Genomic DNA, 45,707 nt, shown 5'->3' with positions numbered 1-45,707 from the left:
TAAATCCTCCACACCAACGAAGCATCTGAAACGAGGGGGGCGATCCAGAGCCGCGGTCCGTCATGGATTGCTTTACTTAAATCAACTTTGATTCTCCGTGCCTTGGTGCCTCCGTGAGATCCATTGGTCCGGCGTCTCTCACAGAGGCACGAAGGCACGGAGATGAGATAGCAATCGGTCGACGGTGCGGTTGCCCGCACGTTGCGTTGCCGAGAAACTCTGGCATCATCGGATCCGTTGGCGGGATTTATCTCAGCGTGAGGATCAGCGATGTCTGGGTGGTATGCGGAGCTTCCGTTGTAGGCGTTCCGATAGCATTGGGACGAGGCAATGGGTGCGGGATAGACCGATTGGTACCTAGAAACGCATGTAGAAGGTGAAAAGGAATCATTTCCCGCAGCAGCATCGCCTCCGCTGCCGTTGTCTCCTGCGGGAATGGCATCATAGCGATCCTTTGCGATAGAATCATTCTGACGCGGATCGCTTCCCCGCCAACCCGACCCACTGATGGTCGACAAAGTTCAACGCCCGATCTATCCGGGTACCTCGGTACCCGGATAGATCGCATTTCGTTATCCGACTGAAAGCTTACAAAATTTAAGCGTCGAGAGGCGTCGGCCACACCGAACTCATGAGCCCAACCCAAAATCGATTTGCTGAGACCGGACTCTGGACCGTGGCATTGATTTGCTTCGTGCCCGCAGTCTGTCTCGGTGTATTCTTTGCATCAACCCTCGTGCCACAAGCGATTGATCGCCGTACAGGATATTTTGCACTGGGCCTCGGTTGGCTTTTCTGGTCTTTCACCGTTGCATTGACAACATCACGCGATCGCTTTGACCCTCAAATATTCCTGCTCGTCCTACTGTTCTTTCCCATTATGTATCCTGCTTGTGTTCTCTTCCTGCTTCCCGTTTTGGCAATGCGGAAAAATTTCACAACCGGCGTGAACTACGTTTCGCGGGACTACGACAACAGAGATTCAACATCAAATAGCGGGTAACAATGCGATGATGACGGAGCGGCGGTGGTCGCCGTTCTCGCAGTTGTTGAGTCGCTCGCCGCCGTTATCCGACCAAAGAATGTCTAGCTTGAATCCCTATGACCCACCCGGCCAGCGATTCGCAAATGGATCGACACTCGCAGGGAAATACGTTGCGGACTACTCAAGACTTGGTCTCGGCGAGTTTCGCCGTGTTTGTGACTCTCCAGTCCGTGGTGCGATTGAGTGGTTCGCGATAAAACTGCAATTGAAGCATTGGGTAAAGCAGGTTTTTGACGCCCCTGTTCCGATGTTGAGCCAACTTTTCAGGATCATCGACACCCCGCAAGAATTTCATGATGACCTTATTGCATTCAAGGCAGATGCCGCCAGGTACGGGTACGCTGGTGAGCTTTGCACTGTCAAGAGATCCCAGGGCGTCGAGGTCACGACAGTCAGTTTACGGATGATTCATAAATCCAAGCAATCATTCCTTACATCTTTGTTCGCTAAAACTGAGGATCTCTCCCAAAACGAGACCCAGGTTACATCCGTGTTTAACATGGGCGACGACTTTACTACACTGTCCGTTACTAACGAACCACTCCGCTTTGCCCCATCGACTCGTTGCGTCGCTGAATACTTGGTCGGGGCTTCGCTTGCGCAACTCTGCGAAAGGCATGCAATTTTAGTTGCTGCTGCACCTGATGTTCCATCGCTTTTGGAAAGCCCAGAAGACATCGCTGTCGTTGTTGATACATTGACCGTTGAGTTCTACGATCGAATGATCTTATCGGGTGTGTTTTCCCCCGCTTGATCGAGTAGCGGCGGATCACCAATAAGAATTTGACATCGCGTGAAAGCACGGTGGTGTTGGCATTGGTTCTCTATCGATCTTGAAGAGGGGCTGGCGATTTGAGCGGACGAGCCGATGCTCAAATTCTCTGTTCAAGAAGGCCGGAGTCGGCGACGCCCCGTTGGGATTCACACCCGATGCTGCAGTGCGGAGGGCGAGTTTTTGTGCCGCGTGTGACTGGATCTGCAGGAACTCGCTTGAGTGAACCCAGGCATGTGGGAAGGGTTGGTGGCGTTTCGAAGCGAGGTGACCGACACTTGGAAGTCTGTTTCTCGCTGATCGACCTGTGTCGGCGCAGACCGGTTGCGTGATGCCGACGGGCGGCAGTTTCGCAGGCTCGGTGGATTGGGGGTAACTCGGTCATGGCGACGGTGGACCTCGTGTGGCCAGTCGAATGTGCCAGATCCATTGGCCATCACTGCCGGTGCGTTTTGTATTGTCGCTTCCCTGACGGTTTTAACCTGAAAGTGACTTCAGGCTGTTTGCCGTCGTTGGTGTGGAGGATTTATCCGACGGAATCAAAAGGAGGATGCGTCATGCTTGGTCGGATAAATCCTCCACACCAACGAAGCATCCGAAACGAGGGCTGGTCATCAATTGCTTTGTTTGAATCACCATTCATTCTCCGTGCCTCGGTGCCTCCGTGAGATCGATTGGTGCGGCGGCTCTCACTGAGGCACGAAGGCACGGAGTCTTGAGACGACACAAATCGACACGCCATCAAGCCTCCGCTAGCTCCTAGAAGGCCACCTCAACGGATCGACAGACGGTCTAGATAGGAGTCGACGGCCAATCCGATGGGCAAAGAAACGTACGCCGCCACTCTGGCGCGGTGGATCATCTATGATACCGCCCTGGCGCCCGCGGCTCATGTGCGGCGTCGTTTCACACTCCCTCCCCGCCCCCACCTGTTTGAACCTCCCGGAGTTTCATCATGAAAACATTTTTATTGGCCACCTTCGCCGTGGTGCTGGCTGCTCTGCCGGTACAGGCTGAGATTCGAACGAGCGCCGTCTTCGGCGACTCGATGGTCTTGCAACGTGAAAAACCAATCCATGTATGGGGTTGGGCCGATGCTGGCAGTGAAGTCAAAGTCACGTTGGCCGGAAACACCGAAACAGCCACGTCCGATGCCGACGGTCGGTTCGACGTCAAATTGCCAACGATGGAAGCCGGCGGGCCACACGAGCTGTCGATTCAGTCCGGCGGTGAAACGCAAACATTCAAAGATGTTTTGATCGGTGAGGTTTGGTTGTGCAGTGGCCAATCCAACATGCAGTGGGCGTTGGGTCAAGCCAACGATGCGGATCTGGAATCACTCGCAGCCAACAATCCGAACATCCGCCTGATCACCGTTCCCCAAGTCGGAACGCAGGAACTGCAAACCAGTTTCGATGGACACTGGGAAGCCTGCACACCAGAATCGGTGAAACAATTTTCTGCGGTCGGCTACTTCTTTGGCCGCCAGCTGCAGGCAACGCTGGGTGTCCCCGTCGGCTTGATCGACAACTCATGGGGCGGGTCATCGGCCGAAGCATGGGTGCGCCGCGACGTGCTGCAATCCGCCGGCACCTTCGACGACCTACTGGCTCGTTGGCGCGAGACAGAGTCCAGTTATGACCACGATGCTGCGGTGGCCAAGTACAAGGAACAACTTAAAAAATGGCAGGAAACCAAACAGGGCAACCAGCCCCGAGCGCCGCGAAACCCGCTGACCAACCAACACCGTCCGGCCAACTTGTACAACGGTGTTCTGAACCCCGTGATCGGATACTCCCTGCGCGGAGTGATTTGGTACCAGGGTGAATCCAATGCCGGTCGAGCCTATCAGTACCGCGACCTGTTCCCATTGATGATCCAAAACTGGCGTGATGAGTGGGATCAAGAGAAGTTGCCGTTCTATTGGGTACAGCTAGCTGACTACATGGCCGAATCGGCCGAACCCGCCGACAGTGCTTGGGCGGAACTGCGGGAAGCACAAACGATGACGATGTCAAAGCTGCCGGACACCGGCGAAGCGGTCATCTTGAATCTGGGTGAAGCATCGGACATCCACCCCAAGAACAAACAAGATGTCGGCAAACGTCTGGCGCGGTGGGCACTGGCCAAGGATTATGGCTACGACATTCCGCATCGAAGTCCGACCTACAAATCGATGTCGGTCAAAGACGGCAAGATCGTGCTGGAGTTTGATCACATCGGCGGCGGTCTGGACACCTTTGACGTTCGCGAACCATTGGGATTCACGATCGCTGCGGCGGACAAAAAATTCGTCCCTGCCCAAGCCAAGATCACTGGCAAGAACACCATCGAAGTGTCAGCGGAGTCGATTAGCCAGCCGGTCGCTGCCCGTTACGCCTGGGCCAACAACCCGGTCTGCAACGTGCAAAGCAGCGAAGGGCTGCCGCTGACACCGTTCCGCACCGATGACTGGCCCGGCATCACCGCCAATGTGACGAAGTGATCCAGGGCCGATAGCCAATGGCTGCCTACTCGCCGACCGACGTAGTGACGTCAAACCCCAGATCACGAATCATCTGGTAGTCCTCGTCGGGGGCTTGGCCCTGGGTCGTCAAATAGTCGCCGACAAAAACACTGTTGGCGACATACAGCCCCAGTGGTTGCAGAGTGCGCAAGTGGATTTCGCGTCCACCCGAGATTCGCAGTTCACGACTGGGATTGACGAATCGGAACATCGCCAACGCCCGCAGGCAATCCTGTGGGCTAAGGTCTTCTTTGCCTTGCAGAGGCGTGCCGTCGATCGAGTTCAAAAAGTTCAGCGGAATCGACTGCACACCCAACTCTTTCAGGTCGTAGGCCATCGAGATGATGTCGTCATAGGTTTCTCCCATGCCGATGATCCCGCCGCTGCACATCTCCATCCCTGCGTCGCGGACATGCCGCAGGGTCTGCACACGGTCAGCGTAGGTGTGCGTGGTGCAGATTTCTGCGTAGTATTCTTCGCCGGTATTCAGGTTGTGGTTCACCCGGTCTACGCCACAGGCTTTCAATCGATCGGCCTGTTCGCGTGAGAGCAATCCCAGACAGGCACAGACGTCCAAGTTGTACTGACGCTTGATCTCGGGCACGATTTCTTCCACCGCTTTCATCTCACGCTCGTTCGGCCCCCGCGCGGAAATCACCAAACAATACGTCTTGGCACCGCGCTCGGCGGCGACCTTGGCGGCGTCCATCAACGCATCACGTCGCAGAATGTTGTACTTTGGAACCGGGGCTTCGGAGATTTTCGATTGGCTACAGTAGTGACAATCTTCCGGACACAGCCCGCTTTTGGCATTCATCAAGAAATACAACTGGACGGTTTTGCCAAAGTATTTCTGGCGGAGTCGAAAACCGGCCGACAACAACCGCAGCACATCGTCGTCCGGCGACTCCAAAATCTGTCGCGCCTCGTCTCGATTCAACTCGCCACCGGCCAGGATTCGGTCGACCCAGGCATCGTAGGGCAAGGGCGTGGTAGCGGGGGGGTCGTTGGGGGTGGTGGTGCTAAGGTCAGTCGCCATATCAGGCCTATCTAACTGCGTCGGTTTGCCATGGAACGTCAAATCAATCACTATGTTCTTCTGCCGGCGGCTGATCGGCAAGGCGTGCAGATCAAAGCGCTCTCGCAGAGAGCCGGAAACTGAAGTGACACATTACTTTTTACGAATCGGATCGCTGGGCGAAATCCGCTTGGGGACTGCGCTGATTCCGCTGGACCGCGGCCGTCGTGTGGTGGTGCGATCGCCCCGTGGCGTGGAAGTGGCGGAAGTCGTTTCGCCCTGTCACCGGGTTGCCGCGACCACCGCAACCGATCCCGGCCACTACCGAATCATCCGGCCGACGACCGATTCGGACGAGATGCTGGTCCAGCGGTTGGAACGCTATAAGCACCAGGCGATCGAATCCTGTCGAAATCGGCTGAGTCAATCGCACAGCGAGGTCACGCTGTTGGACGTTGACCAACTGCTCGACGGCGGGACACTGATCATGCATCTGCTGGGCGAGGTCGATACGGGCGCACAAAAAATCGCCGACGAAATCGCCGGCGAGTATGAATCCATTGTGCGGACCAATCACCTGTCCGAGCTACTGTCGGACGGTTGTGGACCGGAGTGCGGCACCAGCAGCGGTGGCGGGTGCGGCAGCTCCTGTGCCGGTTGCAGCGGCTGTGGCTAGAGAATTTCTAGCAATTCGACTTCGAAGATCAGCACCTCATTCGGGCCGATCGCGCCTGGGCTGCCTCGTTCGCCGTAGGCCAGATCCGATGGGATGTACAACATCCACTTGTCGCCGACCTTCATCTTTTGCAACGCCATCTGCCAGCCCTTGATGACTCCACCGACGACGAACTCAGCCGGCTCGCCGCGTTTGACGCTGCTATCGAAAACGTCGCCATTGATCAGTTTGCCGGTGTAGTGAACGCGGACTTTATCCGATTGGCTGGGCGATCCACCGTCGCCCTTTTTGAGCACCTTGTACTGCATTCCGCCAGCCAATTCCTCGACGCCGTCTTGCTTCGAGTTTTGCTCCAACCACATCGCGCCCTTTTGCTTATTCTGCTCGGCCTTTTTCGTCATTTCGGCCTGCAGTTCTTTGTGGCGAGCGGTCAAGATCGATTGCAATTGCGTTTGTGCCGCCTGCAATTCCTCGTTCGATAACCCCAGGTCGCCGCGTGAAAGTGCATCGGCGATGCCGGCGGCCAAGGCGGTGGTGTCAAAATCTTCCGCGGTCAGACCTTGCTGTTGCAGTTGTTGCCCCATCGAGACACCCAAAAAATATCCCACGGGATTCTTTTTGGCGATCTCCTGGTTGGAGCCTTCTGATTGAGTTTGGTCTTGTGCGTGTGTCATCAGCGTCATCATGGAAACGACGGTGATCACCAGCAAGCAACGATGCATTGGAAAGGTCCTTGGGAAGGCGTTTGGATCGACTCGATTCGACGAATCCACCCACTCGCTTGGAAGCAATCGCCGTTCATCACGAGGGAAGGAACGGTGTCTGGACTCTCAATGTGTAGCCCAACGAAGCGTGCATCATAACAGGATCCCCCGGCTTCGTAGACCGGGCAAATCGGCAACGTTTTGGCATTCTTCGCTCGCTAGCTGGCCATCGCAAAGCAACCCAAATGAGGGGCGTGACCGGAGGTGTCCCAACCGCTGCGATCATCAAGACAGCACCGACGGACAGTCCTTTATTGCACACAGGCAAGCCGGGAACGATTGATGATGAAAAATGTACAGCCTCCCTACTACGACGCGTTTTTGAATCGACGCCATTTTACCCCTCAGCGGCTGCCGATGCTGGCCCCCGGCACCGGTGGCGCCTTGGCGGCGATTTTGGCGGTGTGTGATTTACAATCGCGACCCTATCAGCGACACGTCGTCTGTCGCGCGATCGAACTGCTCGGCGGCGTGGCCCGGGACGACCAGGGCCATCACATTGCGCCCCTGGATCGCGTCCTGATCGACAGCCCCCACGGCAGCGGAAAAATGCTGATGGGGTTAACCATCGCCACGTTATTGCAACGCAGCACCGGATGTCGCGTCGGCTGGGCATCGCGCCGCCCCGACCGACGGACCCAAGCCAGCGCCGAAAATCGTGCCCGTGGTTTGGGCGTGCGCCTGCAAACCCTGGCCATTGACGATCGCCAGGAAACGCCTATGGATCTGTTGATCATCGATGCCGTCGAACGAGAAGACGGCGCCGCGATCGAATCGCTGCGCGATCACTACCAGCCACACTGGACGATCGGCCTGTCGACCTCTCCCGGCCGCGGCGATCGCAATCGCTGGCTAGATCACAAACACTGGCCAGCCCAAGGCATGATCCGTTCGCAACCAACCGCAACTCTGATCGAACAGGGCTATCTCAGCCGCTATCGACACCTGACTCTCGATCAGTACACCCCAGCCGAGATCGCCCATTGGTTGATCAACGCCCCCCAGCGATTTGGCAAATCATTGATCTATAGCGACAACCGACGTGATGCCGATTTGTTGTACCTGCTGCTGCGACAGGCTGGCATTCGCTGTCACGTGATGTCGATGGCGGATGATCCTGCTGACCAAGTCCGAGCGGGACAACAACAAGAGTTTGTCGCTGGCCAGGTCGATCATTTGATCAGCCTCTCGCCCCATGTCGATGACCTGGCGTTCCCCGATCTGCAAACCGTGTTCTGCCGCCCAGCCGGCAAACGTTGCACGTTGCAAATGGCCGGACCAGTGCTACGACCCTCCGTTAGAGTGCCGGTCAAACAGATCGTGCAGTGCCGCCAAACGGCTTGCCCGTTTCCCACGATCGCAGCGCCGACCGAACAATTGAGCTTGGATCCGCAACGGACGCTTGTCTCGTCCGACAGCGAAACCCGCCCGGCGAACTCTCCCCAGCGGGCCCTCCTGAATCATTTTCGCAAACCACGCGTCGGTTTTGCGGTGCCGCTAACCCCGTTTCCGATTCGCTAACCAGCCCTCACGCTATCGCACAACGGCTGATGAATCATCCTGTCTAAGATCGCCCCAGCAACGACTTGGTCGCTTGGGTGATATCCGGTTGCCGCATCAACGACTCGCCGACCAGGACCGCTTTGACACCACCGGTGGCCAGCGATTGCAGATCGGCGTGCTGCCGGATCCCGCTTTCACCAACGATCAGCCGGTCGTCGGGGATCGACGGGCACAGGTCCAACGTGTGCTGCAACGAGGTTTGAAACGTTCGCAGATCACGATTATTGACACCAACCAATCGGGTCCCCGTCGCCAGGACGGCGTCCAAGTTCGCAGGATCGAACAATTCAATCAAGGTTTGCATCCCCAGCTCAGCGGCTTGCTCATGCAACCGTTTCAGCTGATCCGCTGTCAAACACTCGGCGATCAACAGCACGCAATCCGCCCCGGCATGGCGGGCCTGCAACAACTGGTATCGATCGACAATGAAATCCTTGCGCAACAGCGGAATGTCTACTGCGGCTCGAACATCACGCAGAAACTGCAACGACCCTTGGAAAAACGGTTCATCAGTCAACACACTGATACACGCAGCCCCACCGGCAACGTAGCACTGGGCAATTTGCACGGGATCAAAATCGTCACGGATCAGTCCGGCCGACGGGCTGGCGCGTTTGACTTCGGCAATCAAGTTGACTTGATCACCGGCAGCCAGCGCGGCATGAAAATCACGACAGGACGGCAGATCCGCTAGTTCGGATTCCAGCCGGTTGGCACTCACTTCAGATTGATCACGAGCGATCGTCTGTCGCGTCTTGATCAGGATTTCATCAAGTATGGTCATCAGTGTTTGAAGTGCCGGCGGCCCGTCAGAATCATCGGGATTTCGTAGTTGTCACAGGCTTCGATGACTTCGTCGTCACGCCGCGATCCGCCCGGTTGGATCACCGCCACGATTCCAGCTTCGGCCGCAGCCTGAATGGAATCGGGAAAGGGGAAAAAGGCGTCCGAAGCCAGGATCGCACCCTTGGCACGATCACCGGCTTTTTCGATCGAGATTTCGACACTATCGACACGACTCATCTGCCCGGCGCCAACGCCGACCAGCGAGGTGTCGGCGGCCAAAACGATGGCGTTGCTTTTCACGTGCCGGACCATTTCCCAACCGAACACAATGTCATCCCACAATTCCTCGTCGACTTTGGTGTCCGTTGCCGTCACCCATTGGGCGCGAGGGCTGGTCATCCGATCGGTTTCTTGGACCAACATGCCGCCGCTGATGAATCGGCGCTGGATCGCCGGTGGCGGATCATCCAAGATTCCGACCTGCATCAACCGGACGTTTTCGCGCCAGCGTGGCCGCGTGGTCAACAACCCGACCGCGCCGGCTTCGAAGTCCGGCGCCACGATCGCTTCGATGAACAATCCTGGTTCGCAGAGTAATTCGGCGGTTGCGACATCAACGGTCTTGTTGAATCCGAGCACCGAACCAAACGCACTCAACGGATCTCCGGCAAGCGCCTTGCGACAGGCATCAACCAATTTTTGGTCAGTCGCGGCACCACAGGGATTGTTGTGCTTGATCACTGAAACCGCCGGTCTGGACATCCCACGAACAATTTCCAATGCCGAATCCAGGTCTAGCAGATTGTTGTAGGAAAGCTCTTTGCCGCTGATCTGGCGGGCCGAGACCAGGTTGGCGCTGCGGACGGTCGGATCGACGTAGAGTGCGGCTCGCTGGTGTGGGTTTTCGCCGTAACGCAATTGTGTTTTTCGCCTCAGGGCCAAGTGCATCGATGCAGGAAATTCGCCGGCCAACGAATCACCACGCATGTAATCTGCGATCGCACGATCGTAGGCGGCGGTGTGATCAAACGCATCGGCGGCCAATTGCTTGCGGAACTCTGGCGTGGTGCCGCCGGTCGAATCGAGTTGTTCCAGCAGTTCACCGTACTGTTCCGGGCTGGTCGCCACCGCCACGTCGTTGTGGTTTTTCGCAGCCGCACGAACCAAGCTGGGGCCACCGATGTCGATCTGTTCGACACATTCTTGGAAACTGACACCCGAGCGGGCAGCCGTCGCAGCAAAGGGGTACAGGTTCACAATCACCAGATCGAACGGGACGATGTCATGTTCGTCGATCGCATCCATGTGGTCCTGGCGATCACGGATCGCCAAAATGCCACCAAAAACCTTTGGATGCAACGTTTTCACACGTCCATCGAGCATTTCTGGAAATCCGGTGTAGTCGGCAACATCCAGAACATCGACACCGGACTGTTCCAGGTGGCGACGGGTCCCACCGGTACTGTAGATGGTCACCCCGGCCCGTTGCAGGCCGGCCGCCAAATCGGCCAGTCCCAGTTTGTCACTGACAGAAATCAGGGCGTTGCGAATCGAAGCGACGTTGGACACGGGTAAAGAGCCTAATGGTGTGGGAAGCAAAAAGAGAAAAACACGCAACTCCGCATCAATTTCTCTGGGCACCGCAATTGCAAATTAAATTCGCGGCGCCGGGTGCGGTCAACCGGACGCGATTGCCGCCAGGGACCGATCGTCGCCCGATTGGGACCTTCGTGACGGCGCCGCGGTGACCTATAACGAGACGATTCCAAGCGTTTTCCCTTGCTATTTCCGCTCTTTGAAAGCGATTCGATGCTAGCTGCCCGAGTGATCCCCTGTTTAGACGTGCACGGCGGACGTGTGGTCAAAGGAACCAACTTTGTCAATTTGCGTGACGCCGGAGACCCGGTTCAGGTCGCCAGTCGCTATGAAGCCGAAGGCGCCGACGAACTCGTTTTCCTGGACATCACCGCCAGTCACGAGAAACGCGACATCATTCTGGACGTCGTTCGCCGCACCGCCGACTGCGTGTTCATGCCGCTAACCGTGGGGGGCGGCGTCCGCACGGTCGAGGACGTTCGCGACTTGTTGAATGCCGGTTGCGACAAGGTGTCGATCAATTCCGCTGCCTGCACCGACCCCGATTTTGTTCGCCGCGCGGCGGATCGTTTTGGCAGCCAATGCATCGTGGTCAACATCGACCCCAAACGCGTGATCAAAGACGGCAAGGAATTCTGGGAAGTGCACATCAATGGTGGTCGCAAACCGACCGGACTGGAAGCGGTCCAGTGGGCTAAAGAAGTGCAACAACTCGGTGCCGGTGAAATCGTGCTGACCAGCATGGACGCCGATGGGACCCGCGACGGATACGACCTGCCCGTCACCGCCGCGGTCAGCCAAGCCGTCTCGATCCCGGTCGTCGCCAGCGGTGGCGCCGGTAACCCCGGCCACCTGGCCGACGCGATCCTGAAAGGGAAAGCGAGCGCGGCGCTGGCGGCAAGCATTTTTCACTTCGGCCAATACAGCATCGCCGAAACCAAACAAGTCATGCGGGACGCCGGAATCCCGGTGCGACTGTAACCCGATTCAGATCACAATCGGTTTGTTTAACATCCGCCGCACCGGAACAAATTGACCGACGTGCATCATCGGGTGTGTCGCGATCAACATGAACACGCCACCGACGTTGGGACAGATCTGTTTCAAATGTTCCGGTGGGTCCTTGTCCAAGTCATCGTCGCTTTGCGCATCGAGCGCCGCTGCCGTGGCCACTTTTAGTTTTTCAAAGTAGGCCAGGTACTCATCCTTGCCAAGGAAATCATTCGGGTCGTCGCTAGATTTGTTCTCGGTGCTGTGCTTTTCGGCAAACCCCTCGGGCAAGTCGATCGAGTAACCCGGTGCGACACCGCTTAGCAGTCCGCCTTCGGCCACGATTAAATGGCCCAGTTGCCAAGCAATCGAGTTGCACCCTTCGGCAGGTCGTTTCAGCAATTCCTCGTCGGTCAAATCGTTGACGTAAGACGTCAACACCATCCGGCTTAAATCATAGGCGTTGCAAATCGCATCTTTCGCGTGCATGGTCAGACTCTGGAAAGGAAGTGGAGATTGCGATCAGTGGCAAAGACATCGATCGGTGCCCTGCTTTTATAACCGGTTCGCAGCAATCGATTGCGCAAACGACCGCAAGAGTGCCGCGCGAATTCAGAATCTTCATCACAGCACGACATGTCAGTTTTGGCGCGGCGATTTCAATCGCAACCCGATGCGTCAGCGAGGGATTGAGCCGGTTGACGAGATCCCTCGCTGACGCATCGGGTTACCAAAAGACAATGCTCCACCCGAATACGCAGCTTCAACGGCGCTGGTGTGGAGGATTTATCCGACTCGGGTGAGGGTCTTCTGCGACGACTAAAGCCGGTCGGATAAATCCTCCACACCAACTTGCGACCGGCTAATTCAATCAACGGCTCGCCCAATCCTTAGCAGATCGCGGCAGCCACATCCCAGGACGACAAAAATCCCAACAGTTGACCGTCTTGTTCGACGACCAAGTGGTGCTGGGATGAAGAACACATCCGCTGAGCCGCTTCGCACAAGGGGACGCCTGGTGTCACACGTTCGACGCCCATGTTCATGATCTCGCAGATCGGATTGTCATCCAATTTGCGATGGGTCAACTCCACGGCCCACAAACAATCTTCGTAGTGCGGAAACCCGCTCCGCAGCGCCGCGTTGGTCTCGCGAATCAAACGCACCAATTCCATCGCTGTCACGATCCCCACACACCGATCCCCATCGACCACCGGCAATGCAGAAACCTGCTGCGCCTCCATCAGTTCCAAAACGATTCCCGTCGGCGTCATTGACTCCACCGTCAAAACAGCGTTGGTCATGGCATCGCCGACAGTCAGTTGTTTGATCGATTCAGCAATCATCGTCGAGCCTTTCGGTTAGAGGGGAGGGGGCGGGGTCGCTGCGACGAATTGGAATCAGCATGCTCACCCGATCAGCCTCCTGCCGTTGATGCACCCCCAAGGACTCAAAATAGATGTCGATTTCGTCCATCATCGAAGACCACGTTTCAAACGGACGGTCCGAGCCGACTAGCTTGCGATACAGGTCCTCCAGACGGTCGAGCAAACAACGGTGATCGGCATCCGTCTGGCGCTTGAATGCCATCACTTCCGGCGATGCCGGCGAATAGAGATGCACCAACTGACGAAGCATTTCGTTTTCGTGGGCGAAGTGCCGCAAAATTTGGTCCCGCAGTTTAGCCAACCGCTCCGCGGTCTCGGCAAAGGCCGCCGACTTTGGTTGTTGGCGATCCTGCAGTTGGACGCTTAACATCCACTCGCGGATCGATTCCAGACAAGAATCCAACCGCCGATCATCAGCCTGCCAATCCTTGAAGGTCTGGCACAACTCAGAAGTCACATCGGTTTTCATGGGTTTTCTCGCGCAGCTTTGCATCGGGCCCCGCTTCACAACCGCTCCGCCTTCACAACGGATTCAGCATCTTCGATTGTAACCGAATGCCGGTCGCAACAGCGAATAAATTCATGATGCAAGAATAGTGCCGAAAACACCGTGTCACTGCGATTCCAAGCAAATTCAGCGGACCCGTTCAACCGCCGATGTTGGAGTCCCCGGTCACCTTGTCTTTGAACATTGCTAATCGCCCCAAGGCGTCATCAATGTCACGCGCCGCAACCTGGTGCTCTTCTAAGACGTCGGCAAAGTGGCCGCAGAATTTTGCGAAATGCTTGGCGGTGATCCCGCGGTCGGCGTGAATTTTGGTCAGTTCGGCACCGGAGTAGTCAGCCGGCCCGTCAAAGGCGGACGCCAAAAAGTGGTACTGCATCTTTTTGACCCGATCCATCGAGGAATCTGCAAAGAACGAAGCCAAATCCGGATCTGCCAACACGCGTTGGTACATCTCTTGAACGTAATTTGCAATCGCCGCTGCGCCACCAAGACGTTCGAACAGAACAGGTGATTTGTCAGTCATCGAAACAACACTCTCGCGGTTAAGGATCATTCGTCCACTGTGTTTTAACACCTGACAATCATCTTGTGACCTTGCCCAACATCGTCACCGACTACTTTTTGCAGACTTCCATTTCGCTCGATCGATGTTTCCTGATCCCTATCCGGCAAGCTTGTAAGATGGCTGTTGCAAAACGCTAAACTGGTGGTTTGCCCCTACACGCATCGATCCCTGTCCAACCTGCGAGCCACCCCATCGCTATGGCCCAGCCGCTTTCCGAAACCGAACTTCAGCAATATGACCAAGATGGCTATGTGTTGCGCAAGGCATTGTTCGACACCGAAGAAATCGACCTGCTGCGGCGATCTGCCAAAGCCGACAAGACCCTGGACGATCATTCCTTTGGTCGTCAAGACGGCGAGGGTCGCACGGTCCGGTTGTCGCTGTGGAACCATCCCGGCCAAGGGATCTACGGTGCCTTTGCCCGCTGCCAGCGGATGGCGGCAACAGCCCAGCAACTGCTGCGAGACGAACCCTACCATTACCATTCAAAAATGATCATGAAGGACGCTCGGGTCGGCGGCGCCTGGGCCTGGCATCAAGACTACGGCTATTGGTATTCCAACGGCGTGCTGACCCCAAATCTGGTCAGCGCCTTCATCGCCGTCGATCCCTCCAATCGCGAAAACGGATGCTTGCAAGTGATTCGCCGGTCGCATCATTGCGGGCGCATCCATCACCAACTGACGGGCGAACAGGCCGGTGCGGATCCCGAACGTGTCGCCGAGATCTTAAAACGTATGGATCTGGAGTACGTCGAAATGGATCCGGGTGATGTCCTGTTCTTTCATTCCAACGTTCTGCACCGCAGCGACAGCAACAACTCCGAACATCCACGCTGGTCGATGATCTGTTGTTACAACGCCAAAAGCAACGATCCCTACAAAGATTCCCACCATCCTCGCTACACGCCACTGGAACAAGTCGGTGACGAGACGATCAAGCAAATCGGTGTTCGGCGATTTGCCGACGACACCGACCAAGCAGATTTTCTCGACCCCCATCACGATGCCAGCGCAAAATCGTTGCAGCAAGATGTCTGATCAAGCCAACGACGTTGACCTGGAATTCCTGCCGGTCATGCCCCAAAACCTGGACATCGGCATCGGTTGCATCGGCAGCGGATTCATCATGTCCGACTGTCATTTGGTGGCCTACCGCGCTGCGGGACTGCAACCGCTGGGCATCGCGTCGCGGCGGATCGAAAACGCATCGGCAGTCGCCCAACGTCATTCGATCGAATCGGTCTATGCGTCCTATCACCAACTGCTGCAAGACCGACGGATCGAGGTCCTGGACATTGCCGTTCCGCCGGACTGCTTGCTGCCAATCCTACGCGACGTCGTCACCCACCCACACATTCGCGGCGTCCTGGCCCAAAAACCGTTGGGCGTGTGTTTGCAAGACGCCCAGCAGATCGTCGACCTGTGCCATCGCGCTGGCATCGTGCTGTGCGTCAATCAAAACATGCGTTACGACCAATCCGTACGAGCCTGTGAACACCTGCTGCGGCGTGGTGATTTGGGTGATCCCGTGCTGGCGACCCTTGAGATGCGAGCGATTCCACATTGGATGCCATGGCAACAGCGCCAGGGTTGGTTGACCTGCCGCATCATGTCGATTCACCATTTGGACACCTTGCGCTTTTGGTTTGGCAATCCCAACCGCGTGTACGCCAGTTTCGCCAAAGACCCGCGAACGGAGTTCGCCCACAGCGACGGCATCGGGTTGTATCTGCTGGAATACGAATCTGGATTGCGATGCATGATTTGCGATGACGTCTGGACCGGTCCGGCACGTGAAGGCGGACAACCAGATCTCGGAATCCACTATCGAATTGAAGGCACGACCGGTTTAGCCAAAGGATCGATCGGCTGGCCGCACTACCCGCAACGCGTCCCCAGCCGGCTCGACTACACCACGATCGCCAGTGGCAACTGGCAGCGACCACGCTGGGATCAAGTCTGGTTTCCCGATGCCTTTCTGGGGCCAATGGCCGAACTGCTGGTGGCCTTGGAACAGGGCCAACAACCGTCGCTGTGTGGCGATGACAATTTGGCAACGATGGCCTTGGTCGATGCATGCTATCTGTCCGCAGCCAATCACCAGTCGGTCGAATTGGACCTGAACAAATACGACCACCGGCAGTGATCATTCAGACGTCAAAGAACCGCTGATCGGTTTGAACGGAAACAAGGTCAACCGGACAGCAAAAAACGCCACACGATGCTGTTTTGCAGTTATGCTTAAATCGTGGGGATCGCATTACTCGATGGCGGTTGAGATGCAATGGCGAACACCGAAACCGAAACGACAACAGACGGATCGTCCCTGCCATCGATCCCAACCAGTCTGCTGGCAAAGTCGAGCGAATGCAGTTGGGTCGGCTCTCCCGACGGCAGGGAATTGGATTGGGTTGATCCCGCTGCATCAGCGGTGTTTCGCCGACCCGCATCGGAATTAATCGACCAACCCGGGCTGCGTCTGGAATTGGTTCACGACGATGACCGCGCCAGCGTCCTGCAACAACTGGACGAATTGCCCACGATCGGGCACGCCGAATATGACTACCGGTTGGCCGGATCCAGCGAATCGCCGATTTGGATCCGCGAAAACGTGACCTATGAAGTCGGTGATTTGGAACAGCCGCGTCTGTTTGGAATCAGCCGAGATATTTCCGAGCAACGTCATCTTGGCCGATCGCTGCGAGATTCCGAGGCGGTCTATCGTTCGCTGGTCGAAAGTTTGCCGCTGTGCGTGCTGCGCAAAGACGCCCGCGGACGACTGCAGTACGCCAACGAATTGGCCTGCGAGGTGATGGGTGTCACTGCCGGTGAAATCATCGACAAAACCGACTTTGACCTGTTCCCGGCCGACCTGGCGAAAAAGTACTTGGCCGATGATCGCCAAGTGATGGAAACAGGCAAATTGCACCACAACGTCGAACGCCACCAAGGCGCCGGCGGCAAGCAAAAACATGTGGAGGTTTGGAAGGCACCGGTCCATGACGCCAGTGGTGCGGTGGTTGGAATTCAAGTGATGTTCTGGGACGTCACCGACCAAAAAAACACCGAACACCAGGTCGAGTACGAAAAATTCTTGCTGTCGATCCTGTTGGACACCGTCCCCGATTCGGTCTACTTCAAAGACCTCGACAGTCGCTTCATTCGTCTCAGCCGCAGCTGCGCCACCAAACTGGGTCTGGAGGATCCACGCGACGCGATCGGCAAATCGGACGCGGACTTTTTTGGTCGCGCCCACGCGCGAGATGCCCTGGCCGACGAACGGCGGATCATCGAAACCGGTGAAATGATCCAAGCCAAGATCGAATACGAAACCTACCTTGATCGCCAACCAACCTGGTGCAGTACGACCAAGGTTCCACTACGAAATCAATCCGGTGAAATTGTTGGGACCTTCGGCATCTCGCGAGACGTGTCCGAACAAAAACTCGCCGAGCAGGAACTGTCGCGAGAACGCGACTTGCTGAAAACAATCATCAACAACGTTCCCGACCTGATCTATGTCAAAGACCGGGCCGGACGCTTCATCACCGCCAATGCGGCGCTGGTCGAACTGCTAGGACTGCAATCGGCGGATGAAATTTTAGGCAAGACAGACTACGATTTTTCGCCAGCTGAGTTAGCGTGCAATTACGTGACGGACGATCAGAACGTGATGCGCACCGGTCAACCCTTGTTCGATCGTGAAGAATCCCACCGTGGCGACGAAGAATCCGCGTTGTGCTTGCTGACCACCAAAGTCCCACTTCGTAGTTCCGATGGCGAAATCATCGGCGTCGTCGGCATCGGTCACGACATCACCGAACGCAAGAAGTTCGAAAAGGAAATGATTGCGGCGACCGAGATCGCCGACAAAGCCAACCGCGCCAAAAGCGACTTCCTGGCAAACATGAGTCACGAAATCCGGACACCGATGAACGCCATCATCGGCATGACCGACTTGGTGCTCGAGACTCGGCTGGATGCCAACCAGCGAAACTTTTTATCGATGGTCCAGGAATCGGGCGAAGCCCTGTTGTCGGTGATCAACGACATCCTTGATTTCTCCAAAATTGAGGCGGGGAAACTGGAGATCGATTGTCAAACCTTCGATCTCCGTGAGAGCTTGGGTGACACGATGAAGACGCTGGGATTGAAAGCCCACTCCAAAGGCTTGGAATTGGCTTTCCGCGTCGACCCAGCCTGTCCACACTATGTCGTCGGTGATTCCGGTCGCATCCGCCAGATCATGATCAACCTGGTCGGTAACGCGGTCAAGTTCACCGAGCGTGGTGAAGTCTTTGTCCAAGTCGAATTGCTGTCACTGACAGACGACGATGTGGGATTGGAAATCTCGGTGCGAGACACCGGCGTCGGGATTCCCGAAGACCGCTGCAAAGCGATTTTCGAAGAATTTGAACAGGCCGACACGTCGGTGACGCGACGATTCGGTGGCACCGGTCTGGGCTTGGCCATTTCGTCGCGACTGGTCGAGTTGATGGACGGATCAATCGCCGTCGAAAGCGAAGTCGGAGAAGGCAGCAAGTTTATCGTTTCGATCCACCTGAAACCTGCTCCCGAAGGCACCGAAACTCTCGCGACCAATGGGACGGTGTTCGTCGGTGGTTCCAAGGTCATGGTGGTCGATGACAACACCACCAATCGAAAGATCTTGCAAGAGATGCTGACCAATTGGGGAATGGTCCCGGTGCTGGCACGATCCGGTGAAGACGCATTGGACTTGCTGCGCAAAGCCGAGGGCGAGGACGAACCCTGCAAATTGATCATCAGCGACGTCCACATGCCCGAGATGAGTGGGTATGAGTTCATCGAACAGGTCCGCGGCGATGCGGGAATCTCGGAAACACCGATCATCATTTTGACCAGTGGCACCCGTGACAACGATCAATCCCTGCAAGATCGATTGGACATCTCCGAACGTTTGCTCAAACCCGTCAAGCAATCTGAATTGTTCGATGCGATCGTCCGCACCCTAGGCGTCACATCACCCGAAGACGACACCTCGTTTGAATTCGATGATCCATCGGAACAGTTGCGGCGCAAATTGAACGTGTTGTTGGCCGAGGACAATGCGATCAACCAAAAACTGGCCATCGGAGTCCTGTCACGCTTCGGGCACCAGGTCACCGTCGCAAATAACGGTGCCGAAGCCGTCCAGGCGGTTGGCGAGGGCGATTTCGACGTGGTGTTGATGGACGTTCAAATGCCCGTCATGGATGGCTTTGCCGCGACAAAAGTGATTCGTAAGAACGAACGTGGCACCGGTCGCCACGTTCCCATCATCGCAATGACGGCGCACGCGATGAAGGGCGATCGGGAACAGTGCCTGGATGCGGGGATGGACGAGTACATCGCCAAACCAATCCGCATTGGTACGTTGAAAGAAAAACTTTCCGCAATTGGCCAACTGAACCTCGATCCATCGGCAGACTCGACAGCGGAACCGGATTCCGATCCGGTCGATGCAGCGACAGGCTTTGAAATCCAACGTGTTCGCGAGATGGTTTCGGGCAACGAAACGCTGTTGCGAGAACTGCTGACGATGTATCTGGATGAAAGTCAAACTTTGTTAAACGAAATCGCGGCAGCCATTCAAGCCGGCGACGGCGGGCGTGTTCGCCGCGCCGGACACACCCTGAGCGGCGCATCACGCAGCGTCGGTGCGACCAGGACGTCGGAGATTGCCCAGCGACTACAACCGACTGCAGACGAGGGTCCGTTTGACGAAGCCCAGCAATGCCTGGATGAACTAAAACAGTCAGTCAGTGATGTCGCCGAAACGCTCCAGGCCTACCTGAAAAACGAATCGCAATAGGCTATCCGCCGGTGATGCGCAGTTCGGGAGTGCCGGAGGCAAAATCCGGCGCGACTTGTTCACCGCGACTGATCACGACCAGCCCGCTCTCTGTGAGCGTGAACCCACGCTGGGCATCGGCGACGGGGTTGAACCCGATTTCCGTTTCGGGCGGAATCGAGACGTCTTTGTCGATGATGACACGCCGAAGCCGACTGTGCCGTCCTACCGTCACGTTGTCGAACAGGATGCTATCTTCCACCGATGCGTAGCTGTTGATCCGCACACCGGGACCGATCACGCTGCGTTCCACGCTGCCGCCACTTAGAATGGCGCCTTGGCAAACCAGCGAATCCAACGCCGCACCACGCCGAGTCGAAACGCCGCCACTGCCAAACACGAACTTGGGCGGTGGCAACATCGGTTGGTAGGCGCGAACCGGCCACTGTTCGTCATACAGATTCAGCTGGGGATCGACGCCAATCAAATCCATCGTGGCCTCGTAATAGGCATCCAGCGTGCCGACGTCCCGCCAATAGGCATCGCGTTTGCGATTCTCATCTAGGAACGGAAAAGCGCAAACGTTGTAGGAGTCGATGGCCCCTGGAATGATGTTTTTCCCAAAGTCATGCGAACTGGTGGTTTGTGTTGCATCGGCACACAATTGTTCGTACAAAAATCTGGCACTAAAGACATAAATTCCCATCGACGCCAAACAAACGTTGGGGTCATCCGGAGTGGGAATCGGACGATCGGGTTTCTCTTGGAACCCGATCACGCGATGGTCCAAATCGGTTTGCATCACGCCAAACTGTCGCGCTTGATCGACGTCGACACGGAGAGCACCGATCGTGACGTCGGCACAACGCCTGCGATGGAAATCGACCATCGGTCCGTAGTTCATTTTGTAGATATGATCACCGGCCAGAACCACCACATCTTCGGGTTGCTCTCGTTCGATGGCATAAATATTCTGGTACACCGCGTCGGCGGTTCCGGAATACCAATTGCCGGCGAGCCGTTGTTGTGGCGGAACCACATCGATGAATTCACCGAGTTCACGACAGAAGTAATTGCGCCAGGCTAAATTGATGTGGCGATCGAGCGACTGCGCTTTGTATTGGGTCAGCACCAATAATCGTCGCATGCCGCTGTTGAGACAATTGCTGAGCACAAAGTCGACGATGCGGTACAGACCGCCAAATGGCACTGCGGGTTTCGCCCGATCTCGTGTCAAGGGTTCCAAGCGAGAGCCACGGCCGCCAGCTAAAATCACCGTCAAAGTGTCACGCATGCGAGTGTCCCGTTCCAAGTCCTTTTCAGACAGCCATACGTAGTAACTTAACAGAATTGACTACCTGCCGTGGGCGGTAATCTGCACCACTGTGCGTCGAAATCAGGAATGTTCGTTGAAAATCAACTGCGGCGGCAGAAATGGTCTGCGGTTTGCCACTTTGCTTAAAATGAACAGGATACGTCGCCAATGCTGACAATCTGACACTTCAAGCGGTGCTTTCCTTCCACTGCCATTGAAAATTCTTCATCCATTAGGGAGTCCCCTCCAGATGCCAACGACATGGAAACAGATCAGCGGGGCCTTGGGAGCAATGATCCTGGGGTCACTGGTCACCGGAGTCGTGTTGACCTCGCCGGTCTTTTTACGCAACGATCCGGTCGCCCAAGACCCACTCGCTCAAGACGCTCTCCTGCAAGCTCCCGCCGCGACGGGTAGTTACGGGAATCCGCGACCGCTGGACGGGCAAAATCTGGCGGCGGCGAAAGACCTGTCGACCGCGTTCCGCAATGTCGCCAATCTGATGCGTCCGAGCGTCGTCAGCATCAACACCACTCAAACCCAAACGATTCGCGGTCGTGGGGCGCCTCGCGGTTTGCCACCGGGACTAGAAGATCTGTTTGGCGTTCCTCGCAGTATCCCGCAACAGCGTGAATCAACCGGTATGGGAAGCGGTGTGATCGTCCGCACCGATGGCTATATCTTGACCAATAACCATGTCGTTGCCGAAGCCGACGTGTTGGAAGTCGAATTCAGTGACGGCACCAAGGCAACCGGCGAGATCATCGGCACCGACCCGCAAACAGACTTGGCGGTGATTAAGGTGGATCGCGAAGATCTCAATGCGGTCCCGCTGGGCAATTCCGACGCCATCCAAGTCGGTGACTGGGTGGTCGCAATCGGCAGCCCCTTTGGATTGGATCAAACCGTGACGGCCGGCATCATCAGCGGCAAAAACCGGGTCCGCGGCATCATCGGCGATGGCGCCGGATTCGAAGATTTCCTGCAGACCGACGCAGCGATCAACCCCGGAAACTCCGGCGGACCGCTGGTGAATCTGAATGGCGAATTGGTCGGCATCAACACCGCCATCATGTCGCGCAGTGGTTCTAGTGCCGGCATCGGTTTTGCCATCCCGGTCTCACTGGCCGCGCCGGTACTAAAATCCATCATCGAAAACGGCGCGGTCCGCCGCGGATTCCTGGGCGCCAGTTTGGCGCCGGTCAATCAGGAAACGATCGAAGGGTTCGGATTGAAAGTCCGGCAGGGCGTGATGATCGAATCCGTTCTCGATCGTATGCCAGCGTCGGCTGCCGGGATCGAACCAGGTGACGTCGTGATCGCGATCGACGGGCGTCCGATGAAGACCCAGTCGCAAATGCGAAACTATGTCGCCAGTCGACCGCCAGGGGCAACGATGCTGTTGGACATCAACCGCAAAGGCGTGGCCAGCCAAATTCGTGTGGACCTGAAAGAACGCACCGCCGAGGTGATGGCGCAGTTCGGTTCGGGCGAAGTGATGGGGGCTGAAATGGTGCCTGTCACACCCGCGACGGCACAAAAGTACGGCTACCAGAACCTGGACAGCGGTCTGATCATCACGGGCATCAAAGACGACAGCATCGCCGCTCGCGACGGGCTGAAGGTCGGTGACGTGATCGAATCCGCCGGTGGGCTGACACTCAGCTCAGCACGTCAACTGGAAGGCATCTTGGAACTCTCCAAGCGTGAGCGACAACCGGTTCAAGTCAGTATTCGCCGCGGCAATCGGCGGATGCTGATGGTGGTCCGCAACTAAGCGCGGAACACGCTGAAGCGTGAACTTTAACGGTGGCTGAAGCGTCGTGGATCGATCACCGCGCTTTCTTGATGCTGTGATATGGATTCAGCGGTCCTTTGCCACCCCAGGGCGATTCCCGCACCGCCGTCGAATCCCATTCGACGGCGGTTGAGACCACCGTCATTCGCGCCAGTGTGTAACGCCAAAAAACGAATCGTCTATCTTCAGCCTTGTGAGCTCTGCTGTCAAGATTTACTGCTCGCGCTGCGCGGATGCCTGCTCGATCGCCTCTGCTGCCACTTGACCGGCAATTTGTTCGGCGACGTATTGCCGACCGGCTAGCGTCAAATGGATATGGTCGTCAATAAACAGCGGCAGCTTGTCGACTTGATCGATCTGTGCGGCCAAATCGATCAGCCCCGAATCGGTCTCCGCGGCCACCTCGCGGACCACCGCGTTGTAGCTCTGGTGCAGCGGAATCAGCTGCGACGCATCTGCAACTTCGCCGGAGGTCAGCAGGTATTCTGGGATCGACAGATCCATCGCGTGCGGCGCCGTCAGAAACACCGTCTCGCTTCCGATTGCGTCACATTGATCGGCGATCGCGATCAAGTTTTCACGATAGTCCTGCAAACTGACTCGCACCGGCACGGATCCGCCGGCCCTCCAACCCCGCGTCAACATCTCAGCAAGCTGCACCGACCGCAGACCACCCAGCAGTGTGTCGATCGAACTCGGCGAAGCACCGGTTTGATCTTTGTCCTCCAATCCGCGAGAAAGCCAGTGGTCGTTCCAGCCGAAATACACGGTCACCACATCCGGTTGCCAGCGGGGAACTCGTGTTCGCATCAAGGTCAGTCCCTGATACGACGTGTATCCAATCACGCCTGCATTGATCACTTCGATGCGATCGTTCTCCAATCGCTCGCGCAGCAATGACTGGGTGATTTCCGGATACGATTGCGGGCCAAAATGGGTGCATGAATCGCCCAGGCAAACGATTCGAAAAACATCCTCGGGTTTGACCTGCGAAAACTCGGGTCCATAGAAGCCCATGGAATTGTGCCCCACCACGCCGGGACGAGGCGTCCAAAACAGTTCACGGTCGCGGCGTAGAAAGGGTTCCGGAGCATTGTTGTTGTAGTCGTCGATCGGGAACGTGAACTGCATCTGCTGGACGTCGGAAACCACTTGGAATCCGGACACCCTTAGCAGGCCTTCGACGACCACAAAAAACAGCACCCCCGTGAGCACTGCAAACGTCAGCTTACGTCCCCAAGACAATTTCGGGCGAGCGTTTGGCGGTGCGGCCGCCTTGGACTTTCGTTCCATCCGCCTGCCCCTCTCTCTCTCTGACTAGGTCAACAGTTCCGGCACCACGCTGCCGCCTTCGACACCGGTCAAACGTTGATCCAGACCTTTGAATGCATAGGTGAATCGGTTGGCATCGATTCCCATCAGGTGCAAGATCGTGGCGTTCAAATCACGGATATGAACTGGGTTTTCGGTGATATTGTAACTGAACTCATCGGTTGCACCGTGCACAACTCCGCCGCGCACACCGGCCCCGGCCAACCAAACCGTGAAACATTTGGGATGGTGGTCGCGCCCATAGGTCGTCTTGCTTAGCTTGCCCTGGCAATACATGGTGCGTCCGAATTCACCGCCCCATACGACGAGCGTGTCGTCCATCATGCCGCGTTGCCGCAAATCGGTCAGCAAAGCCGAACTGGGTTGATCAACGTCTTTACATTGGTTGGGCAGATCCTTGGGCAGATTGCCATGTTGATCCCAGCCGCGGTGAAAAATTTGTGTGAACCGGACACCGCGTTCGGCCATCCGCCGCGCCATCAGACAACAATTGGCAAACGTCCCCGGCGTGGTCACGTCGGGTCCGTACAGGTCCAAAATGTATTGGGGTTCGTCATTGATGTTGGCCAGATCGGGAACGCTGGTCTGCATCCGAAACGCCATTTCGTACTGCGCGATTCGGGCTTGGGTTTCCGGGTCACCCACCGAGCGGGCGGTCACCTGATTGAGTTTCGCCAGCGAGTTGAGCATCTCACGCCGGACCGTGGGATCGACACCTTTGGGATTCGACAGATACAGCACCGGATCACCGCTACTGCGCAGCGCAACGCCCTGGTATTTGCTGGGCAAAAAACCGCTGCCCCATAATCGGTTGTATAACGCTTGAGCCTCTTTGCGGCCGGTCCAAGACGCCGTCATCACTAAAAACGCCGGCAGGTTTTCATTCTCGGTGCCCAGCCCGTAACTCAGCCACGACCCCAGGCTGGCTTTGCCCGGCAGTTGATCGCCGGTGCAGATGTAAGTGATCGCCGGGTCATGATTGATCGCTTCGGTGTGCATGGATTTGACCAACGCGATCTCATCGACATGCTTGGACGTATGCGGCAGCAATTCGCTAACCATCGTTCCGCTTTGTCCCTGCGGCGCGAACTTGTAGATGCTGGGTGCGATCGGAAATCGAGACTGGCCGCTGGTCATGGTGGTCAATCGCTGACCTTGGCGAATCGATTCGGGCAGATCTTTGTCGTACCAATCCGCCATCGCCGGCTTGTGATCCCACATGTCCATTTGGCTGGGAGCCCCAGACATGAACAGGTAGATCGCCCGTTTGGCTTGGGGCGGGTGATGCGGCAGACTTCCCAGCCCGTTTGCCGTGGCGGCAGTCGCCGGCGATTGCTCCGTGGCCGATGCCGGTGCGGCACCAACCCGTGAATCCAAGGACGCGAGTGCGGCGGCGCCTAGACCGGCCGCCGACTGAGCGAACAGGGAACGCCGCGTGATACCGTTTGCAATTTCGTTGAAGTTCATTTGGGCGGTCTCCTAGTTATTGACCAATTCGTCCAAGTTCAGCAGCGTGCTGGCAATCATCATCCACGCGGCGTGCTGGACCGGCGAAATCTGTTCGGGTTGGTTGTCGTCGACCGCCAGCAATTGCGCGGCCGCCTGCGGTTGATCGGTGTAGTGATTCAACAGGATTTTGTGCAGCGAAACCAATTCAGCGACCTCCGTCTCAGTGGGCCGCCGCGCCGTTACGGTTTCAAACAGCCACGCAATCTTGTCGGCTGGTTCGTCCAATTCACATTCAACCAAGGCTCGAATCGCAAGGTGTTTTGCGGATTCCAAGTACTGGGTTTCATTCATCAACAGCAATGCCTGCAGCGGCGTGTTGGTGCGTTCACGCCGCGCCGTACAGGATTCTCGGCTGGGCGCATCAAAGGTCGACATCTGCGGCGGCGCGCTGGTGCGTTTCCAAAAGATATAGACGCTGCGACGCAATTGTTTTTCCGGCTCGGGGTCGGCTTTGAAATTCGCCGTGTTGCTGCGGGTGTACCCGACCGCATACCACAGCCCCGCCGGTTGCGGCGGTTTCACACTCGGGCCGCCGGATCGTTCATTCAGTAGTCCGGCCAATGCCAGCGCTTGGTCACGCAGTACCTCGGCATCAAGTCGGTGACGCGGTCCTCGAGCTAAAAAGCGGTTTCCCGGATCAAGCTGCAAATCGTGCGTTCGGACCAGTGGATCACGGCGATAGGCCTCGCTGGTCACCATTTGTTTGATCAGCCGTTTCACGTTCCAACCGTTCGTACGAAAATCCTCGGCTAGCCAATCCAACAATTTAGGATGGCTGGGCGGCTCGCCTTGGCTGCCAAAGTCTTCGCTGGATTTGACCAAACCGACACCTAAAATGGATTGCCAGAAACGATTGACGGCGACTCGCGCGGTCAGTGGATGATCGGGAGCGGTCAGCCATTTGGCCAATCCCATTCGATCGTGCGGCAATCCTTCGGGAATCGGCGGCAAGAAGGCTGGCACGTCACGCGGCACGGTTTCACCGGGTTGGTCATACTGGCCACGGATCAACACCTTGGCTTCGCGCGGCGGCTGGACTTCTTTCCAGACCAGTGTCGTTGGAATCTCCGCTTCCAGCTTTTGTTTGGCCGCCTCGGCGCCGCGAACCATGTCCTGCAGCGCTTGCCAATCCGGATGAGCGCAGACGACTTGGCGATAGTAGGCTCGCAGCGACGCGGACTGGGCGTCGGATCGCTCGGCCACTGCACGGCCAGCCAACTGAACGATCGTTTCCGGCAATGCGATGGCGGGCGAACGAAACGCATAGGTGAAATGCGCCGGCCGACTCTGCGACACGGCTTTGATGTACAGATCGTTGTCGCCTTTCTTCAGTTCCAATTTGTAGGTCTGACTGAGCGGTTGCAGCGGCCCAACGACTTTGGACTGTGCGACTCGTTTCTTGTTCAGAAAAACAACATGGCCGTCGCTGGTGCCAAGCAACAAATCCACCGTTTGCTTTTTCGGTGACTTCAGCGTTTGGTGCAACAAATTCACAACCGCACTTTCGCCGACCAATGGTAACTCATGAACGTCAACAGGGGTCCAATCGCCGCGCGACTGCCATGGATAGCTCTGGTCTTCATAGGTGAACGTTTCATCCGCTTTGAAATCCGCTTCCTGGGACGCGAAACTTCGTGAATATCCCGCATTGGAACTTTCTACCGGGAAAGGACCAACCGAATGAATTTCACTGACCGCGATCTGGTCCTTGGTCGGAATCATCGGCGGCGCCTCGGTCAAGCGAAATCGCATCGCATAAAATTGATGTTTGGCGTACACGCTTTGGAATTCCAAACGGACTCGAATCTGGTCGTCCCCGTGTTCGATTCGCTGCGCCAATTCCGGCACTTGAAACCATGCCTTGCGGCCACCGGTTTGTTCGTGACCGGCGATCGCCCACCCACTGGATCCATCACGCTGTTGGTCAATCGCAAACGAAACCGCAAAGTCTCCGTTGCTCTGTTCGATGTCGGCCAGGGCCAGCGTGATCGCCAGCGGTTGCCACTTGGACGTTGATTCGGAATCGGCCGTGTCGGGGCTAGTTCGTGTTTCGATTGTGATCTCGGTCAGCACCGCATTGCCATTGGGCGACACCCCGGCACGATCGGTTTTTGGATCCGCCAACACATCTAATTCAAGCGTCTGCCAGGTGCCGCCGGCCAACGATTGTGGCAAGGGTGCCTGGACAGTCAGCGTGTCTTTGTTGGCAACCTTGTCAGCGGATCGAACACTGTTGTCCGCTTCGATCACGTACTCCGCATCAGCCGCTGAATGTGCGCTCTCTGGCGCCAGCACTTGGGTGTTGTCGCCCGAAGGTTTGGATTGGTCGGCAACCAACGATTCTTCCCATGCCCGTTGCGCTTCGTCGACTGATTCGATCGGCTGTTTCATTTCTTCATTCAGCGTCGCGATCTGCTGATCGAAACTGGCAAGCTGTTGGACTTGCTCGCTATCCGGCACTGAAATGACCGGCGCGGGGTCTTTGCGGTTTTCATCCAATGCCCGGCCATCGAGGCTGTTGAAGAACGCGAACAGCGAGTAGTACTCTTTTTGCGAAATCGGATCGAACTTGTGATCGTGACACACCGCACACTGCGTGGTCAGCCCCATAAAGATCGTGCCGAATGCATCGGTCCGATCGATCACATTGCGGGCGAACACCTCTTCGTAGATCGAACCGCCTTCGCTGGTCGTGACATTCAGCCGGTTGAATCCGCTGGCAATTTTTTGAGCTCGCGTTGCATCAGGGATTAAATCCCCGGCCAATTGCTCCACCAGAAATTGGTCAAACGGCATGTTGCGATTGATCGCATCGATGACCCAATCGCGGTACGGCCACATCTCTCGGTAGTTGTCCAAATGCAATCCGTGTGTGTCCGCATAACGCACCAAATCCAACCAGTAACGTCCCTGGTGTTGACCAAAGGCCGGCGAAGCCAGCAGTTCGTCGACTAGTTTTTCATAGTCCAATTCGCCTTCCTGGACGCGACGAATTTGTTCACGTGTGGGCGGCAACCCGGTCAGATCCAAACAAACCCGGCGTAACAGGGTGGTGTCACTCGCTGATTCGTTCGCAGTGAGTCCCTTAGCTTGGATCGCCGCATCGATGAAATAATCGATCGGGTCCGCAGCTCCGGCCGGCAATTCAATCTGATCCACCGGCTCGAACGCCCAGTGCTGTTGAAACGCGCCGCCCGATTTCACCCATCGCTTGAGGATCTGTTTTTGCGAATCCGACAAAGGCTTATTGAAATCCTTTGGCGGCATCAATTCATCGGCATCCGACGCGTGGACCCGCAATAGGATGGCGCTTTCGTCCAGATCGTCGACATCGATCACCGCTGCGATCCCGTCGGCTGTATCCAATCGTAAATCCGCATGACGATCGTGTTCGTCCGGTCCGTGACAGGCGAAACAATGATCTGAAAGAATCGGCCGCACATCGGCGGAGAAATCAGGAACGGATTCGCTGGGGGATTCTCCCCGCAGCGGATTCGATACAGCGACGATCACCGCCAGGGCGGCAAAGTACAAACGGAATTTCATCAACGAGCTTTCAGGCGGGAAGGAAAACGGTGGGCGCTTCATCATAGTTTAGCCTAAATCATCGGGGCTACGCCGGAAACGTGAACTGCCGGAGGGCCGCCAGTCCCCATCTCAACAAAACGCGGCGTCGAGGGGCAAAATCTCAACCGTCAGAGTTTCAGCGGCCCGGATTTCAGCGATCACTGAGCGCCGTGGTCAACTCGATCAGGTTGCGCGGGTTTTGCCCCAGGTCGCCTTTGCCAATCCGTGAGCGACTGGTCGCCTGTACCACCGTTCCGCCGGTGGCAATGTCGGGCGCGATCGTGACCTGAACATCATCGACAAATCGAAATAGTGGCGTGGTCCGTGTCAACTGAATCAGTTGGGCCGACAATTCCTGGGACTCACTGGAAACCCAGTCCCATTTGGACTGCGATTTGGTCCAGCGCCGCAATCGATCGGCAACCGCTTGTGGGGTGTCATCCAGGTGCAACGGGCGCAGTCCAGCGCGTGAGGCATCCTCGGACAACGAGGCCGTGTTTTGTGTCCAGTCACGTCCCCAATCATCGATCCGCAACGCGATGACTGCAAAAATCACCAACACGATCCCCGACACGATCCATCCGATCATTTTACTGTTTCGTTTTGGCGTTACATTCTGGTCTGATGGTTTCGTCATCGACATTTCCGCATCACTCTCGCACCTCGATTTTTCGTATGTCTCAGACGCCTTCCATGTTTCAGTCACAGGAAGATGACTATTTGGATTTGGCTAAACCGCTGGCCGCTCGCATGCGTCCGGCAACGTTACAGGAATATGTCGGCCAGCAACATATTCTAGGCCCCGGCAAACTGCTGCGGCGAATGGTCGATGCCGGCCGTTTGGGATCGATCATTCTGTCAGGCCCCCCCGGCACCGGTAAAACCACACTGGCGATTCTATTGGCCAAAGAAACCGGCAGCCGATTTCGGCCGTTGAGTGCCGTGACCGGCGGGGTCAAAGAGGTTCGCGAGGCCCTGGCGTGGGCAACCGATCTGGTGGCCACCGGTGAACCCCGCCCGGTGTTGTTCATTGACGAAATCCATCGATTCAGCAAAAGCCAACAAGATGCGTTGTTGCCCGATGTCGAAGCCGGCATCGTGTCCTTGATCGGGGCGACGACCAGCAATCCCTACTTTGCCGTCAATGGCGCCCTGATCAGTCGTTCTCAAGTGTTTCAGTTACAGCCGCTATCCAACGACGACATCACGCATTTGCTGCGTCGCGCGTTGACCGACTCGGTTCGAGGCCTTGGGGCATCCGGTGTCCGCGTCGACGATGAAGCCATCGATTTCTTGGCCGACACCTGCGAAGGCGATGCGCGACGGGCGTTGACCGCATTGGAAATCGCGATCGCCAGCTGTGACCAATCCCCGCCGCTGGTCTCGCGCGATGCCGCCGCGGAATCCATCGGCACTCGGATCGCCGGCTATGACGGCACCGGTGATGACCACTATGACCTGATCAGTGCGATGATCAAAAGCATTCGCGGCAGCGACGTCGATGCCGCCATCTATTGGTTGGCGCGGATGTTAGAAGGCGGCGAAGATCTACGCTTCCTCTGCCGTCGGCTCGTGATTCTCGCTAGTGAAGATGTCGGCAATGCCGACCCCCAAGCCCTGCCGATGGCTGTCGCCTGCATGCAAGCCTGTGAGTTGATCGGGTTACCGGAAAGCGAATTCATGCTGTCGCAAACCGTGGCCTATCTGGCGCTGGCGCCCAAAAGCAATGCCGCTACCGTGGCAATCGGCAGCGCTCGCAAAGACGTTCGTGAGCAAAAAACCGTTCACGTTCCCCAGCACTTGCGTGATGCCCATTCGGCATCGGCCGAAACACAAGGCCGCGGCGAAGGGTATATCTATAGCCACGACAGTCCCGATGGAATCGCCGCGCAAGACTACCTGGGAGTCAATCGCAGTTACTACGAACCGGTCGATCGCGGTTTTGAGAAAGACCTGCGCCGGCGGAAAGAATGGATCAGCAAGCGTTTGAAAGGTGATTCCTAATCGATACGATCAATCCGATTGTCGCGGTTGTAGAGCATTGGTTGAACGAATGGGCACCTACCTTCAGCGGCTTTGTCGGGAAAATCAAGGCGACCGAAGTCAGTCGGCACCTATGTTTAGGAAGTCACTGTATCCCGCTCGTTTGATTTTCGATTGACCGCGACCCCTGCTCGATGAACCTGCTGGCATTCCTGTTCCTACTTGCCGCCACGGTTTGGCTGATCCCGCTACTGAAAGACGGTCGGCTGACCAGGATCATTGCTGTCCTGCTGGTGGTCGGCACCGTCTTTGGCCCAGCGTTTTTCTCTTTTGATGGCCCGATCCAGATCAGCACCGACCGCTTGCTGTGGGTCGTGTTGCTGGGGCTGGCCGCGATCCAGTGGCGACTGGGAAAATTAACGCTGCCCAGACTGACGCGACTGGACGTTTGTGTCATTGCGCTGGTCGGCTATCTGTTCCTGCGCAGTCGCGGCGGGGACCCTGTCGAGACACGCATCGACCCCACGGCACGCTGGCTGTTCTACATCATGATGCCGGCTGGCGTCTATTTTGCGGCTCGTATGGCCAAGGTACGGATCACCGACTTTCGCTGGTTGCTGAACACCTTGATCGCTCTGGGGGTGTATCTGTCGTTCACCGCGATCTGTGAAGTCAAAGGTTACACGGCATTTGTGTTTCCCAAACACATTTTGGATCCCGACGTCTGGGAGTTTTATGGACGTGGTCGTGGGCCGCTGCTTAATCCGGCCGGCAACGGGTTTGTCATCGGGGTTGCGATGTCAGCGGTGGCGGCCTGTTTTGTCGGCGCCGGTCGCCACGCCAAAGCGGTCTATGCCGCGCTGGGAGTGATCCTGCTGGTGGGCGGCTATGCGACGCTCACACGCAGTTGCTGGCTGGGCATTGCCGGTGCCGTCGCGATCGTTGGCTTGATCCACAGCCCACGCTGGGTCCGTGTGCTGGGATTGTCCGCTGCGGTGCTGCTGGCCGCTGCGATGGCGATGGGATTGAAAGAGGAATTGATGACACTCAAACGCGATAAACAACTCTCCGCAGTGGAAGCGGCAAAGTCCATCGAGTTACGTCCGCTATTGGCAACGGTTGCCTGGGAAATGTTCAAAGACAAACCGTTGATGGGCCACGGGTTCGGACACTATTTCCAACACCACGACCACTATCACACCATTCGCCAATACGGGATCCCCTTGGAACGCGTCCGCAAATATGGACACCACAACGTGTTCCTGGCATTCCTGGTCGATTCCGGGCTGATCGGCTTCACATTGTTTGTGAGCCTGCTAGTGATGCTATTCGGCTACGGTTGGTCGATGGCATGCTATGGCGCCGGGACCGTTGCGAGGCGCCGCGTGGGATTGTTTTGTGTGGCGGTGCTGGCCAGCTACTTTCCCAATGCGATGTTCCATGACATGACGATCATCCCGATGGTGCAATTGTTTCTATTCGCGACCGCGGGACTGACGCTGGCGATCTACCAAAACGGATTCACCCCAGAACCGGCGGTGCAACGCTGGGTCGACCAGCGACTAACCGCCCCCCTGACCACCCCGCCGACGCGCTACGACATCCCGTTGACGTGACGCGAAATGCCCCACAGCACCCTTAGTTCCCAAGTTGGCAAAAGAATCAAACTCAGGAACGCCCGTGTTGAACGAACAGCGCGTCGATTGAATTTGCGCATGAACATTCTTCTGCCCCCCCATTCTTTTCCATCCCTTTTCAGAACTTCCAGCACTGAAATTTTTCTGCCCGCTCTTTTTCTGTCACTCTATCAGCCACCCCTGCGGCCTAAACGAATCAACCGATCCTCGACCAGACGTTGCGGACCTGTCGGATAAATCCTCCACACCAGCAAAGAGCTGAGACTCGTTAACAATGCCCATCCGATTGCGCCCGTAGCGCGGGTCAGCCTTCGCCTTCGCTGAGCACGGCCATGAAGGCTTTCTGACTGATTTCGACGTTGCCCACGGCCTTCATCCGCTTCTTGCCTTCTTTTTGCTTTTGCAGCAACTTCCGCTTTCGCGTAATGTCACCCCCGTAGCATTTGGCGGTCACGTTCTTGCGCATCGCCGGCACCGTCTCGCGGGCGATCACACGGCTACCGATCGCGGCCTGGACGGCGACCTCGAACATGTGTCGATCGATTTCACTCTTCAACTTCTTCGCCACCGCACGGCCGCGTCGATCCGCATCAGCTCGATTGCAAACGATACTCAGCGCGTCGACACGATTGCCATTGACCATGAAATCCAAACGGCACAGATCCGCCGCCTCGAATCCGACCATCTCGTAATCCAGCGTCCCATAACCGCGGGTGCAGCTTTTGATTTTATCGTGTAGGTCATAAACGACTTCCGCCAACGGAATGTTGTAGGTCAACATTGCACGTTGCGCGCCGAGGTATTCTTGACCTTGCTGAATGCCTCGCCGTTCCTGACACAACTTCATCACCGGTCCGGTGTAGTCGGTCGGCACGATGATGTTGCAGCGGACGATCGGTTGACGAAACTCTTCGATGTCACCCGGATCCGGTACATCTTGCGGCTTATGAATCATCTTGGCTTGGCCACGCTTATCGACCACTTCATAGGTCACGTTGGGCGCCGTTTGCACCAAGTCGATGTCGGATTCATTCTCCAAACGCTGCTGAATGATTTCCATGTGCAACAGCCCTAGGAATCCACAGCGAAATCCAAAACCGAGCGCGTCGCTGGTTTCCGGTTCGAATTCGAAACTGGGATCATTCACAGCCAATCGCTCCAGCGCGTCACGCAGATCACTGAAATTTTGGCCGTCGCTGGGGAACAGACCGCAATACACCATCCGCTTGGGACGCGAGTAACCGGGCAACGGATCGGCGGCTTTGTCACCAGGAATACTGACGGTGTCGCCGATGTGAACATCGCCCAAACTTTTGATGTTGCAGATCAAGTAGCCGACTTGGCCAGCGGTCAATTCTTCGGCGGCGACGCGACCGGGCGCGAACTGGCCGAGCTCGACGACTTCGTGAATCGATCCGGTGCGCAGAAAGGCGATCTTTTGGCCTTTGCGAACCGTACCCTGCATGATGCGAACGTAGGTGATCGCACCGCGGTAATCGTCATAGTTGGAATCGAACACCATCGCTTGCAGCGTGCCATTGGGATCACCGTCAGGCCCCGGAATCCGAGCGATAATCGCGTCGACCAGATCACCGACTCCCTGACCGGTTTTGGCGCTCACGCGGACACAGTCATCGGGATCGGTTCCCAGCGAATGCATCATTTCCTCGGCGACTTCGTCGGGCCGGGCGTGCATCAAATCAATTTTGTTGATCACCGGAATGATGTGCAGATCATGCTCCATCGCCGCGTAGGCGTTGGCAACCGTCTGGGCCTCGACACCCTGGAAGGCATCGACCAACAACAACACGCCTTCGCAACAGGCCAACGACCGCGACACTTCGTATTGAAAATCGACGTGGCCAGGCGTGTCGATCAAGTTCAATTCGTATTCGTCTTTGCCACGCTTGAATCGCATCACGACAGCGCGAGCTTTGATCGTGATGCCCCGCTGTCGCTCCAGTTCCAGATCATCCAGCAACTGCTCTTTCATCTCACGCGTGCTGATGGTCCCTGTTTCTTCCAACAGGCGGTCGGCCAACGTGCTCTTGCCATGATCGATGTGGGCGATGATGCAAAAGTTGCGAATGTGTTTCGTCATAGTAGTTTCAATGCTTGTTTACGGGCGTACCCGGCCAGGCCGAGGTATCCCGCGTCGGCACCCAACGATGCAAACCCGATCGTGGTGCCGTCGAACACGTTTTCGAACGTGCGTTGTTGAAATTCGTCAGTGATTCGAGCCAAAAAGCGTCGGCCGATGGAACAATCGGCGCCGCCAAAATTCATGGCTCCCCCTAGCGTTACGACACCGGGGTCCAGTGCATGCACCAGCGTGGTGATCCCGATGCCCAACCATTTTGCCGTCTCGTCAATGATTTCCAAGGCTAACGGGTCGGCTTCGTTTTTCGCAGCATCATAGACCTTGCGTGCGGTTAATTCACTGTCGCCACCACCTAACAGCCCGCTAAGAGAACTTTCCGCCCCCTCGGTCAATCGATCACGCGTCCGGTCAACCACTGCGCTGGCACTGGCATAAGCCTCCAACTGGCCACGGCCGCCGCCCCAAACGCAAAGTCGAGCGGTCGGCGACGGGTCCACCAAAATGTGACCACATTCGCTGCCAAAGCTGTTCACGCCGTTGACCAATTCACCGTCGACAATGATACCACCGCCCACCCCGGTGCCCAGAGTCAATAAAATCATCGAATCGGCATATCGTCCGGTGCCGATCCAGAATTCTCCAAATGCTGCGGCGTTGGCGTCATTCAAGAACGCGACCGGCCGGCCGAGTAATTTGGCAATCTTGGCCACAATCGGATAGTCCCACCAGGTAGGCAGCTGAGGCGGTGCGACCAACAACCCGCGTGGCAGGTCCATCGGGCCAGGGGCGCCCAGACCGACCGACGGCACCTTTCCAACCACACCGAGTCGCTGTTCGACCTCGCTGACCACCGCAGCCACGCGATTGAGCGCTGCTTCGGCGCCCTCGGGTTCTCGTGTCGGCAGTTTCTGATAGGCGACGGTGTGGCCGTTTTCATCGACCAAACCAAGCTTGATCCCGGTCCCACCGATGTCGATTCCCCAATAATACGGCGCGGTCGCCTGGTCGATGGGGTGTATCGAAGGCCCTTCGGGGGAGACTGGACTGTCGTGTAGACTCATGGCGCGGGCTCTACTAGCTAGGGAAGGCTCCCGAGTGGAACCCGCCGGAGGGCGGAGTATAAGAATGAGCCGCCCCAGTCACAACGATCGTTTTTTGATTGGTAATCCCTCCCTCGCTCGCCCCCCTTTAACGTCGTCCTGATGATGAAAGTTGTCTATTTAACCGCAGGCGCCGCTGGTATGTTCTGCGGCAGCTGCATGCATGACAACTCGCTGGCCCGAGCACTTCGCGCGATGGATGTCGACTGCCTGCTGCAACCGGTCTACACGCCAATCCGCACCGACGAAGAAAGTGTGGCCGATCAGCGAGTTTTCTTGGGCGGGATCCATGTCTACCTGCTGCAACAGCTGCCCTGGCTGCGTCATTTGCCGCGCCCCCTGCGCAGCCTGGTCGATTTCCCACCGTTGATCCGCTGGGCCACCAAGCGGGCCGGCGGAACTGACCCGGCAACGCTCGGAGACCTAGCCGTATCGATGCTGCGCGGGGCGGATGGCAATCAGGCCAAAGAGTTTGACCAATTGGTGGACTGGATCGCGGACGAGATCCGACCGGATGCAATCGTGCTGTCCAACCTGTTGATCGGCGGCGGTTTGCCTCAATTGCGCAAACGCATGCCCAGCGCCAAAATCGTCGTGATGCTGCAGGGTGATGACATCTTTCTGGACCACCTGCCGGCCGCCGCCCGCGGTCAAGCGATCAGCTTGTGCACCGACCTGGTCCGCTATGTCGACCACTTTTGCGTGCACAGTCATTTCTATGGCCAAAAAATGGAAGCGTTGTTCCAGATCCCAGAACACAAATGGGTGAAGACACCGCTGTCGATCGACCTGGCACCGTTCGCGACACAGCCCACCGAAACGACAACAAACGAGAATGAGTTTCGGCTCGGCTACTTGGCCCGAATCGCACCCGAAAAAGGACTGCACCGATTGGTCGATGCCTTTCATCGCATTGCCAAAGACGACCCCCGAATCACATTGCATGCAGCCGGTTGGCTGGGCCCGGCCAACCGACCGTACCTGGAATCATTGCAAAACGGATTGAAACAAGCCGGGCTCGCCGACCGGTTCACTTACCACGGCAGTCCTGATCTGGCCGGTAAAGTTCGCTTTCTGCGCCAGCTGGACCTGCTGAGTGTGCCAACCGAATACGAAGATCCCAAAGGCCTGTTCGTGCTGGAGTCGCTGGCAGCGGGAACGCCGGTGGTGATGCCACGGCACGGTGCGTTTGGCGAGTTGATCGAGTCGGCTGGCGGCGGTGTCCTGGTCGATCCAGATGATCTGGATCAGCTATGCGCAGCGATCACGGACCTTAGATCCGATGCGGGCAAACGCAATCAGCTCGCCCAAGCAGGCATCCGTGGTGTCCGCGAAAAACACTCGATCGAAGCCGCCGCGAAGGAATTAGCCGATCTGCTGCGTGGATAACCGGATCCCTCGCTGACACGTTTTGAAGCCAGCGCTTTTATGGTAATCCGACGCGTGAGCGAGGGATTGAGGGTGTTGGCTGGATCCCTCGCTGACGCGTCGGGTTACCAAAAACCAATGCCTGACACGAAAGCGCACCTTCAACCGGCCGATGCGACGGCGCGTTGAAAGTCGTCCTGCAGCAGCGAACGGCGTTTGCGGAGCGGATCGAGCGCGCGAACGGTTCGATCACGCAAGATTTGGGTTGCCCAGAACGTGCTGACGTTGGAACGGCTAAACAAATGCATGCCGCGATATGAAATCAGCTTCCGATCGTACTGCCACGCAATCGCTTGCAAGGATCGGCGTGACCAGAGACTGATGTGTTGGCCGCCGTCTAACACATAGTACCACCACTGACCCGGCAGCGGCGCCGAGTCGGGAACGACTTCGGTGGACACCAACCAGTGATCCGCGATGCTGTCGAGCGTCTGTAGGTCGGCATGTGGATCCGCCAAATGCTCCATCACTTCAAAGGCCGTCAGAAAATCAAATCCACTCGCCTGGGGTTCGGCTTCGTTGCCGGCCGCAAACAGGTTTTCACAATACGGATCGCGGTGCGAAAAATGGTGGCCGCGATCACGCATCATCCGTGTGAACATTCCATAGCCGCCACCATAATCCACACAACGCATCGCGCTGGGATAAACAAAACGTAACATGCGATCGGTGATTCGAGCGAATCGTTGATTGCGCGAAATCAATCCGACGTCGGTCGAGACGATGGCATCGTCATACGCTTCGTCCAACCAATACGGCGTCTCGGTTTGAATGAATTGACAATCACGACATCGAAAGTACTCGATGTCGTACTTCCCCATAATCTTGGCATGCGCAAACGAATCCGATGCGCTTCGACAGATCAAACACTCAGTGGTCATGGTGATCGTGGGTGGGGCGGAAAAACGGAACGATGACTCACTATGCCATGCACAATGTCGGATCTGCAGTGACAGGCACTGGATCGTGAAAGGAAAATTGCTGCACGACCTGACGGTACACCTGTGCGGTTTGCTGGGCCGTTGAATCCCAACTGAACGAATCAGCGCGGCGACGGCCCGCGGCAACCATCGCCGCTCGATCGGGTAACGCATCGGTCAGCGCCGCGCGAATCAAGTCTGCGACGTCATCGACATTGTGTGGATCAAAGTAGTAGCCACAATCGCCGACCACCTCGCGCATCACCGGCAAATCAGACACCAACACCGGCGCGCCTGCTGACATCGCTTCCAGCGATGGCAATCCGAATCCTTCCGACTTGGATGGAAAAATGAACGCTTGGGAGTGTTGGTACAGTGTGCGTAGCATGCCGTCGGAGGCATTTGGCATTAACACCGCCGATCCGTCGCCTGGCCAATTCAAATCAGTGGCCTCGCGTCGTTTCATTGGCGGGCCGACCACCACCAATTTTGCATCGGCCGGCAACTGGTTGCGCAGCCGATTCCAAGCATCCCAGACAACTTGAAAATTTTTGTAACTGTTTCTTCGTCCGACAAACAAGACATACGGTCGATCGACCAGTTGTGATGGCAGCGGTTCGGCATCCACATCGGCAAGCGAGGTTCCCAGTGGGACCACCGTCGCTTTGGCCCGGGCGGCCGGGATGCGATCACACATTTCGTCGTGAGTCGCTTGGGAAATGCAGATCAAATGATCGGCCGCACGAATCGCTTCGTGCTTGAGCGCCACGTGGGTGCCGCTGGGGTCCAACGATGGAAACGTTTCGTGAATGAAATCCAGCACAGTCACCACCAGCGGTCGTTCGCCACGAACGATGCCACGCCGACAAAGTCCGTTGTAGTAAGTCCAGTGTTCCAGGTCGGCGACAGTGCTTTCAAACCGCTGAGCAATCTGACGCTGCATCGCTTCGCGCGTCCATTTCCGCATCCAGCCAATCGAGGGCTCGGTTTGCACCGCGTGATAGCTAAGGTTGGGATGCGAAAGAGACGGTGGATCATTCGCAGGCCCCACAACCGCGGGCTGGCAGTCAGCCGGCAAATGGCGAATCAGCTCGGAAAAACAGCGAGAAACGCCCCCACAGCGGAGGATCTGATAAATCGCACCTTCGTACAATATTTTCATCGCGGGTTGGGCAACGAGAGTTCCGGTCGATCAGGAGAGGACACACAATTCAATCCTCTACCAAAAATCAGCCCCTCAGCGAAAGCGCAACCCGCCACTGTGCCAGCGAAAAACGATTGCCCGACGCGTGCGCCAGCGGAAGCGTTTCCGCGAGTCAATCGAGCCTGGCAAGGGTAACCAAGGCCGCTGGCGAAAGCGCAACTTCGACGGCGCTGGTGTGGAGGATTTATCCGACCGGTCTTCTGCAACGAATAAAGGCGGTCGGATAAATCCTCCACACCAACTTGAAACCGGCTAACTCCATCAACAGCTTGTGAGGCGCGCGTTAGATAGATGCCGGCCTCACAGAGGCCGGCTACAGCATCACAGATGCGCCGACTGCGGTCGGCTATTGCATGATCATGTCGTCGACGGTCTTGCCACCTGGGATCATCGGCAACACGTGCTCTTGATAGGGCACTTCGACGTCCAAGACGTAGGGGCCGGGATGGGCAATCATCTCGCGGATCGCAGCTTCCAAGTCCCCTTTCTTCTTGACGGTCGCGGCACCACAACCGTAGCCTTGAGCGATTTTCACAAAGTCCGGATAGCGTTCGTCGGCATAAGCAAATCGCTCGGCATCGCTGGGACCCTTGGCCAGGTCATGGCTGATCGGGCCCAGGTAGGTGTGGGCGCGGTTGCCTTCCATGAAGCGATCTTCCCACTGCACCACCATTCCCAGGTGTTGGTTATTCAACAGGAACACCTTGACGGGCAATTCTTCGCAGAAGCACGTCGCCAATTCTTGCACGTTCATCTGGAAACTGCCGTCGCCATCGATGTCGATCACCAACGAATTGGGGAGAGCGGCTTGCACACCCATTGCGGCGGGCAAACCAAATCCCATTGTTCCCAGTCCGCTACTGCTGTGCCAGGTGCGGGGGCGTCGGAACTTGTAGAACTGTGCCGCCCACATCTGGTGCTGGCCCACACCAACGGTGATCTGGGTGTCCATGTCAGCGGTGATGTCACTGAGCGTCTTGATCGCGTGTTGCTGCAAGATGCCATCAAATTCGGTGTCGTACTTGAAGGGATACTTGGCCTTCAAATCCGCGCAGTGCTTGCGCCAGGGATCGATGTCACAGCGTGTGACGGTCTTGTTCAGTTCGGTCAGAACCTGTTTGACGTCTCCACGAACCGGGATGTGCGCTTCCTTGTTCTTGTTCAGTTCCGATCCGTCGATGTCGACGTGAATGATCTTGGCGTCTTTGGCGAACGCTTCGACTTTTCCGGTCACTCGATCATCGAAACGAACGCCCAATGCGATCAACAGGTCACAGTCGCGAACCGCGTAGTTGGCGTAAGCGGCACCGTGCATGCCCAACCAGTCCATCGAATTTTCGTTTTCCGGTGGCACCGCACCGATCCCCATCACGGTGGTCACCGTGGGGATTCCGGTCTGGTTGATGAACTCGCGCAGTTCTTCGCTGGCATTGCCCAGGATGATTCCGCCACCGGCATAGATCACCGGACGACGGGCCAATTTGATCGCTGCGGCAAGCTGACGAATCGTTTCACTGGCGACCGCCGGCGGCGATGACTCATAGCCGGGCAGATCCATCGGCGGATCCAAATCGGTGTTGGCCACATCGGTCAATTGAACGTCTTTGGGCAAATCGACCAGGACCGGGCCCGGACGACCCGAACTGGCGATGTGGAAGGCTTCCTTCATCACCCGCGGCAGGTCTTTGATGCTGGTGACCAGATAGTGGTGCTTGGTGATTCCGCGGCAAACTTCCACCATCGGGGTTTCTTGAAAGGCATCCGAGCCGATCGAACCGGTGGGGACTTGGGCCGTGATGCAAACCATCGGCACGCTGTCCAGTTTTGCGTCGGCGATTGCGGTGACCAAGTTGGTGGCCCCGGGGCCACTGGTGGCCATGACCACGCCGACGCGGCCGGTGGCGCGGGCGTAACCTTGGGCGGCAAACGCACCGCCTTGTTCGTGGCGTGGCAAGATCGTGCGAATCGAGTCACCAAACCGCGTCAAAGCTTGGTGCAAAGGCATGCTGCAGCCACCGGGATAGGCGAACAGGACATCGACGCCATGATCGACCAATGATTTGACAAGAATGTCGGCTCCGGTCATCACGCGATTGTCAGTGTTGGCAGCTTTTGCGGTGCTCATTGGCGGGAAACAGCTAAAACGTATTGAAATGGGAACATCGAAAGCCGCTTTTGCCAGCTTTTTTGGTCCAACCGGTGCCGGCCCAAGAAACTGACATTTACGTAGCGGAGAGAACTTCCGAACCTAGCTGTTAACGTAAGTGGGGGCTGAAGCTTAGGCAATGCGAAAAACACGCGGCAAAGATGAGTAGTTTGTTCAATTTGACAGCCATCGCCGCCGCCGGAGCAACCGGATCACTCTGCCGCTACGGCCTGACCCTCGCAGCCGCTGCAATCCCCGGCGGTTCCTCGATGCTGGGGACGACCATCGTCAACGTGTTGGGATGCGCCCTTTTGGGTGGCGTATCCGCCCTTGGGCCGGTTGAAACGGAATCGATGGAACGCTTAATGCTCGCGATCCGCGTCGGCTTCCTGGGCTCGCTGACCACCTTCTCCACCTTCGCATCGGAATCGACAGCGCTGGCCGGAGCGGGAAGATGGGGGGCTTCGGGAACCTACGTATTAGCCAACTTGGTGATCGGATGGTATGTGCTGTTGCTGGCTTCGAATCTGGTCAAAGGATGGATACAAGCTTGATGGATCAAAAAAAATCTCCCTCGCCCTCGTTTTTGCAGCCCCCAGCCGGCCTGCGGAGCACCGCGCTGGCCTGGATTCTGCTGTTGGCCCACCCGGCAGCGGCTCAAGATTTTCGCACCTTGTTTGGTAACGGCCCCGATTCGCTGGAGCCGCTGCCGTCGATGCAGGCACAACCGATCGAATCGAGTGCCGATTCGCGACCCTGGCCGACCGCGCTGCGATCACCGGTCTACTGTGACACCCATACCCTGCGGGCGTCGGCGACGATTCGCGCGCTGCGGTTTTGGGACGACCAAAAAGGAATCGCGGTGGGCGACCACGGCAGCCGTTGGTGGACCGCCGACGGTGGAGCCAGTTGGACGCAGGCGTCGTCCGGTTCGGATTGTCGATTGAACGATGTGATTTGGGTCAGTGCCCAGCGCGCGATTGCGGTCGGCGGCGGCATCGATGCGGTCACCCAGATCAGTCGAGGCGCGGTGCTGGTCAGCACCGACAGCGGCCAATCCTGGAACCGCCACAGTGATTCCGATCTGCCACGATTGACATCACTGCGAGTTTCTGGCGACGGCACGATCACCGCCCAGGGTGATCCCGATCCTGTTTCCGGAGCCACGCTGTTCGAATCTCGGGATGCCGGTCGAAATTGGCAAGCGGTGTTGGAACCGAACTACGCCAACGCGTCTACGACCGTCGCTGATGCAGACCATTCAAACGAAACAGACAGCGCGCCGCTGACCGCTGACCAGGCGTCGGCGTGGTCGCGCATCACAGCGACGCACCTAGCGATCCGAGCGTCCTGCCGATTGAGCGACCAAGTGATGGTTTGCGCGGGTGACCACGGAATGATCCTGCGATCAACCGATCAAGGCGCGAACTGGCAAGTGGTTTCCGGTGGCGAAACAAACAGTGCGGTGCTGTTCATTGCCGCCGACCCGGAATCGGTTCCCTGGTCCTTGGTCGGGCGAGAAACGATGGAGCAGCGGTTGCGATGCAGCATCGTCATCGGGCTGCCCCAAGATTTCAGATCATCGACGGCCGCGGACCGTCGCCGCATCGCGGCGGTCCAACAGGCCGCGATGCAGATCGGCGCCGCCGCTGTCGATCTGTGCCCTCGCCCTGTTCAAGATGATTCGCAGACCGACTGGCTGGATTCACTCAAGCAATGGGTCGACGTTCACCAACCGCCGGTATTGGTGATGGATGCCGAACTGCCCGCTGAAATCAAAACCCATTTGCTGCAACACGCCGTCGCCGGCGGCACCAATAAAGTGGTCGAGTACTCGTGGGCCACGCGCGGCGAAACCCTGCTGCATCAGAGCGCCCTGCTGCCGCATTCTGGCGTGTTGGCAGGCGATTTCAGAGACGACTGCCGCTTGCTGGTGTCGGACTTTCGTCTGACCGCGAACAGCCGGTCGGCCAGCCAGTGGGTTGCCACGACGACCCGCTATAGCGGTGGTGGTCAAACGGTGCGCGGCGACAGCCTGGGCGCTGGCGTTCGACTGCATGCCAAACATCGACTGCCGCCACGCGAAATGCCGGCCAGTCGCCGTCGCTTGCAAGTCTTGCAAGCGCGGGTGAAACAACAAACCGCGATCGCCAATCTATTCCCCACCGCCCATCGTCGCCAACAGCCGGCCGATGAAAAACAATTTGCCGATGCGCTGCGGTTGATGCTGGATCAAACCAGTCGTATCGACCAATTCCGATCCGCCTGGAACATCGCCCAACACTCCATCGGCCAGCCCTATCAAACGATCGTCTGGGATGAAATTGCAACCCGTTTCCCAGGATCGTCCGCAGCCTCCCTGGCGCAACTGCACGCACAAACCAGGCGCTCCAGCGCCGAATGGAATCACCATCAAACCCTGGCGGTGGGTTTAGACCGATCACTCGATTCACTTCATGCCGGCGATCCGATCGCGGCTCAAGTCGGAGCGGTCGAACTGTTGAACGATTCCGACGCCGCGCTGTTGCCACAGCCAAGTGGACATGCCGCGATCCTGTCACCGTTTCAACCGCAACCGACACCCGGTAGCGACACGACCATGGGTGTCATCCAGGCGTCCGCCACGCTGCCGATTCCCGGCCATCGTTCCAATCTACGTTCGCTGCCGTCCAATTCGTCCAAGCCAGCGGCCGGTGAATTGGATTTGGCGTGGCAGATGCACCCGGTTCGATTGATCGGGCAAGACGCGATCGAGCGCAATGAAATCCTGGCCGCCCGTCGCGCCGCAGTAGCACACGTCTCGGCCGCCCGATCGTCCGACGAAGCCGCGCCCGCTTGGGTCGCGGCCGTGGAACCTGAATCGGCGCCACTTGAATCAACCGGAACGAAACTGCGCACCGCCGACGGCAACCCACTGACACCGGAAAACCAAGAGATCACAGCCGATCTCCGTCGAGTCGCACAGCGGGACAACCCCTGGTCGAACCTGCTGCGACCGCTGTCACCACAAGTCACCCGCGCCGTTCGCATCGAGTCTCCGCCGCGACTAGACGGACAACTCGACGAGCCTGCTTGGGACACACAGCGGAATCCGCCGGCGACCACCGCCGATCAAGTCGGGATGCAGTTGCAGGTGGCTTGGGACGACCGATTCGTTTACCTGGCAGTCCGCACACCCAAGCAATACCTGGCCGCGCCCGCCCAGTCCTCCAAGCCGCCGCAACGCGACGCCGATCTCGGTGGATCCGATCGTGTGGCACTGGGAATCGACATCGACCGCGACCTGCTGACCGCGATGACGCTGATGTTCAGCCGCGATGGTCGCACCCAAGATCATTTGGACGGCTTCCAACGCTGGAACCCGTCGTGGTATGTCGCTTCAAACGAAAAGGGATCCTTTGTGATCACCGAACTGGCGATCGAGCAATCGAGTTTGGGACCGAGCATCCGCCCCGGCAACAGTTGGCTGATCAACGCCCAAGTTCATGCCGCCGACACCGCCGACCATTTCCACTGGATGCCCGAACCAGAAAGCCGAATCCGCGTGGATTTCGAATGACAGCACCACCGGCTCGCACTTTCATCACCACTCGCCGCGTTACGGGCTGTTGAATTAATCTTCAAAGGTAAATGAGCGTGGCAATGGCAACCCGACGCGTGAGCTTTGAAGTTGCGC

Annotated in this window: 33 protein-coding genes; 15 read left to right on the top strand and 18 right to left on the bottom strand. The window is 57.1% G+C overall.

Translation table 11 applies throughout. The annotated features are described in order from the left end of the window. Positions 1 to 631 precede the first annotated feature (631 nt). The 3 genes from NHH03_RS01490 to NHH03_RS01480 all read left to right on the top strand — a co-directional run bounded on the left by NHH03_RS01490 (position 632) and on the right by NHH03_RS01480 (position 4,302). A complete protein-coding gene (locus NHH03_RS01490) occupies positions 632 to 1,003 on the top strand; it encodes a hypothetical protein (protein ID WP_253153947.1) in 372 nt (123 codons plus the stop codon). Positions 1,004 to 1,091: 88 nt separating this feature from the next. Then, positions 1,092 to 1,799 carry a hypothetical protein gene (locus tag NHH03_RS01485; RefSeq protein WP_253153946.1) on the top strand — a complete coding sequence of 236 codons (708 nt, stop codon included), beginning with the start codon at positions 1,092 to 1,094 and terminating at the stop codon, positions 1,797 to 1,799. A gap of 973 nt (positions 1,800 to 2,772) precedes the next feature. Further along, complete coding sequence (locus tag NHH03_RS01480) at positions 2,773 to 4,302, top strand: sialate O-acetylesterase (protein ID WP_253153945.1); 1,530 nt, start codon at positions 2,773 to 2,775, stop codon at positions 4,300 to 4,302. Between the two features lie 25 nt (positions 4,303 to 4,327). Here the strand turns inward: NHH03_RS01480 and bioB are convergent, their stop codons facing one another. Further along, positions 4,328 to 5,362, bottom strand: coding sequence for a biotin synthase BioB (gene bioB / locus NHH03_RS01475; protein WP_253153943.1), 1,035 nt, complete (start codon positions 5,360 to 5,362; stop codon positions 4,328 to 4,330). 124 nt (positions 5,363 to 5,486) lie between these two features. On the opposite strand from bioB, the gene NHH03_RS01470 reads away from it, so the two are divergent. Further along, positions 5,487 to 6,017 (top strand): hypothetical protein, encoded by a 531-nt coding sequence (locus tag NHH03_RS01470; RefSeq protein WP_253153942.1) that lies wholly within the window; start codon positions 5,487 to 5,489, stop codon positions 6,015 to 6,017. On the opposite strand, the gene NHH03_RS01465 is transcribed toward NHH03_RS01470, so the two are convergent. Then, the gene (locus NHH03_RS01465) at positions 6,014 to 6,739 is read right to left on the bottom strand and encodes an FKBP-type peptidyl-prolyl cis-trans isomerase (protein ID WP_253153940.1); all 726 of its coding nucleotides are present in this window, start codon (positions 6,737 to 6,739) and stop codon (positions 6,014 to 6,016) included. The two genes, NHH03_RS01470 and NHH03_RS01465, sit on opposite strands and share 4 nt — an antisense overlap. Before the next feature lie 324 nt (positions 6,740 to 7,063). Between NHH03_RS01465 and NHH03_RS01460 the strand changes: the two genes are divergently transcribed. After that, on the top strand, positions 7,064 to 8,302 hold the full coding sequence (locus NHH03_RS01460; protein WP_253153938.1) for a helicase: 1,239 nt from the start codon (positions 7,064 to 7,066) through the stop codon (positions 8,300 to 8,302). A gap of 43 nt (positions 8,303 to 8,345) precedes the next feature. Here NHH03_RS01460 and trpC read toward each other — a convergent pair whose 3' ends face one another. Together trpC and purH are read right to left on the bottom strand one after the other, a co-directional pair. Next, positions 8,346 to 9,128 carry an indole-3-glycerol phosphate synthase TrpC gene (gene trpC / locus NHH03_RS01455; RefSeq protein WP_253153936.1) on the bottom strand — a complete coding sequence of 261 codons (783 nt, stop codon included), beginning with the start codon at positions 9,126 to 9,128 and terminating at the stop codon, positions 8,346 to 8,348. Continuing rightward, positions 9,128 to 10,699, bottom strand: a complete 1,572-nt coding sequence (gene purH / locus NHH03_RS01450) for a bifunctional phosphoribosylaminoimidazolecarboxamide formyltransferase/IMP cyclohydrolase (protein ID WP_253153935.1) — start codon at positions 10,697 to 10,699, stop codon at positions 9,128 to 9,130. The genes trpC and purH overlap by 1 nt, the downstream gene beginning before the upstream one ends. A gap of 240 nt (positions 10,700 to 10,939) precedes the next feature. Here purH and hisF point away from each other — a divergent pair, with 240 nt between their 5' ends. Next, positions 10,940 to 11,707, top strand: a complete 768-nt coding sequence (gene hisF / locus NHH03_RS01445; RefSeq protein WP_253153934.1) for an imidazole glycerol phosphate synthase subunit HisF — start codon at positions 10,940 to 10,942, stop codon at positions 11,705 to 11,707. 6 nt (positions 11,708 to 11,713) lie between these two features. Here the strand turns inward: hisF and NHH03_RS01440 are convergent, their stop codons facing one another. The 4 genes from NHH03_RS01440 to NHH03_RS01425 form a co-directional block, all read right to left on the bottom strand. Next, complete coding sequence (locus NHH03_RS01440; RefSeq protein WP_253153933.1) at positions 11,714 to 12,205, bottom strand: DinB family protein; 492 nt, start codon at positions 12,203 to 12,205, stop codon at positions 11,714 to 11,716. Positions 12,206 to 12,606: 401 nt separating this feature from the next. Next, positions 12,607 to 13,062: a CBS domain-containing protein gene (locus NHH03_RS01435; protein ID WP_253153932.1), complete on the bottom strand. Its 456-nt coding sequence runs from the start codon at positions 13,060 to 13,062 to the stop codon at positions 12,607 to 12,609. After that, the gene (locus NHH03_RS01430; RefSeq protein WP_253153931.1) at positions 13,052 to 13,573 is read right to left on the bottom strand and encodes a hypothetical protein; all 522 of its coding nucleotides are present in this window, start codon (positions 13,571 to 13,573) and stop codon (positions 13,052 to 13,054) included. The genes NHH03_RS01435 and NHH03_RS01430 overlap by 11 nt, the downstream gene beginning before the upstream one ends. A gap of 178 nt (positions 13,574 to 13,751) precedes the next feature. Continuing rightward, on the bottom strand, positions 13,752 to 14,135 hold the full coding sequence (locus NHH03_RS01425) for a group I truncated hemoglobin (protein ID WP_253153930.1): 384 nt from the start codon (positions 14,133 to 14,135) through the stop codon (positions 13,752 to 13,754). Positions 14,136 to 14,374: 239 nt separating this feature from the next. On the opposite strand from NHH03_RS01425, the gene NHH03_RS01420 reads away from it, so the two are divergent. The 3 genes from NHH03_RS01420 (at position 14,375) to NHH03_RS01410 (ending at position 20,012) form a co-directional block, all read left to right on the top strand. Continuing rightward, entirely contained in the window at positions 14,375 to 15,217 is an 843-nt protein-coding gene (locus NHH03_RS01420) for a phytanoyl-CoA dioxygenase family protein (RefSeq protein ID WP_253153929.1), read from the top strand. After that, the gene (locus NHH03_RS01415) at positions 15,210 to 16,325 is read left to right on the top strand and encodes a Gfo/Idh/MocA family protein (RefSeq protein WP_253153928.1); all 1,116 of its coding nucleotides are present in this window, start codon (positions 15,210 to 15,212) and stop codon (positions 16,323 to 16,325) included. Before NHH03_RS01420 ends, NHH03_RS01415 begins: the two co-directional genes overlap by 8 nt. 138 nt (positions 16,326 to 16,463) lie before the next feature. Next, positions 16,464 to 20,012, top strand: a complete 3,549-nt coding sequence (locus NHH03_RS01410; RefSeq protein ID WP_253153927.1) for a PAS domain-containing hybrid sensor histidine kinase/response regulator — start codon at positions 16,464 to 16,466, stop codon at positions 20,010 to 20,012. A 1-nt stretch (position 20,013) separates the two neighbouring features. Here NHH03_RS01410 and glgC read toward each other — a convergent pair whose 3' ends face one another. Next, positions 20,014 to 21,285, bottom strand: coding sequence for a glucose-1-phosphate adenylyltransferase (gene glgC, locus NHH03_RS01405; protein ID WP_253153926.1), 1,272 nt, complete (start codon positions 21,283 to 21,285; stop codon positions 20,014 to 20,016). A 271-nt stretch (positions 21,286 to 21,556) separates the two neighbouring features. Between glgC and NHH03_RS01400 the strand changes: the two genes are divergently transcribed. After that, a complete protein-coding gene (locus NHH03_RS01400; RefSeq protein WP_253153925.1) occupies positions 21,557 to 23,083 on the top strand; it encodes a Do family serine endopeptidase in 1,527 nt (508 codons plus the stop codon). A gap of 234 nt (positions 23,084 to 23,317) precedes the next feature. Here the strand turns inward: NHH03_RS01400 and NHH03_RS01395 are convergent, their stop codons facing one another. The 4 genes from NHH03_RS01395 to NHH03_RS01380 form a co-directional block, all read right to left on the bottom strand. After that, the gene (locus tag NHH03_RS01395; RefSeq protein ID WP_253153924.1) at positions 23,318 to 24,397 is read right to left on the bottom strand and encodes an SGNH/GDSL hydrolase family protein; all 1,080 of its coding nucleotides are present in this window, start codon (positions 24,395 to 24,397) and stop codon (positions 23,318 to 23,320) included. Positions 24,398 to 24,421: 24 nt separating this feature from the next. Beyond that, positions 24,422 to 25,903 carry a DUF1501 domain-containing protein gene (locus tag NHH03_RS01390; RefSeq protein ID WP_253153923.1) on the bottom strand — a complete coding sequence of 494 codons (1,482 nt, stop codon included), beginning with the start codon at positions 25,901 to 25,903 and terminating at the stop codon, positions 24,422 to 24,424. A gap of 12 nt (positions 25,904 to 25,915) precedes the next feature. Beyond that, complete coding sequence (locus NHH03_RS01385; protein WP_253153922.1) at positions 25,916 to 29,491, bottom strand: PSD1 and planctomycete cytochrome C domain-containing protein; 3,576 nt, start codon at positions 29,489 to 29,491, stop codon at positions 25,916 to 25,918. Between the two features lie 172 nt (positions 29,492 to 29,663). Beyond that, complete coding sequence (locus NHH03_RS01380; RefSeq protein WP_253153921.1) at positions 29,664 to 30,149, bottom strand: DUF1499 domain-containing protein; 486 nt, start codon at positions 30,147 to 30,149, stop codon at positions 29,664 to 29,666. A gap of 38 nt (positions 30,150 to 30,187) precedes the next feature. Here NHH03_RS01380 and NHH03_RS01375 point away from each other — a divergent pair, with 38 nt between their 5' ends. Together NHH03_RS01375 and NHH03_RS01370 are read left to right on the top strand one after the other, a co-directional pair. Further along, the gene (locus NHH03_RS01375) at positions 30,188 to 31,516 is read left to right on the top strand and encodes a replication-associated recombination protein A (protein WP_253153920.1); all 1,329 of its coding nucleotides are present in this window, start codon (positions 30,188 to 30,190) and stop codon (positions 31,514 to 31,516) included. 173 nt (positions 31,517 to 31,689) lie between these two features. Continuing rightward, a complete protein-coding gene (locus NHH03_RS01370; RefSeq protein ID WP_253153919.1) occupies positions 31,690 to 33,111 on the top strand; it encodes an O-antigen ligase family protein in 1,422 nt (473 codons plus the stop codon). 325 nt (positions 33,112 to 33,436) lie between these two features. Here the strand turns inward: NHH03_RS01370 and lepA are convergent, their stop codons facing one another. Together lepA and NHH03_RS01360 are read right to left on the bottom strand one after the other, a co-directional pair. Next, complete coding sequence (gene lepA, locus NHH03_RS01365) at positions 33,437 to 35,233, bottom strand: translation elongation factor 4 (RefSeq protein ID WP_253153918.1); 1,797 nt, start codon at positions 35,231 to 35,233, stop codon at positions 33,437 to 33,439. After that, a complete protein-coding gene (locus NHH03_RS01360) occupies positions 35,230 to 36,294 on the bottom strand; it encodes an ROK family protein (RefSeq protein WP_253153917.1) in 1,065 nt (354 codons plus the stop codon). The genes lepA and NHH03_RS01360 overlap by 4 nt, the downstream gene beginning before the upstream one ends. Before the next feature lie 141 nt (positions 36,295 to 36,435). Here NHH03_RS01360 and NHH03_RS01355 point away from each other — a divergent pair, with 141 nt between their 5' ends. Then, positions 36,436 to 37,722 carry a glycosyltransferase family 4 protein gene (locus NHH03_RS01355; RefSeq protein ID WP_253153916.1) on the top strand — a complete coding sequence of 429 codons (1,287 nt, stop codon included), beginning with the start codon at positions 36,436 to 36,438 and terminating at the stop codon, positions 37,720 to 37,722. Positions 37,723 to 37,862: 140 nt separating this feature from the next. Here NHH03_RS01355 and NHH03_RS01350 read toward each other — a convergent pair whose 3' ends face one another. The 3 genes from NHH03_RS01350 to ilvB all read right to left on the bottom strand — a co-directional run bounded on the left by NHH03_RS01350 (position 37,863) and on the right by ilvB (position 42,010). Beyond that, positions 37,863 to 38,642: a class I SAM-dependent methyltransferase gene (locus NHH03_RS01350; protein ID WP_253153915.1), complete on the bottom strand. Its 780-nt coding sequence runs from the start codon at positions 38,640 to 38,642 to the stop codon at positions 37,863 to 37,865. 40 nt (positions 38,643 to 38,682) lie between these two features. After that, the gene (locus tag NHH03_RS01345; protein ID WP_253153914.1) at positions 38,683 to 39,843 is read right to left on the bottom strand and encodes a glycosyltransferase family 4 protein; all 1,161 of its coding nucleotides are present in this window, start codon (positions 39,841 to 39,843) and stop codon (positions 38,683 to 38,685) included. Between the two features lie 388 nt (positions 39,844 to 40,231). Beyond that, complete coding sequence (gene ilvB, locus NHH03_RS01340; protein WP_253153913.1) at positions 40,232 to 42,010, bottom strand: biosynthetic-type acetolactate synthase large subunit; 1,779 nt, start codon at positions 42,008 to 42,010, stop codon at positions 40,232 to 40,234. 182 nt (positions 42,011 to 42,192) lie between these two features. On the opposite strand from ilvB, the gene NHH03_RS01335 reads away from it, so the two are divergent. Both NHH03_RS01335 and NHH03_RS01330 read left to right on the top strand, forming a co-directional pair. Continuing rightward, positions 42,193 to 42,585, top strand: coding sequence for a fluoride efflux transporter FluC (locus NHH03_RS01335; RefSeq protein WP_253153912.1), 393 nt, complete (start codon positions 42,193 to 42,195; stop codon positions 42,583 to 42,585). Beyond that, entirely contained in the window at positions 42,585 to 45,590 is a 3,006-nt protein-coding gene (locus NHH03_RS01330; RefSeq protein WP_253153911.1) for a hypothetical protein, read from the top strand. The genes NHH03_RS01335 and NHH03_RS01330 overlap by 1 nt, the downstream gene beginning before the upstream one ends. Positions 45,591 to 45,707: the final 117 nt, after the last annotated feature.

This window comes from Stieleria tagensis, assembly GCF_024129865.1.
Taxonomy (GTDB): domain Bacteria; phylum Planctomycetota; class Planctomycetia; order Pirellulales; family Pirellulaceae; genus Stieleria; species Stieleria tagensis.
The sequence above is the reverse complement of the archived record's forward strand: the minus strand, read 5'-3'. Positions and strand labels throughout refer to the sequence as shown.

Coding starts and splice junctions, on each gene's coding strand:
- NHH03_RS01385 (WP_253153922.1), bottom strand. CDS start 29,491: ATGAAATTCCGTTTGTACTTTGCCGCCCTGGCGGTGATCGTCGCTGTA.
- NHH03_RS01335 (WP_253153912.1), top strand. CDS start 42,193: ATGAGTAGTTTGTTCAATTTGACAGCCATCGCCGCCGCCGGAGCAACC.
- trpC (WP_253153936.1), bottom strand. CDS start 9,128: ATGACCATACTTGATGAAATCCTGATCAAGACGCGACAGACGATCGCT.
- NHH03_RS01330 (WP_253153911.1), top strand. CDS start 42,585: ATGGATCAAAAAAAATCTCCCTCGCCCTCGTTTTTGCAGCCCCCAGCC.
- NHH03_RS01350 (WP_253153915.1), bottom strand. CDS start 38,642: ATGACCACTGAGTGTTTGATCTGTCGAAGCGCATCGGATTCGTTTGCG.
- NHH03_RS01420 (WP_253153929.1), top strand. CDS start 14,375: ATGGCCCAGCCGCTTTCCGAAACCGAACTTCAGCAATATGACCAAGAT.
- NHH03_RS01460 (WP_253153938.1), top strand. CDS start 7,064: ATGATGAAAAATGTACAGCCTCCCTACTACGACGCGTTTTTGAATCGA.
- NHH03_RS01410 (WP_253153927.1), top strand. CDS start 16,464: ATGGCGAACACCGAAACCGAAACGACAACAGACGGATCGTCCCTGCCA.
- NHH03_RS01390 (WP_253153923.1), bottom strand. CDS start 25,903: ATGAACTTCAACGAAATTGCAAACGGTATCACGCGGCGTTCCCTGTTC.
- NHH03_RS01380 (WP_253153921.1), bottom strand. CDS start 30,149: ATGACGAAACCATCAGACCAGAATGTAACGCCAAAACGAAACAGTAAA.
- bioB (WP_253153943.1), bottom strand. CDS start 5,362: ATGGCGACTGACCTTAGCACCACCACCCCCAACGACCCCCCCGCTACC.
- NHH03_RS01375 (WP_253153920.1), top strand. CDS start 30,188: ATGTCTCAGACGCCTTCCATGTTTCAGTCACAGGAAGATGACTATTTG.
- NHH03_RS01425 (WP_253153930.1), bottom strand. CDS start 14,135: ATGACTGACAAATCACCTGTTCTGTTCGAACGTCTTGGTGGCGCAGCG.
- NHH03_RS01355 (WP_253153916.1), top strand. CDS start 36,436: ATGATGAAAGTTGTCTATTTAACCGCAGGCGCCGCTGGTATGTTCTGC.
- NHH03_RS01345 (WP_253153914.1), bottom strand. CDS start 39,843: ATGAAAATATTGTACGAAGGTGCGATTTATCAGATCCTCCGCTGTGGG.
- NHH03_RS01430 (WP_253153931.1), bottom strand. CDS start 13,573: ATGAAAACCGATGTGACTTCTGAGTTGTGCCAGACCTTCAAGGATTGG.
- NHH03_RS01395 (WP_253153924.1), bottom strand. CDS start 24,397: ATGGAACGAAAGTCCAAGGCGGCCGCACCGCCAAACGCTCGCCCGAAA.
- NHH03_RS01465 (WP_253153940.1), bottom strand. CDS start 6,739: ATGCATCGTTGCTTGCTGGTGATCACCGTCGTTTCCATGATGACGCTG.
- NHH03_RS01490 (WP_253153947.1), top strand. CDS start 632: ATGAGCCCAACCCAAAATCGATTTGCTGAGACCGGACTCTGGACCGTG.
- lepA (WP_253153918.1), bottom strand. CDS start 35,233: ATGACGAAACACATTCGCAACTTTTGCATCATCGCCCACATCGATCAT.
- NHH03_RS01440 (WP_253153933.1), bottom strand. CDS start 12,205: ATGCACGCGAAAGATGCGATTTGCAACGCCTATGATTTAAGCCGGATG.
- NHH03_RS01480 (WP_253153945.1), top strand. CDS start 2,773: ATGAAAACATTTTTATTGGCCACCTTCGCCGTGGTGCTGGCTGCTCTG.
- glgC (WP_253153926.1), bottom strand. CDS start 21,285: ATGCGTGACACTTTGACGGTGATTTTAGCTGGCGGCCGTGGCTCTCGC.
- ilvB (WP_253153913.1), bottom strand. CDS start 42,010: ATGAGCACCGCAAAAGCTGCCAACACTGACAATCGCGTGATGACCGGA.
- hisF (WP_253153934.1), top strand. CDS start 10,940: ATGCTAGCTGCCCGAGTGATCCCCTGTTTAGACGTGCACGGCGGACGT.
- NHH03_RS01360 (WP_253153917.1), bottom strand. CDS start 36,294: ATGAGTCTACACGACAGTCCAGTCTCCCCCGAAGGGCCTTCGATACAC.
- NHH03_RS01415 (WP_253153928.1), top strand. CDS start 15,210: ATGTCTGATCAAGCCAACGACGTTGACCTGGAATTCCTGCCGGTCATG.
- NHH03_RS01435 (WP_253153932.1), bottom strand. CDS start 13,062: ATGATTGCTGAATCGATCAAACAACTGACTGTCGGCGATGCCATGACC.
- NHH03_RS01400 (WP_253153925.1), top strand. CDS start 21,557: ATGCCAACGACATGGAAACAGATCAGCGGGGCCTTGGGAGCAATGATC.
- NHH03_RS01370 (WP_253153919.1), top strand. CDS start 31,690: ATGAACCTGCTGGCATTCCTGTTCCTACTTGCCGCCACGGTTTGGCTG.